At 48.1% G+C, this 54,256-nt stretch carries 66 protein-coding genes and 1 rRNA gene; 6 read left to right on the forward strand and 61 right to left on the reverse strand.

Going from position 1 to position 54,256, the window contains the following annotated elements; translation table 11 throughout:
• Both tnpA and G598_RS0111365 read right to left on the reverse strand, forming a co-directional pair.
• Positions 1–216, reverse strand: a 216-nt coding sequence (gene tnpA, locus G598_RS19045; protein ID WP_037364106.1) for an IS200/IS605 family transposase, incomplete at its 3' end; no start/stop codon positions are given.
• A gap of 189 nt (positions 217–405) precedes the next feature.
• Complete coding sequence (locus G598_RS0111365; protein ID WP_026767067.1) at positions 406–795, reverse strand: desulfoferrodoxin family protein; 390 nt, start codon at positions 793–795, stop codon at positions 406–408.
• 159 nt (positions 796–954) lie between these two features.
• On the opposite strand from G598_RS0111365, the gene G598_RS0111370 reads away from it, so the two are divergent.
• Both G598_RS0111370 and G598_RS0111375 read left to right on the forward strand, forming a co-directional pair.
• Complete coding sequence (locus tag G598_RS0111370; RefSeq protein ID WP_026767068.1) at positions 955–1,467, forward strand: DNA-deoxyinosine glycosylase; 513 nt, start codon at positions 955–957, stop codon at positions 1,465–1,467.
• 61 nt (positions 1,468–1,528) lie between these two features.
• A complete protein-coding gene (locus tag G598_RS0111375) occupies positions 1,529–2,101 on the forward strand; it encodes a BsuPI-related putative proteinase inhibitor (protein ID WP_026767069.1) in 573 nt (190 codons plus the stop codon).
• Here the strand turns inward: G598_RS0111375 and G598_RS0111380 are convergent.
• The 3 genes from G598_RS0111380 to G598_RS0111390 all read right to left on the reverse strand — a co-directional run bounded on the left by G598_RS0111380 (position 2,098) and on the right by G598_RS0111390 (position 3,609).
• Positions 2,098–3,087, reverse strand: coding sequence for a hypothetical protein (locus tag G598_RS0111380; RefSeq protein ID WP_026767070.1), 990 nt, complete (start codon positions 3,085–3,087; stop codon positions 2,098–2,100). The two genes, G598_RS0111375 and G598_RS0111380, sit on opposite strands and share 4 nt — an antisense overlap.
• Before the next feature lie 106 nt (positions 3,088–3,193).
• Positions 3,194–3,382, reverse strand: a complete 189-nt coding sequence (locus G598_RS0111385; RefSeq protein WP_026767071.1) for an antA/AntB antirepressor family protein — start codon at positions 3,380–3,382, stop codon at positions 3,194–3,196.
• Between the two features lie 29 nt (positions 3,383–3,411).
• Positions 3,412–3,609 carry a helix-turn-helix domain-containing protein gene (locus G598_RS0111390; RefSeq protein ID WP_037364098.1) on the reverse strand — a complete coding sequence of 66 codons (198 nt, stop codon included), beginning with the start codon at positions 3,607–3,609 and terminating at the stop codon, positions 3,412–3,414.
• A 134-nt stretch (positions 3,610–3,743) separates the two neighbouring features.
• On the opposite strand from G598_RS0111390, the gene G598_RS19050 reads away from it, so the two are divergent.
• The 3 genes from G598_RS19050 to G598_RS0111410 all read left to right on the forward strand — a co-directional run bounded on the left by G598_RS19050 (position 3,744) and on the right by G598_RS0111410 (position 5,886).
• Positions 3,744–4,121: a helix-turn-helix transcriptional regulator gene (locus G598_RS19050; RefSeq protein WP_071837977.1), complete on the forward strand. Its 378-nt coding sequence runs from the start codon at positions 3,744–3,746 to the stop codon at positions 4,119–4,121.
• Positions 4,122–4,354: 233 nt separating this feature from the next.
• Positions 4,355–5,680 carry a hypothetical protein gene (locus G598_RS0111405; protein WP_026767073.1) on the forward strand — a complete coding sequence of 442 codons (1,326 nt, stop codon included), beginning with the start codon at positions 4,355–4,357 and terminating at the stop codon, positions 5,678–5,680.
• Positions 5,681–5,700: 20 nt separating this feature from the next.
• Positions 5,701–5,886: a hypothetical protein gene (locus G598_RS0111410; RefSeq protein ID WP_026767074.1), complete on the forward strand. Its 186-nt coding sequence runs from the start codon at positions 5,701–5,703 to the stop codon at positions 5,884–5,886.
• 123 nt (positions 5,887–6,009) lie between these two features.
• Here the strand turns inward: G598_RS0111410 and G598_RS0111415 are convergent, their stop codons facing one another.
• On the reverse strand, positions 6,010–6,402 hold the full coding sequence (locus tag G598_RS0111415) for a hypothetical protein (protein ID WP_026767075.1): 393 nt from the start codon (positions 6,400–6,402) through the stop codon (positions 6,010–6,012).
• A 204-nt stretch (positions 6,403–6,606) separates the two neighbouring features.
• On the opposite strand from G598_RS0111415, the gene G598_RS20460 reads away from it, so the two are divergent.
• Positions 6,607–6,984 carry a site-specific integrase gene (locus G598_RS20460; RefSeq protein ID WP_071837978.1) on the forward strand — a complete coding sequence of 126 codons (378 nt, stop codon included), beginning with the start codon at positions 6,607–6,609 and terminating at the stop codon, positions 6,982–6,984.
• A gap of 74 nt (positions 6,985–7,058) precedes the next feature.
• On the opposite strand, the gene rplQ is transcribed toward G598_RS20460, so the two are convergent.
• From rplQ to rrf, 55 genes are all read right to left on the reverse strand, one after another.
• Positions 7,059–7,397, reverse strand: a complete 339-nt coding sequence (gene rplQ, locus G598_RS0111425) for a 50S ribosomal protein L17 (RefSeq protein WP_014423862.1) — start codon at positions 7,395–7,397, stop codon at positions 7,059–7,061.
• A 14-nt stretch (positions 7,398–7,411) separates the two neighbouring features.
• Positions 7,412–8,371: a DNA-directed RNA polymerase subunit alpha gene (locus tag G598_RS0111430; protein ID WP_026767077.1), complete on the reverse strand. Its 960-nt coding sequence runs from the start codon at positions 8,369–8,371 to the stop codon at positions 7,412–7,414.
• A 58-nt stretch (positions 8,372–8,429) separates the two neighbouring features.
• Positions 8,430–9,023 carry a 30S ribosomal protein S4 gene (gene rpsD / locus G598_RS0111435; RefSeq protein WP_026767078.1) on the reverse strand — a complete coding sequence of 198 codons (594 nt, stop codon included), beginning with the start codon at positions 9,021–9,023 and terminating at the stop codon, positions 8,430–8,432.
• Positions 9,024–9,043: 20 nt separating this feature from the next.
• Positions 9,044–9,436: a 30S ribosomal protein S11 gene (gene rpsK, locus G598_RS0111440; RefSeq protein WP_014423859.1), complete on the reverse strand. Its 393-nt coding sequence runs from the start codon at positions 9,434–9,436 to the stop codon at positions 9,044–9,046.
• Between the two features lie 14 nt (positions 9,437–9,450).
• Complete coding sequence (gene rpsM, locus G598_RS0111445) at positions 9,451–9,819, reverse strand: 30S ribosomal protein S13 (RefSeq protein ID WP_014423858.1); 369 nt, start codon at positions 9,817–9,819, stop codon at positions 9,451–9,453.
• A gap of 26 nt (positions 9,820–9,845) precedes the next feature.
• Positions 9,846–9,959 carry a 50S ribosomal protein L36 gene (rpmJ, locus tag G598_RS0111450; protein ID WP_014423857.1) on the reverse strand — a complete coding sequence of 38 codons (114 nt, stop codon included), beginning with the start codon at positions 9,957–9,959 and terminating at the stop codon, positions 9,846–9,848.
• 139 nt (positions 9,960–10,098) lie between these two features.
• A complete protein-coding gene (infA, locus tag G598_RS0111455; protein ID WP_009645081.1) occupies positions 10,099–10,317 on the reverse strand; it encodes a translation initiation factor IF-1 in 219 nt (72 codons plus the stop codon).
• 192 nt (positions 10,318–10,509) lie between these two features.
• Positions 10,510–11,154 (reverse strand): adenylate kinase, encoded by a 645-nt coding sequence (locus G598_RS0111460; protein WP_026767079.1) that lies wholly within the window; start codon positions 11,152–11,154, stop codon positions 10,510–10,512.
• Positions 11,155–11,168: 14 nt separating this feature from the next.
• Positions 11,169–12,425: a preprotein translocase subunit SecY gene (gene secY, locus G598_RS0111465; RefSeq protein WP_026767080.1), complete on the reverse strand. Its 1,257-nt coding sequence runs from the start codon at positions 12,423–12,425 to the stop codon at positions 11,169–11,171.
• Between the two features lies 1 nt (position 12,426).
• The gene (gene rplO, locus G598_RS0111470) at positions 12,427–12,876 is read right to left on the reverse strand and encodes a 50S ribosomal protein L15 (protein WP_014423854.1); all 450 of its coding nucleotides are present in this window, start codon (positions 12,874–12,876) and stop codon (positions 12,427–12,429) included.
• Between the two features lie 23 nt (positions 12,877–12,899).
• Positions 12,900–13,085, reverse strand: coding sequence for a 50S ribosomal protein L30 (gene rpmD, locus G598_RS0111475; protein ID WP_026760287.1), 186 nt, complete (start codon positions 13,083–13,085; stop codon positions 12,900–12,902).
• A 13-nt stretch (positions 13,086–13,098) separates the two neighbouring features.
• Positions 13,099–13,605 carry a 30S ribosomal protein S5 gene (gene rpsE, locus G598_RS0111480; protein ID WP_026767081.1) on the reverse strand — a complete coding sequence of 169 codons (507 nt, stop codon included), beginning with the start codon at positions 13,603–13,605 and terminating at the stop codon, positions 13,099–13,101.
• Between the two features lie 27 nt (positions 13,606–13,632).
• A complete protein-coding gene (gene rplR / locus G598_RS0111485) occupies positions 13,633–13,992 on the reverse strand; it encodes a 50S ribosomal protein L18 (protein ID WP_014423851.1) in 360 nt (119 codons plus the stop codon).
• Positions 13,993–14,022: 30 nt separating this feature from the next.
• Positions 14,023–14,574, reverse strand: a complete 552-nt coding sequence (gene rplF / locus G598_RS0111490; protein ID WP_026767082.1) for a 50S ribosomal protein L6 — start codon at positions 14,572–14,574, stop codon at positions 14,023–14,025.
• A gap of 26 nt (positions 14,575–14,600) precedes the next feature.
• On the reverse strand, positions 14,601–14,999 hold the full coding sequence (gene rpsH, locus G598_RS0111495) for a 30S ribosomal protein S8 (RefSeq protein ID WP_014423849.1): 399 nt from the start codon (positions 14,997–14,999) through the stop codon (positions 14,601–14,603).
• 34 nt (positions 15,000–15,033) lie between these two features.
• On the reverse strand, positions 15,034–15,219 hold the full coding sequence (locus tag G598_RS0111500) for a type Z 30S ribosomal protein S14 (protein WP_014423848.1): 186 nt from the start codon (positions 15,217–15,219) through the stop codon (positions 15,034–15,036).
• Between the two features lie 14 nt (positions 15,220–15,233).
• Positions 15,234–15,773, reverse strand: coding sequence for a 50S ribosomal protein L5 (gene rplE / locus G598_RS0111505; protein ID WP_014423847.1), 540 nt, complete (start codon positions 15,771–15,773; stop codon positions 15,234–15,236).
• Positions 15,774–15,793: 20 nt separating this feature from the next.
• The gene (gene rplX / locus G598_RS0111510) at positions 15,794–16,126 is read right to left on the reverse strand and encodes a 50S ribosomal protein L24 (RefSeq protein ID WP_026767083.1); all 333 of its coding nucleotides are present in this window, start codon (positions 16,124–16,126) and stop codon (positions 15,794–15,796) included.
• A gap of 18 nt (positions 16,127–16,144) precedes the next feature.
• The gene (gene rplN / locus G598_RS0111515) at positions 16,145–16,513 is read right to left on the reverse strand and encodes a 50S ribosomal protein L14 (protein WP_026767084.1); all 369 of its coding nucleotides are present in this window, start codon (positions 16,511–16,513) and stop codon (positions 16,145–16,147) included.
• A gap of 29 nt (positions 16,514–16,542) precedes the next feature.
• Positions 16,543–16,800, reverse strand: a complete 258-nt coding sequence (gene rpsQ / locus G598_RS0111520) for a 30S ribosomal protein S17 (RefSeq protein ID WP_026767085.1) — start codon at positions 16,798–16,800, stop codon at positions 16,543–16,545.
• A gap of 36 nt (positions 16,801–16,836) precedes the next feature.
• Positions 16,837–17,031 (reverse strand): 50S ribosomal protein L29, encoded by a 195-nt coding sequence (gene rpmC, locus G598_RS0111525; RefSeq protein ID WP_014423843.1) that lies wholly within the window; start codon positions 17,029–17,031, stop codon positions 16,837–16,839.
• Entirely contained in the window at positions 17,021–17,464 is a 444-nt protein-coding gene (gene rplP / locus G598_RS0111530; RefSeq protein WP_014423842.1) for a 50S ribosomal protein L16, read from the reverse strand. Before rplP ends, rpmC begins: the two co-directional genes overlap by 11 nt.
• The gene (rpsC, locus tag G598_RS0111535) at positions 17,464–18,132 is read right to left on the reverse strand and encodes a 30S ribosomal protein S3 (protein ID WP_026760281.1); all 669 of its coding nucleotides are present in this window, start codon (positions 18,130–18,132) and stop codon (positions 17,464–17,466) included. Before rpsC ends, rplP begins: the two co-directional genes overlap by 1 nt.
• Before the next feature lie 16 nt (positions 18,133–18,148).
• The gene (gene rplV / locus G598_RS0111540; protein ID WP_014423840.1) at positions 18,149–18,484 is read right to left on the reverse strand and encodes a 50S ribosomal protein L22; all 336 of its coding nucleotides are present in this window, start codon (positions 18,482–18,484) and stop codon (positions 18,149–18,151) included.
• Between the two features lie 21 nt (positions 18,485–18,505).
• Positions 18,506–18,787 carry a 30S ribosomal protein S19 gene (gene rpsS / locus G598_RS0111545; RefSeq protein ID WP_014423839.1) on the reverse strand — a complete coding sequence of 94 codons (282 nt, stop codon included), beginning with the start codon at positions 18,785–18,787 and terminating at the stop codon, positions 18,506–18,508.
• Positions 18,788–18,839: 52 nt separating this feature from the next.
• Positions 18,840–19,667 carry a 50S ribosomal protein L2 gene (gene rplB, locus G598_RS0111550; protein WP_014423838.1) on the reverse strand — a complete coding sequence of 276 codons (828 nt, stop codon included), beginning with the start codon at positions 19,665–19,667 and terminating at the stop codon, positions 18,840–18,842.
• Positions 19,668–19,690: 23 nt separating this feature from the next.
• Positions 19,691–19,972, reverse strand: coding sequence for a 50S ribosomal protein L23 (gene rplW, locus G598_RS0111555; RefSeq protein WP_026767086.1), 282 nt, complete (start codon positions 19,970–19,972; stop codon positions 19,691–19,693).
• Positions 19,972–20,595 (reverse strand): 50S ribosomal protein L4, encoded by a 624-nt coding sequence (rplD, locus tag G598_RS0111560; RefSeq protein ID WP_026767087.1) that lies wholly within the window; start codon positions 20,593–20,595, stop codon positions 19,972–19,974. The genes rplW and rplD overlap by 1 nt, the downstream gene beginning before the upstream one ends.
• Positions 20,596–20,618: 23 nt before the next feature.
• Positions 20,619–21,263 (reverse strand): 50S ribosomal protein L3, encoded by a 645-nt coding sequence (gene rplC, locus G598_RS0111565; protein ID WP_026760279.1) that lies wholly within the window; start codon positions 21,261–21,263, stop codon positions 20,619–20,621.
• Between the two features lie 18 nt (positions 21,264–21,281).
• Positions 21,282–21,593 (reverse strand): 30S ribosomal protein S10, encoded by a 312-nt coding sequence (gene rpsJ / locus G598_RS0111570; protein ID WP_014423834.1) that lies wholly within the window; start codon positions 21,591–21,593, stop codon positions 21,282–21,284.
• Positions 21,594–21,770: 177 nt separating this feature from the next.
• Positions 21,771–22,958 (reverse strand): elongation factor Tu, encoded by a 1,188-nt coding sequence (tuf, locus tag G598_RS0111575; RefSeq protein WP_026767088.1) that lies wholly within the window; start codon positions 22,956–22,958, stop codon positions 21,771–21,773.
• Between the two features lie 17 nt (positions 22,959–22,975).
• Positions 22,976–25,054 carry an elongation factor G gene (gene fusA, locus G598_RS0111580; RefSeq protein ID WP_026767089.1) on the reverse strand — a complete coding sequence of 693 codons (2,079 nt, stop codon included), beginning with the start codon at positions 25,052–25,054 and terminating at the stop codon, positions 22,976–22,978.
• Between the two features lie 34 nt (positions 25,055–25,088).
• Positions 25,089–25,559, reverse strand: a complete 471-nt coding sequence (rpsG, locus tag G598_RS0111585) for a 30S ribosomal protein S7 (RefSeq protein ID WP_014423831.1) — start codon at positions 25,557–25,559, stop codon at positions 25,089–25,091.
• A gap of 41 nt (positions 25,560–25,600) precedes the next feature.
• Positions 25,601–25,978, reverse strand: coding sequence for a 30S ribosomal protein S12 (gene rpsL, locus G598_RS0111590; RefSeq protein ID WP_014423830.1), 378 nt, complete (start codon positions 25,976–25,978; stop codon positions 25,601–25,603).
• An 80-nt stretch (positions 25,979–26,058) separates the two neighbouring features.
• The gene (locus G598_RS0111595; protein WP_026767090.1) at positions 26,059–26,304 is read right to left on the reverse strand and encodes a ribosomal L7Ae/L30e/S12e/Gadd45 family protein; all 246 of its coding nucleotides are present in this window, start codon (positions 26,302–26,304) and stop codon (positions 26,059–26,061) included.
• 388 nt (positions 26,305–26,692) lie between these two features.
• Positions 26,693–27,964: a phosphoribosylamine--glycine ligase gene (gene purD / locus G598_RS0111600; protein ID WP_026767091.1), complete on the reverse strand. Its 1,272-nt coding sequence runs from the start codon at positions 27,962–27,964 to the stop codon at positions 26,693–26,695.
• Between the two features lie 11 nt (positions 27,965–27,975).
• Entirely contained in the window at positions 27,976–28,569 is a 594-nt protein-coding gene (locus tag G598_RS0111605) for a hypothetical protein (RefSeq protein ID WP_026767092.1), read from the reverse strand.
• A gap of 23 nt (positions 28,570–28,592) precedes the next feature.
• Entirely contained in the window at positions 28,593–29,201 is a 609-nt protein-coding gene (gene purN / locus G598_RS0111610; RefSeq protein WP_026767093.1) for a phosphoribosylglycinamide formyltransferase, read from the reverse strand.
• The gene (purM, locus tag G598_RS0111615; RefSeq protein WP_026767094.1) at positions 29,194–30,246 is read right to left on the reverse strand and encodes a phosphoribosylformylglycinamidine cyclo-ligase; all 1,053 of its coding nucleotides are present in this window, start codon (positions 30,244–30,246) and stop codon (positions 29,194–29,196) included. The genes purN and purM overlap by 8 nt, the downstream gene beginning before the upstream one ends.
• A gap of 14 nt (positions 30,247–30,260) precedes the next feature.
• A complete protein-coding gene (purF, locus tag G598_RS0111620; protein ID WP_026767095.1) occupies positions 30,261–31,700 on the reverse strand; it encodes an amidophosphoribosyltransferase in 1,440 nt (479 codons plus the stop codon).
• Positions 31,701–31,753: 53 nt separating this feature from the next.
• A complete protein-coding gene (gene purE, locus G598_RS0111625) occupies positions 31,754–32,239 on the reverse strand; it encodes a 5-(carboxyamino)imidazole ribonucleotide mutase (RefSeq protein ID WP_026767096.1) in 486 nt (161 codons plus the stop codon).
• 16 nt (positions 32,240–32,255) lie between these two features.
• On the reverse strand, positions 32,256–33,125 hold the full coding sequence (locus G598_RS0111630) for a phosphoribosylaminoimidazolesuccinocarboxamide synthase (RefSeq protein WP_026767097.1): 870 nt from the start codon (positions 33,123–33,125) through the stop codon (positions 32,256–32,258).
• A gap of 179 nt (positions 33,126–33,304) precedes the next feature.
• Positions 33,305–37,102 carry a helicase-related protein gene (locus G598_RS17875; RefSeq protein WP_051180274.1) on the reverse strand — a complete coding sequence of 1,266 codons (3,798 nt, stop codon included), beginning with the start codon at positions 37,100–37,102 and terminating at the stop codon, positions 33,305–33,307.
• A 22-nt stretch (positions 37,103–37,124) separates the two neighbouring features.
• Positions 37,125–38,087, reverse strand: a complete 963-nt coding sequence (locus tag G598_RS0111640) for an Abi family protein (RefSeq protein ID WP_026767098.1) — start codon at positions 38,085–38,087, stop codon at positions 37,125–37,127.
• 146 nt (positions 38,088–38,233) lie between these two features.
• Complete coding sequence (locus G598_RS0111645; protein ID WP_026767099.1) at positions 38,234–41,434, reverse strand: DUF1156 domain-containing protein; 3,201 nt, start codon at positions 41,432–41,434, stop codon at positions 38,234–38,236.
• A gap of 25 nt (positions 41,435–41,459) precedes the next feature.
• Positions 41,460–42,035: a DUF7680 family protein gene (locus G598_RS17880; protein ID WP_026767100.1), complete on the reverse strand. Its 576-nt coding sequence runs from the start codon at positions 42,033–42,035 to the stop codon at positions 41,460–41,462.
• A 1-nt stretch (position 42,036) separates the two neighbouring features.
• Complete coding sequence (locus G598_RS0111655) at positions 42,037–45,417, reverse strand: ATP-binding protein (protein WP_080657027.1); 3,381 nt, start codon at positions 45,415–45,417, stop codon at positions 42,037–42,039.
• Positions 45,418–45,497: 80 nt separating this feature from the next.
• Positions 45,498–45,821 (reverse strand): type II toxin-antitoxin system RelE/ParE family toxin, encoded by a 324-nt coding sequence (locus G598_RS0111660; protein WP_026767102.1) that lies wholly within the window; start codon positions 45,819–45,821, stop codon positions 45,498–45,500.
• Positions 45,811–46,071, reverse strand: coding sequence for a type II toxin-antitoxin system Phd/YefM family antitoxin (locus G598_RS0111665; protein ID WP_026767103.1), 261 nt, complete (start codon positions 46,069–46,071; stop codon positions 45,811–45,813). The genes G598_RS0111660 and G598_RS0111665 overlap by 11 nt, the downstream gene beginning before the upstream one ends.
• A 103-nt stretch (positions 46,072–46,174) precedes the next feature.
• Positions 46,175–50,431, reverse strand: coding sequence for a 2-hydroxyacyl-CoA dehydratase (locus G598_RS0111670; RefSeq protein WP_026767104.1), 4,257 nt, complete (start codon positions 50,429–50,431; stop codon positions 46,175–46,177).
• Between the two features lie 108 nt (positions 50,432–50,539).
• On the reverse strand, positions 50,540–51,316 hold the full coding sequence (gene truA / locus G598_RS0111675) for a tRNA pseudouridine(38-40) synthase TruA (RefSeq protein ID WP_026767105.1): 777 nt from the start codon (positions 51,314–51,316) through the stop codon (positions 50,540–50,542).
• The gene (locus tag G598_RS0111680) at positions 51,313–52,110 is read right to left on the reverse strand and encodes an energy-coupling factor transporter transmembrane component T family protein (protein ID WP_026767106.1); all 798 of its coding nucleotides are present in this window, start codon (positions 52,108–52,110) and stop codon (positions 51,313–51,315) included. The genes truA and G598_RS0111680 overlap by 4 nt, the downstream gene beginning before the upstream one ends.
• On the reverse strand, positions 52,100–52,966 hold the full coding sequence (locus G598_RS0111685; RefSeq protein ID WP_026767107.1) for an energy-coupling factor transporter ATPase: 867 nt from the start codon (positions 52,964–52,966) through the stop codon (positions 52,100–52,102). The genes G598_RS0111680 and G598_RS0111685 overlap by 11 nt, the downstream gene beginning before the upstream one ends.
• Positions 52,956–53,798 (reverse strand): energy-coupling factor transporter ATPase, encoded by an 843-nt coding sequence (locus tag G598_RS0111690; RefSeq protein WP_026767108.1) that lies wholly within the window; start codon positions 53,796–53,798, stop codon positions 52,956–52,958. Before G598_RS0111690 ends, G598_RS0111685 begins: the two co-directional genes overlap by 11 nt.
• Positions 53,799–53,930: 132 nt before the next feature.
• Positions 53,931–54,047, reverse strand: a 5S ribosomal RNA gene (rrf, locus tag G598_RS0111695).
• Between the last annotated feature and the right edge of the window lie 209 nt (positions 54,048–54,256).

The following is a 54,256-nucleotide window of genomic DNA, read 5'->3' on the forward strand; positions in this document are numbered from 1 at the left end:
CGGGTGAACCTCCAGTAGAAGATGCACATGGTCTGGCATGATTTCCATTTCGATTACATCGACTTGGATTTCTTCACAGATTGACTTGACCAGCTCCTTTAGTCTGGTGTCAACGCCATTGACCAACACTTTTCTGCGGTACTTGGGACAGAACACGATATGGTACTTACATGAATATACGATATTGTGGCTTGAATGATATTTTATTTCTCCCATATTTGTATCATACAACTTTAAGAAAGATAATACAACACAAGTTAAAAAGTAATTGTCCACCTTCAATTACTTACGTAAATACGGTGGACACGCCTTATATCCCCATAACTAAAGTTAGGGGTTTTACGGCGTTTTGGATAAAATCACCAGTATGTTCGACATACTGGCGATTTTTACACGATTTTTATTTTATTTCATATCCGCTTTCCACAGGCCATGCAGGTTACAATATTCAAAGACCGCTACGGGTTCATCCCCCTCGGCAATCTTAAACACTGCTTCCGGCTTATCCTCAGGCGTCAAATGACGCATCATCCCGCCCTGCTTCGTCTGCACATGAATCCACTCAATGAGATGCTCCGCAGTCATGGGATGAGCCACCGAACCTACCGTAACCTTCAACACACCTGCCTGCCGGTCAAAGTCAATCACCGGTACATGCTTTTCCTGTGCTGCATCCGTAGTATTGGCTACCAGCTCATTCATCGGCTGCCCACAGCACATCATCTCTCCTTTGCCATCATGAATCAGGCCCGTAAGGTTACCACAAACACTACAACGATAAAATCTGCTTGCCATAACTTTTCCTCCATTTTCATAATACACAAAACTATTTCGACACCCTCATTGTACAAAACGATAATGAAAAAAACAAGGAATCCATTTTTATTAATATTCCCCTATGCGGTTACTTCCCGGCATGATATGATAGAAAAAAATAGTTTAGGCGGTGATTTCATGTCCATAATCAATAACCATTGTGAGGGATTTTCTCCCAGCATTGATGAAAACTGTACCCATCTGATTCTCGGCTCCATGCCCAGCGTCGCTTCGCTCGGCGCCCAGGAGTATTACGCCCATCCACAAAACCGCTTTTGGCCCCTTATGGCCCGCATTTTAGAGCAAAACGACGCACCAACGGTCTATGCAGAACGCTTGAACATGCTGCTGCGCCATCATATTGCCCTTTGGGATTCCATCGCCACCTGTGAACGCAAAGGAAGCCTTGATGCCGATATCCACAACGAACGAGGCAATGATTTTTCTGCCTTGCTGAAACAATTCCCCCATATCCATACCATTTGTTTTAATGGCGGAAAATCGTTCCAATGCTTCAAAAAATACAATCAAGCCCTCCTAATCCGTCGTGATATCCATTTTTATAAACTGCCTTCCACCAGTCCCGCCAATGCCCGCTGGACAATCGAGCGTTTGGAAGATGAATGGAAAATCCCTTTTACACCGCAATAGCAAGGATAATTCCGGTTATCGTTGAATTATACAGATAAAAATTGCCGATAGGAGAATTATTATGCGCAAGACATGGATACCTTTATTACTCGCTGCTTGCCTGTTCAGCCCGACAACCACTTATGCCGGTTTTGGCACAGGCATTGGCATCAGCTTTCCAGCTTCAGGCTCAAGCACAGTAAGCAGTGGCAATACCTATGCCGCCCTGCAGTATGAAGCGCTGACCGAAGAACTTTCTCTATCCGAAAAAAGCGGCCGCCTGCTGTTGGAACTCAAAGTCAGCAACAACGGCGACACGCCTTATACGGCCAGCCATCGCACGGGCCAAATCTACGATTTTATCATCACCGACAAAAACGGCAAAAAAATATGGCAATGGTCGGATGGCATGGCCTTTACTCAGGCACTAAGCACCACCACCATTGCCCCGCACAGCTTTGAAGTCTACACGGCCGAACTCGACAGCAAGGCATACCGCAAAATCAAGGAAAACGCCGTACTGGCTACCGCCTATATCCTTGATACTCCCTGCCGGCTGTCGGCAAAACTGCCCACCCGCACCGCCTCCAAAAGCACACCGGTAATGATTCATGGCGGTGTGATATTCGGCAACGGCCGCTGGGTTGATGACTAATCTTCCAACGCCAAAACGCCATAAGCCGAACAGCCGCCACAAAGCAGCACCCGGTCACCATCTAATGGATAAATATGTAAAGCACGAAAACCGTTTAACGGTTCATTGAAAATTTTCTTGCCATTTACCCGGTCGAAAATCAGCAAATCGCCCTCTCGTCCCACCTGCAAAACATAATGTTTAGTTACAGCCCAATCCGCCGCTTTACCCAGCTTTCCCAAATAACATGTACGCAGTTCACCTTTTCGGTTAAACAGGCAAAGCATTTGAGGATGATTATCACCTAATGACAAACTGACAAAAAGATCATCACCCTCCAAATGAATCGGACGCAAAAGAGCCGTAGGCTCCTCTAAGCTTTTTCTAGCCTCAGATAGTATGACCTGTGTTTCACCAATAGAGGTTCCTTCCAGCTTAGCCAGACAAATCGTGTCCGGCGCTTGCACCATAAGCAGTTCGCCATTAGGCGTTCCCACCATGCGATTGTATTTCACATTCCAGGGAACACTTCCCCTATATGATTTTTTCCCATCATATAAGCCTAACATACCGTCCTTGCGTTCAAAGAGAACATACTCCTTACAAACCGTCAGATTATCACTGCGGCCTTTACTTTCTCCTATCTCCCTGCGTCTCAGGTACTTGTCACTCTGCTCAGGCTTACTGTATTGATAAATTCCCACATAATTGCCGTCATAGCCGCCAATGCCCGAGGGAGGACGATATTCCTCTCCCGGCTGATAAATCGCTCCATGGGCAAAGACAGCGAGCCCTCCCGTACCAACAAAATCACGGTTAGGCGGCGGGTCCGGCAATTTAAAAATCCGCCCCTGATGCCCGCCAAAGGAAAAGGTCATTGCCGGCTGTCCCATATCCTCCAGCAAAGAAACCGGCTTATCCGCCTCAACCGCCATTTCCGCACAGCCTCCTGCCAATAGCAAAACAGATAATACGCCCAGCAACACACTACAGAGAAAATTTTTCATCCCCATCCCCCTTTTCCGTTTGCCAGATTTTTCATTTACAATTCTTATTCGCTAAAAAATAACATTTTCCTTCACTTTTTGCGCCAAAAAAGCCCTGACCTTTCGGTCAGGGCTCTGCTTGCTGTAATATGAAATTACACGAGCTCATTTTTGAGCAAAAGTCCACACCTTCCACAAAACCGTACTCAACCATGCGCGGGAACCAATCTTTATACGCAGTTCCTACTTGCAAGAACTCATGCAAGCTCCGGCCATCCACCTTGTTTTCGTTGTTGATTTTGATAAGCTCGTTCATGCTTATACCTCCTTGTTACTTAACTCCGTTTAGTTGTTAAAAACATCAGCAAAAAGCTCCTCCATAGGAATACCGCTATCCACTTCCAGCTTCTTCATTAAATATGGTCTAGGCGTTTTAGTGCCCAGTTCCCAACAGTTCCATGCCTGTTGAGTTACGCCATAAGTAATGGCAATATCTGCCTGCGAGCGTTTGCCGCGATATTCAATAAGCTTCTCTCTTTTCATCAAGTCACCCCCCTAACAATCTTTGGTAGTTATAGATTGTCACAACCGAAGGTTGTTGTCAACGTTTTTAACTACTTTTTTTCGTTATACAATCACAACCTTGTGTTGTATCATTATTCATAGGAGGTGATTGAATGTCATTGTCGCAAAAGCTAAAAGACCTACGAGCCAAAAAAGGGCTTTCACAAGCGGCTCTTGCTGACATATTAGGTCTTTCTCAACAGGCCATAGGTAAATGGGAGCGTGATAAATCGACTCCTGATTACGAAACCCTGGTAAAAATCTCAAGCTATTTTCAAGTTCCTGTTGATGACTTATTGGAAACTAAGTTCACAAGCGGGCTTCTTGGCAAATCGGAAAACTTCGTTCCGCTCGAAGATGGCGATGCCGTCCTGCAACAATCACCTAAATGCCGTGTCCTGGTTCACACCACAAAAGGGCTGCCAGACGAGGCAATGGATGACTTAATAGCAATAGCCGAAGTATATAAGAAGAAGTATGGCATTGAGTAAGGGAGGAATTCTATGGATTCGGAACCTATAATATGTTATGACAAATTAGTTGACAAAGAAGATTACCTACTTATTGAAGGGTCAAAGCGGACGGTGGTTGTTATCAATAGTAGGTTACCTTTGGTAGAGCAAAATAGAATTTTATCTAAAATATTCAGAAGATTATTAAAGTTTTCTTAAATTTTTATTAGTTTGCAATTAAAACTTTATGAGAATATGGGAGGAAACCACGGATGGTTAAGAGACGAATATATATCTCTCTACTATCATTCTGTCTATGCCTAATCTTATCTACTCCTGTTTGTTGTGCGGAGAAAGTTTATACATTTGTTGGCATAATTGTTGAAGATGGTATACCTTATTTCTTTTGCACTCCACTACAATGTGCCCACCTTGTAATACTAGAATTAGAAGACATGCCTTATGCGGAAATATATATTGAAAATGATTCAGATGTAGAATCTCTATGCTATATTGATGAAATTCCTTCGGAAGAATATATAAATCAACTACTTATATATGGCAATATTTCCTATAGGAATACTCACATTTCTGGCACAAACAATATTACATCAGGTAATACTGTAATACCAGGGCATGGCAACATTAGCATAGGCAATGAATATATTGGAGGTGATAACAACGTTTCATCTGACAACACCATAATTCAAGGAGATAATAATCTCTATATTGGCAATAAACACATAGCAGGTTCCAATAATGAGGCAACTGGCAATACTTATTATGGAAAAAGTAATCAGGTAAAAATTGGCGAAACTACCGAAGGACAAGATAACAAAGTCTCGCACAATAAGGTATATGAGGGAAGCCAACAGGCATCAAGACGCCCCCAATCATCAGATAATAGCGGGGGGTTGTTTATTTTTTGTGTTTTAGTAATACCAGCATTATTGAAATTAGTTTCTTATATAATAAGAAACTTTGTAGAACCTACGAAAAAGACGACAATACCCCCAAAAATCACTGTTTCACCGATGCCAGAATCACCAACAAAACCTTTTCCAAAAGCTCCACTCAATCCAACACCAATGCCAGCACCACCGCCAACAATACATCATCGTGTACACAAAGAAAAATATAATCCACCAAAAGCCGCACATGGTTTTGCCTTAATAGACAATGAAACAATACCTGATGTTTCTGTAGAAGTTTCCCCTAAACATAATAGGGTTTGGATAAATGTTTCATTTAGTTCCTATTCCAAAAATTACAGTTACTTATTAGGTAATATTCCTGATTTACACATACATGATTTTGTATGTGTTAAAGCGCATGACAAATATGATGGATATAAACTTAAAACAAAAATCGTTAGAGTTGAATACATTAGTTATCCGGGCGAATATTCAGCGTGGGCAAGGTCACCTATTTTAGGTAAAGCAGATTCTCGCATTGTAACGCTTCCGAATAGTAATACGTTTCATTATGCTTGGTGTCACGAAATAAGAGATGCAAAAGAAATAATAGTATATAAAAATGAAACCGACGCTATTAAAGATGGGCTTAAACCATGCAAGCATTGTCGCCAAAAATGGTAATTATAAAGGAGGGATTGGGGATGGCAAACTTCTTTGAACGATATGTTATTCTTTGGATAGGTTGTATAGTAGGGCTAGGCTGGGATTTTACTTTCTTTACTGATGATAAAGGCTTTAATATGACCATTCTGTCGGTAATTCTTGTTGCTATTGCTGGTGCAATTGAGTATTTAGAATATAGGTATGGCAACAACGACAAACCATAAGCACAGCAAAAAGCCGCCTCAACTTAATGAGACGGCTTTTAGAAACTCCTTCCGCAAGTGCGGATGAGCTGATATATAGTAAGGAAAGGAACGACGATGAAAGGCAGGTGAATACTACACCTCCTAAATGGATATATCATCTTTACGAATAAAAATGCCAAAAAACTGTAACATATCCTGAAACACTACAAGCACTATAGTCATAAAAAACAGCATATTTAAACTAACTACTTTGCCTGTTTCTTTTTTCTTTTCCCTATATGCGGGAATGAACTCCAAAAAAAACTCTAATAAAACAGCTACGCAAAACCAAATAAAGGCATAACCATAATCCGTAGCAGCTAAGAAATATGCAAAGGGACTATACTGTAATACTTTTCTTAACAGCTTTTTCACGCTAAATCCTTTAATAGAACATAGCAAAGCGCCGACAATAGAAACGATAATCATCAATTCCACATTGCTGATATTGAACAATGACAATATAGCAGACAGAAGTATTAGTCCTATGAACATAGTTCTCACCTCCATATATGGACAGTGCCCTGCCGATTCCGCGCGACAGGGCAAGTTTGTGGAGCAGTTGGCCGCTGTCACGCCCCCACCATTGATTGAACAGCCCTCGTTTAGAGTGTTCGCGGCCTAGTAAGGTAGCCGCATAAGCCGACACGCCTGAGCGCGTCAATAAACTCACTGTCTATAAGCAAAAGCTTCAAACGATTGCACAAGAAAGATATATTAACATCCGGAAAAACAGCATCCAGTAGGCGCATCGTCATCATGCCGCAGTTTATAGCCGATATGCTAAAAGACTTTCGGCGCATGAACCTCTATAGCAGTGATAGAATATTTGATTTTTCCTCCGCAACACTGAATAACAAACTAGCTAGGTGCGCAGAGACAGCCGGAGTAAAAAGAATACGCATACACGACTTGCGACACTCTCACGCATCCATGCTTATCAAGGCCGGTTTTCAACCTATAGATGTTGCTGACCGGCTAGGGCACTCCAACGCAAATATCACATTGAAAGTGTACAGCCACTTCTATGATACAAAAAGATATGAGCTCGCCAACAAACTTAATGATCTGCATTAGTACGCTTTTAGTACGCTGTAAACAAAAAGAACCCCGCACCCCTTATAAATAAAGGGGATACGGAGTTCTTTTTATTATACGAGCTCGATGATAACCATCGGAGCTGCGTCACCGCGGCGTACGCCGAGTTTCAGGATACGGGTGTAACCGCCCTGACGGTCTGCGTATTTTGCTGCGATTTCGTCGAACAGCTTTCTTACTACATCTTCATCAGCAAGGGATGCGATTGCCTTGCGGCGGGCACTCAGGTCACCGCGCTTTGCCAGCGTGATGAGCTGCTCAGCAAACTTGCGGAGCTCTTTTGCCTTTGCTTCCGTCGTTTCAATGCGTCCATATCTGAAGAAGGAAGTAAGAATGCTAGTGAACAGCGCCTTGCGGGCTGCGGAGTTACGTCCTAATTTTCTGTAGCTCATTTATTTCCCTCTTTTCAATCGTTGTTTACTCTCAGCGCTAAACCGAGTTCCTCGAGCTTCTTCTTGACTTCTTCAAGAGATTTGCGGCCGAGGTTGCGGACCTTCATCATGTCATCTTCCGTCTTTTCAGCAAGGTCAGCGACCGTGTTGATGTTAGCACGTTTCAGACAGTTGAAAGAACGTACCGAGAGGTCAAGGTCTTCAATGGTCATTTCGAGAACCTTGGAAGTATCGTCCTCTACCTCTTCGGGGAAGGTTGCCTCCTCCTCTTCGATTTCTTCCGGCAGGCCGTCCATGCTCTGGAACAGCTTGAGGTGCATAACGAGGATACCGGCTGCTTTGCTGACTGCTTCTTCCGGACGCAGGGAACCATCGGTCCATACTTCAAGAATCAGCTTGTCATAGTCGGTTTCGTTACCTACACGCGTGTCCTGCACGGTGTAGTTTACACGCTGTACCGGGGAGAAAATCGAATCGATGGGAATTACCCCAATCGTGTCTTCCGGCTTTTTGTTCCGTTCTGCCGGAATGTAGCCACGACCACGAGCAACAGTCATCTCAATTTTGAGCTTGCCCGTTGCGTCAACCGTTGCAATGTGGAGGTCCGGATTGAGAATCTCAATGTCGGCATCACAGATGATGTCGGCAGCCGTAACTTCCTTTTCGCCCTCCACATCAATGCGGATAACCTTCGGCTCATTGCCCTGCATTTTGAGGCAGAGCTGCTTCAGGTTCAGAACGATATTGGTTACGTCATCCCGGACACCCGGAATGGTGGAGAACTCGTGGAGCACTCCATCAATGCGAATGGAGGTAATTGCAGAACCTTCCAGAGAAGACAGGAGCATGCGGCGCAGGCTGTTGCCGAACGTCGTGCCATAGCCGCGTTCGAGCGGTTCGCAGACGAATTTGCCGTAGCGGTTGTCTTCACTGATTTCCACAATTTCAATTTTCGGTTTCTCGATGTCTATCATCTGGAATGAACCTCCTCAATAATTAACAGAACACTATGCACACAGGCACAAATATTCATTATTTGGAGTACAACTCGACGATAGCCTGCTCGTTAACAGGAACATCGATTTCATCACGGTTCGGGAAACGCGTTACCGTACCCGTGAGGTTAGCCTGGTCAGCCTGGAGCCATGCCGGAGCGGACAGGGCATTGCTGCTTTCCTTCAGTTCTTTGAAGAAAGCGTTGGACTGGCTCTTTTCGCTAACTGCGATTACATCGTTGGCATGAACCATTGCGGACGGAATGTCTACGCGCTGGCCATTAACGGTGAAGTGACCGTGACGAACGAGCTGACGAGCCTGACGACGCGTGTTAGCGAGGCCAAGACGATATACAACGTTGTCTAGACGGCGCTCAAGAAGACCAAGGAGGTTTTCACCCGTTACACCCTGCATCTTCTTAGCTTTATCGTAGTATCCACGGAACTGCTTTTCCAGTACGCCGTAGATGAACTTTGCTTTCTGCTTTTCTTTCAGCTGCATGCCGTATTCGGAAACCTTACGGTTCGTGCGGCGCGGCTGACGCTTGGATTCTTTGGAACGACCGATAACAGCCGGTTCAATGCCGAGGGCACGGCATCTTTTCAGGGCTGGTACTCTATCAATTGCCATACTTTTACTTGCACCTCCTATTAAACTCTTCTACGCTTCGGCGGACGGCATCCGTTGTGCGGAATCGGAGTAACATCTTTGATCATGTTTACTTCGAGGCCAGTTGCCTGCAGGGAACGGATTGCGGCTTCACGGCCGGCACCAGGACCCTTAACGTATACTTCGACCTGCTTGAGGCCATGTTCCATAGCTGCCTTTGCAGCCGTTTCAGCTGCCATCTGTGCAGCGAACGGCGTGCTCTTACGGGAACCACGGAAACCAAGGCCGCCTGCGCTGGCCCAGGAAAGTGCATTACCGCTCTTATCGGTAAGCGTTACAATCGTATTGTTAAACGTAGAACTGATATGGGCTACGCCATATTCGACGTTCTTACGAACTTTTTTCTTCGTGCGGACTGCTTTCTTAACTGCCACCAGTTAACCCTCCTTTATTTCTTCTTGCCTGCTACGGCCTTTTTCGGGCCTTTACGGGTACGGGCGTTGTTCTTGGTGTTCTGTCCGCGAACGGGCAGGCCAAGACGGTGGCGACGACCACGGTAGCAGCCGATATCAACGAGTCTCTTGATGTTCATCTGACGTTCACGGCGAAGGTCACCTTCCACCAGAACGTTCTTATCGATGGCATCACGAAGTTTTACAACTTCATCCTCCGTGAGGTCACGCGTACGGGTATCCGGATTGATACCAGTCTCCTTCAGTAAGTCCTTAGAAGTCTTCAGACCAATACCGAAGATGTACGTTAATGCAATTTCAATTCTCTTGTCACGGGGTAAATCTACACCGGCAATACGTGCCATTAATAAAGCACCTCCTTATTTCTTAATTAACCTTGTCTCTGTTTATGCTTCGGATTTTCGCAGATGACCATAACACGGCCTTTGCGCTTAATGACTTTGCATTTTTCACAAATCCGCTTTACTGACGGTTTTACCTTCATCTTGGTTTTGCCCCCTTTTCCTTATTGTCAGTCTCATTTTGCTAGTATAGCATGTTTGTTTCCCTTTGCCTAGTGGCAAAATGAAATTTTTTATAAAAAATTTGAAATGATAACAAACATAGCAAAAGCGGAGATGACCTTATTTGAATCGGTAGGTTATACGGCCACGCGTTAAGTCATACGGCGTGAGTTCGATAGTGACTTTGTCTCCCGGAAGAATACGGATGAAGTTCATGCGAATCTTGCCGGATACATGCGCCAGTACAACATGACCATTTTCAAGTTCAACCTGGAACATTGCATTGGGCAGTGCTTCCAGGACTTTACCTTCTACTTCAATAACATCTTGTTTCGACATGTTTTTCTCCTCTTGCAGATGTATAAATTGGTTGGGCCAAAAAGTCATCTAAGGAGCTTTTACATTTCTTAGAAATGCCATGCCCAACAACAGGTTGTTAATCAAAATTATTTAATCATTGTAATGGGCGGCAGTGTCTGCCGCCCTTACAACAACTTCTATCGCTGCGTGAATTTCACCAACGGTTTTGACTCAGCCTTTCAGAACTGCAACGAGGTCTGACGTAACTTTGTCAATCGCCTGTCTGCCATCTACTTCCGTATAAAGACCAGCCTTTTGATAGTATTCAATCAGCGGGCGCGTGGAATCTTCGTATACGGAGAGACGACTCTTCATCGTTTCTTCCGTATCGTCAGCACGCTGGAAGAGTTCGCTGCCGCACTCATCGCAGGTTCCTTCCGTCTTGGACGGATTGAACTTCACATGGTAGGTTGCACCGCACTTTTTGCAGATGCGGCGGCCCACAGCGCGTTCGATGAGGTCAGCTGCCGGAACATTGATGTTCAGGACACACGTCAGGCTTAAGCCGAGGTCCTCCAAAATACCTTTGAGGGCATCTGCCTGTTCAACGGTACGGGGGAAACCATCGAGGATAAAACCTTTCTTGCAGTCATCTTTGGCAAGACGCTCACGGACAATGCCGATGGTAACTTCGTCAGGAACGAGCTTACCTGCGTCCATGCAGGCTTTCGCCTGCTTGCCCAGTTCAGTGCCTTCCTTTACCGCTGCACGGAACATATCGCCCGTGGAGATGTGGGGAACACCAAACTCTTTGACCAGTTCAGCCGCCTGCGTGCCTTTGCCGGCACCCGGGGGGCCCATTAACAGGATATGCATGTTTTTTGCCTCCTTTATTTCATGAACCCTTCGTAGTGGCGCATAACAATCATGGCTTCAATCTGCTTCATGGTCTGTAGGGCAACGCCCACCACAATCAACAGTGCCGTACCGCCAAAGTATACACCCTGAATATTGGTAGCGGCTGCCACCATATTCGGCAGTACTGCGATGAAAGCCAGGAAAATCGAGCCAGCAAGCGTGATACGAGTCATGACATGATCTAAATAATCTGCCGTTGGCTGTCCCGGACGAATGCCCGGGATGAAACCACCGTATTTTTTCAGATTCTCTGCCATATCCGATATCTTTACAGTAACCGCAGTATAGAAGTAGGTAAAGAAGATTATCATGCCTACATATAATGTAGTCTGTAACGGTTTACCCCACTCCAGATAACTGGCAACGGTCTTTACCCAGGGAATATCAATAAACTGGGCAATGGTTACTGGAAACATCAGCACGGATGACGCAAAGATAATTGGGATTACGCCCGCCTGATTCACTTTCAGGGGGATGTGGCTGGAATGACCGCCATAGGTACCTCTGCTGCCAACCCGTTTCGTATAGGAAATAGGAATGCGGCGGAAACCATTCTCCACATGTACCACGAACACCACCATCGCAATCGCAATGAGTGCAAACATGAATACGGAGAAATAGCTGATTGTACCAGCCTGGACGTAATGATAAATAGTTCCGATATTTTTCGGCAGAGCCGCTACGATACCGGCAAAGATGATAAGGGAAATACCATTACCAACACCGTTAGCCGTAATCTGCTCACCGAGCCACATCAAAAACACCGTGCCCGCCGTCAGCGTGATTGCAATAATCAGGATGTTGACGGGGCTTGGATTCAAAATAGCTGCCTTCAGGCCAATGGACATGCCAATCGCCTGAAAGAAAGCCAATACTACCGTGAGGTAGCGGGTAACCTGAGTGGTCTTTTTGTGTCCTTCCTGACCTTCCTTTGACCATTGCTCCAATGTGGGGATTACCACATTCAGCAGCTGAATGATAATCGCCGCGTTGATGTATGGAGTAATGGACATCGCGAAGATGGAGAACTTACTGAAAGCACCACCAGAAAAGAGATCTAACAGACCAAAGAGGTTGCCGTTTGCGAACAACTGCTCAATCGCTGTCGGGTCAACCCCCGGAACGGGGATATGCGTCCCCATCCGGAAGATGGCAAACATAATCAAAGTAAAGGTTATTTTCTGCCTAAGCTCCGGAATTTTCCATACGTTGCCAAGGGCTGAAAGCACCTTACTTCACCTCAATCTTCTCGATCTGGCCGCCTGCTGCGGTAATCTTTTCCTCAGCGGACTTCGTGAAGCCATTAGCGCGAACCGTCAGCTTCTTCGTGAGTTCGCCGTTGCCGAGAATACGGATGCCGTCCTGAACGTTCTTCAGGATACCAGCTTCAACGAGAACAACGGGATCAACCGTCGTGCCATCTTCGAAGCGGTTCAGGGATTCAACATTCACTTCAGCGAAGGTCTTAGCCCAGATATTCTTGAAGCCGCGCTTCGGGAGACGACGGTACAGAGGCATCTGGCCACCTTCGAAGCCCGTGCGAACGCCGCCGCCGCTGCGGGAATTCTGGCCCTTCATACCCTTGCCGGAAGTCTTACCATTACCGGAACCCAGACCGCGACCTACACGGTTGCGAACCTTGCGGGAACCAGCTGCTGGCTGTAATTCATGTAATTTCATCTGCGTGCACCTCCTGTCTTATCTTATTCTGCGATTTTTTCTACGGTAATCAGATGCTCAACTTTGTGGAGCTGACCGCGGATAGCCGGGTTGTCCGGCAGTTCAACAACAGAGTTGATCTTGCGCAGGCCAAGAGAACGAACAGTCTTGCGCTGCGTTTCGGGACGGCCGATCAGGCTTCTTTTAAGAGTTACTTTAATTTTTGCCATTGTCGCGCCCTCCTTAACCTAAGATTTCCTGAACCGTCTTGCCACGGAGTTCAGCAACCGTTTCAGCACGCTTGAGGGCCTTGAGGCCTTCCATCGTAGCGCGTACCATGTTGTTCGGGTTGGAAGAACCCAGGGACTTGGTCAGAATGTCATGGATGCCGGCGAGCTCAAGTACGGCACGAGCCGGGCCGCCAGCGATAACACCAGTACCTTTGGCAGCCGGCTTCAGCATAACCTTACCAGCACCAAAGATGCCCAGCATCTCATGAGGAATCGTACGGCCATCGAAGAGAGCAACCTCGATGAGGTTCTTCTTTGCATCTTCAACGCCTTTGCGGATAGCTTCGGGAACTTCAGCAGCTTTGCCGAGACCTACGCCAACTTTGCCCTTCTTGTTGCCAACAACAACGAGAGCACTGAACGAGAAACGACGGCCGCCCTTGACGACTTTCGCAACTCGATTTATGTATACAACTTTCTCCTCGAACTCTGGAGTTTCGTTGTCCATATTTCTAGCCATTCATTTACCTCCTTCAGTATTAATGATTTAGAACTTCAGACCTGCTTCGCGGGCAGCTTCAGCCAGAGCAGCTACACGGCCATGGTAAACATAACCGCCACGGTCGAAAACAACTTCGCTGATACCCTTTTCGAGAGCACGCTTAGCAACTTCAGCACCGATAGCCTTAGCTGCTTCGATGTTGCCGCCGTAGTTTTCAAAGCCCTTGTCCTGAGTGCTTGCGGAAACGAGGGTTACGCCCTTTTCATCATCAATGACCTGAGCATAAATGTTTGCAAGGCTTCTGTATACGTTGAGGCGCGGACGAGCTGCCGTACCTGCAATATGGTTGCGGACACGCAGATGACGTTTCTGACGTGCCTTATTTTTATCTGCTTTAACCAGCACAGAGATTCACTCCTTTCTCGAATCAGTACCTTATTTCTTGCCCTTAGCGCCGGCTTTACCTTCTTTACGACGGATATGTTCGCCAGCGTATTTGATACCCTTGCCTTTGTACGGTTCGGGTTCACGGAAGCTGCGGATTTCAGCGGCAATCTGGCCAACAACTTCTTTGTCGATACCAGAAACCGTGATAGCGTTTGCAGAGGGGCATTCGAATTTGATGCCCTTCGGCGGCTCAACAACTACCGGATGGGAGAAACCAAGGGACAGGTTCAGCGCAGTGCCCTTAAGCTGAGCACGGTAGCCGACACCATTGATTTCGAGGTTCTTGGAGAAACCTTCCGTAACACCAACAACCATGTTGTTGATGAGCGTACGGGAAAGACCATGAAGAGATCTGTGGGTCTTATCGTCGGAGGGGCGTTCTACTTTCAGAACGTTACCTTCAACGGTTATTTTCATTTCCGAGCTAATCTGGCGGGAAAGTTCACCTTTCGGGCCTTTAACACTTACCAAATTGTCATCGCCAACAGTGACGGTTACGCCAGCTGGGATTTCAATCGGTGCATTACCAATTCTTGACATCTGTACACCTCCTGACTACTTTTCGATTACCAAACGTATGCAACAACTTCGCCGCCAAGGCCAGCTTTACGAGCCTGCTTGTCGCTCATGATGCCCTTGGAAGTGGAGATGATAGCGATACCCAGACCACCGAGTACACGGGGCAGTTCGCTCTTCTTAGCGTACTGGCGCAGGCCAGGCTTAGAAATACGTTTGATACCGGAAATAACCTTCTCACGGTTCGGGCCGTATTTGAGGGAAACAGAGATCATGCCCTGCTTGCCATCTTCAGTGAAGGTGTAGTCCTTGATGAAACCCTCTTCCTTCAAAACTTCAGCGATAGCCGTTTTGATTTTGGAACCCGGGATTTCAACACTTTCGTGGTATACATTGTTTGCATTGCGCAAACGAGTCAGCATATCTGCAATAGGATCAGTCATTGCCATTGAATCGATATCCTCCTTTTACTTTAAATCAATCTTACCAGCTGGCTTTGGTTACGCCAGGGATAGCGCCTTTGTAGCTCTGCTCACGGAAGCAGATACGGCACATATCAAACTTACGCATATAACCATGCGGACGGCCGCAAATTTTGCAACGGTTGTAACCGCGAGTGGAGAACTTCGGTTCTTTGCTCCACTTTTCTACCATAGCTTTCTTAGCCAAGTTTCCTTACCTCCTTATGCTTTGAACGGCATACCCATGAGTTTCAGGAGCTCTCTGGCTTCTTCATCCGTCTGTGCCGTCGTAACGATAACAATGTTCATACCGCGGAGCTTGTCGATTTTATCGTATTCAATCTCCGGGAAGATGAGCTGCTCTTTCAGGCCGATAGCGTAGTTGCCGCGACCATCAAAAGCCTTGTCGCTTACACCGCGGAAGTCACGTACACGGGGCAGAGCCACGTTCATGAACTTATCGAGGAACTGGTACATGCGCTGACCGCGAAGGGTTACTTTGCAGCCGATGGGCATGCCTTCACGCAGTTTCCAGGCAGCGAGGGATTTCTTTGCACGGGTCAGGAGCGGCTTCTGGCCAGCGATGATCGTCAGATCAGCTACGGCAGAGTCCAAAGCCTTGGGGTTACCAACGGCTTCGCCAACACCCATGTTGATGATAATCTTTTCGATTTTCGGAAGCTGCATTACGTTCTTGTAACCGAACTTTTCGGTCATTGCTTTGCAAACTTCGTTCTGATATTTTTCCTGTAATCTATCCACTTATGCTCCTCCTTTCCAAATTATTTCGTCTGGTCGATAACTTCGCCGCACTTCTTGCAGGCGCGAACCATCTTGCCATTAACTTCCTTATGCGCAACGCGGGTTGCTTTGGAGCATGCCGGGCAAACCAGCATAACCTTGCAAGCGTGCATGGGCATTTCCTTTACGAGGATACCGCCCTGGGGAGCCTTCTGGTTCGGTTTCGTGTGACGCTTAACTTTGTTAACGCCTTCCACAACAACCTTACCGTGCTTGGGCATAGCAGCTACAACCTTGCCCTGCTTGCCTTTATCTTTGCCGGACAATACAACGACCGTATCGCCCTTCTTTACGTTCAACTTAACGAATGCCAAAATCGCACCTCCTCACAATTAAAGTACTTCAGGAGCCAGGGAAACGATCTTCATGAAGTCTTTATCGCGAAGTTCTCTAGCTACCGGTCCGAAGATACGCGTACCTTTCGGAGTCTTATCGTCTTTAATGATAACTGCGGCGTTTTCATCGAAACGGATATAGGAACCGTCTGCGCGGCGCAGGCCTTTCACGCTGCGAACGACAACTGCCTTAACGACATCGCCCTTCTTAACCGTGCCACCCGGTGCAGCGGATTTAACTGCAGCTACGATTACATCACCAATGTTGGCGTACTTGCGGTAGGAACCGCCGAGAACACGGATGCACATGATTTCTTTTGCACCAGTGTTGTCGCCAACCTGCAGGATTGTTTGCTGTTGGATCATTGTTGGACCTCCTTCTTCTTTATTTTGGCTTATTTAGCGCGTTCGATGACTTCGACAACTCTCCAACGCTTCGTCTTGGACAGCGGGCGAGTTTCCATCAGGGAAACCTTGTCGCCTACGTGAGCATCGTTCTTCTCATCGTGAGCATGGAACTTTACAGTTCTCTTAACCGGCTTCTTGTAGAGCTTGTGCTGCTCGAGCTCTTCAACTGCTACAACAACCGTTTTATCCATTTTGTCGGAGATAACCTTACCGACCTTAACTTTACGTACGTTTCTTTCGCTCATTAGGGAGCCTCCTTCCTTCTGCATATCAGTGTGCGATTAGGCCTTCAGTTCGGCTTCGCGCTGGATCGTCTTAATACGGGCGATCGTCTTCTTTACTTCTTTGATACGCATCGGGTTCTCGAGCTGGCCAGTAGCGAGCTGGAAACGGAGGTTGAACAGTTCCTCTTTGAGCGAAGTAAGTTTCTGGTTAAGCTCATCAGCGCTCATTTCACGGATTTCATTAACCTTCATTTACTTCACCGCCCTCTGCTTTTACATCTTCTTTAACAACGAACTTCGTCTTGATCGGCAGCTTGTGGCCAGCAAGACGCATAGCTTCCTGAGCAACTTCACGGGATACGCCGTCCATTTCGAACAGAACGCGGCCCGGTTTAACTACTGCTACCCAGTACTCAGGCGAACCTTTACCGGAACCCATGCGGGTTTCAGCCGGTTTTGCCGTTACCGGCTTATCCGGGAAAATCTTAATCCAAACCTGACCACCACGTTTGATGTAACGGGTCATAGCGATACGAGCAGCCTCGATCTGACGGTTCGTGATCCAAGCAGGTTCCAGAGCAACCAGACCATATTCACCATGGCTAACGGTGTTGCCGCGATGAGCTTTACCCTTCATACGGCCACGGAACTGCTTACGATATTTAACTCTCTTTGGTAATAACATTAAGCTTCGCTCCCTTCAGCTACAGCCTGACGCTGCTTTCTTTCCGGAAGAACTTCACCCTTGAAGATCCATACTTTTACGCCGATACGGCCATAAGTCGTATGTGCTTCTGCCGTACCGTAGTCGATATCAGCGCGAAGCGTGTGCAGAGGAATGCTGCCTTCACGATAAGCTTCCTTACGAGCAATTTCGGCACCGCCAAGACGGCCGCTCAGAGCAACCTTGATACCCTTGGCGCCCAGACGCATCGTACGGCCAACAGCCTGCTTCATAGCACGGCGGAAAGCAATACGGCGTTCGAGCTGCTGAGCAATGTTCTCAGCAACGAGCGTTGCATCCATATCCGGCTGCTTGATTTCAGCGATATTGATGTCAACCTTCTTTTCCGTGTACTTCTTCAAACCTTCTTTGATCTGTTCGATACCGGAACCACCGCGACCGATTACCATACCCGGTTTAGCCGTGTGAATCGTGATCTTCAGACGGTTCTTGCTACGCTCCGTCTCAACACGAGAAACACCAGCTGCCTGAAGGCTCTGCTTCAGATAATCGCGGATTTTAATATCTTCATGCAGGTTATCTGCAAAATCTTTGTCTGCATACCACTTAGCATCCCAAGTCTTGACGATGCCAAGACGAATACCATGCGGATTTACTTTCTGACCCAATCCGTTTCCCTCCTTCTTAGTTCTTCTCGTCTACGACGATGGTTACATGGGACGTGCGCTTCAAAATCTTGAAGGCCTGCCCACGGGAACGCGGATGGATGCGTTTCATCGTTGGGCCGTCATCAGCGAAAGCCGTCTTGATGACGAGCTTGTCAACGTCCATATCATAATTGTTCTCAGCGTTTGCTACTGCAGAACGCAGAACTTTTTCAACTACTACAGCGCCAGCTTTCGGCGTGAATTTCAGAATCGCAAAAGCCTCTGCGACGTTCTTGCCACGGATGAGATCCAGGACAACACGAACTTTGCGCGGAGTGATGCGAACGAACTTAGCTACTGCTTTAGATTCCACAAGGATTCTCCTTTCGCAAAATTACTTGAGTCCGGTCTTGCGCTCTTCACCAGCATGACCCTTGAAGGTACGGGTGGGAGCGAACTCACCGAGTTTGTGGCCAACCATGTCTTCCGTTACATAAACGGGAACATGCTTGCGGCCATCATGAACAGCAATCGTATGACCTACGAAGTCCGGGAAAATCGTGGAGCTTCTGGACCAGGTCTTTACAACTTTTTTATCGTTAGCTTCGTTGAGAGCCGTGATTTTCTTCATGAGGCTTTCTGCAACGAAAGGTCCCTTTTTAATCGATCTTGACAAAGTGTATCCTCCTTCCGTCAGGCGGCGTTAAGCTGCCTGCCCGATTCTATCATTATTTCGTGCGGCCTCTGACGATGAGACGATCGGAAGCTTTCTTGCGACGAGTCTTGGCACCCATAGCGCATTTGCCCCACTTGGTAACAGGGTTCTTGCGGCCAACAGGGCTGCGGCCTTCACCACCACCATGCGGATGGTCGTTCGGGTTCATAGCAGTACCGCGGTTCTCCGGACGAACGCCGAGCCAACGGTTACGGCCAGCCTTACCAATCGTAATGTTTTCATGTTCCAGGTTGCCAACTTCACCGATGGTAGCACGGCAGTTGATATGCACCTTGCGAAGTTCGCCAGACGGCATACGGAGGAGTGCGTAATCGCCTTCCTTTGCCATGAGCTGAGCGGAAGTACCAGCACTGCGAACCAGCTGGGCACCCTTGCCAATCTTCAGCTCTACGTTATGAATAGTCGTACCAACGGGGATGTTCTTCAAAGGCAGGGCATTACCAACCTTGATATCGGAATCCGGACCGGATACAACTTTATCGCCGACTTTCAGACCGTTCGGAGCGAGGATGTAACGCTTTTCACCATCAACGTAGTTGAGGAGAGCGATACGAGCGCTGCGGTTCGGGTCATATTCGATGGTAGCGACGCGAGCCGGGATACCATCCTTGTTGCGCTTGAAGTCGATTACACGATACAGACGCTTGTGGCCGCCGCCCTGATGGCGAACGGTCAGTTTGCCCTGCTGGTTGCGGCCGCCTTTTTTCACCAGGCGCTCAGTCAGGGATTTTTCAGGTTTGCTTGCCGTAATTTCGTCGAAGGAAGCGACGGTCATGAAACGGCGACCTGCAGAGTAAGGTTTAAAACTCTTTACTGCCACTTAAATTTCCTCCTTGCAAGGGTTTACGCTTCGAAAAGCTCAATGCTGTTGCCAGCAGCGAGTTTAACGATAGCTTTCTTATAATCAGCGCGCTTGCCAACGTTGCGGCCCATGCGCTTCGTTTTGCCAAGTACGTTAACCGTATTGACCTTTTCAACTTTTACGTTGAAGATTTCAGCAACTGCTTTAGCAATTTCAATCTTGTTGGCTGCTTTCGCAACAACGAAGACGTATTTGCCTTCAGCCATGAGCTGAGTCGTTCTTTCCGTAATCAGCGGACGGATCAGGATATCACGTGCTTCCATTATGCGAATACCTCCTCGATACGGGTAACGGCATCCTTCGTGATGAACAGCTTGTCATGATTCAGGATATCATGAACATTGAGGCCCATCGTGCTGATTGCCTTAACACCCGGAATATTGCGTGCAGACTTTTCTACGTTTTCTGCTTCATCAGCAGTGATGAGGAGAGCCTTCTTCTCAACGGAGAAATCACTCATCATCTTAACAACCTGCTTGGTCTTGGCAGCTTCGAATTCGAGGCTGTCGAGAACTACCAGTTCGCCATTCTTCACTTTGTCGGAAAGAGCGCACTTGATAGCCAGACGACGCTGCTTGCGGGGCATGCTGAAAGCATACTTGCGCGGATGCGGACCAAATACCGTACCGCCGCCTACCCACAGCGGGCTGCGCGTGGAACCAGCACGAGCACGGCCGGTGCCCTTCTGCTTCCAAGGCTTACGACCGCCACCGCGGACGAAGCTTCTCGTCTTCGTAGCATGCGTGCCGAGACGCTGTGCTGCGAGCTGCATAACAACGGCCTGATGGAGAAGACCTGCGTTCATCTCTACGCCGAAGATATTGTCATTGAGTTCGATATCGCCAACCTGCTTGTTGGTGATGTCATAAACTGCTACTGTAGCCATAATTTAGGTTTTCCTCCTTCCAATTAGTTTTTGCCCGGCTTAACGGTGTTCTTAATCACAACGAAGCTCTTCTTCGGGCCCGGAATAGCGCCCTTGATGAGAATCAGGTTGCGGTCTGCATCTACACGGACAACCGTGAGGCGCTGAACCGTAACACGTTCGCCACCCATACGACCCGGCAGCTTCTTGCCTTTCAGCACGCGTCCGCCAGGACCGGAAATCATCGCACCAGTGGAACCCGGTTCACGATGGGATTTGGAACCATGGCCCATGGGACCACGAGCAAAGTTGTGACGTTTGATACCGCCGGCAAAGCCTTTACCCTTGGAAGTACCAGTAACATCGACTAATTCGCCTTCGCTAAATATGTCAACGCCGATGGAATCACCGACTTTGTATTCAGAAGCATCCTGAAGACGCATTTCGCGGATAAACTTAACCGGCTTAACACCAGCTTTGTCGAAATGGCCCTTCATCGGTTTGTTTACCTTATGTTCTTTAACTTCACCGAAGCCAAGCTGAACAGCGTTGTAACCGTCGTTTTCAACCGTCTTGTTCTGGATAACGATGTTGTTGCCAGATTCTACAACAGTAACGGGGACAACCTTGCCCTCTTCCGTGAAGATCTGAGTCATGCCCAGTTTTCTACCTAAAATTGCTTTAGACATTTATTCCACCTCCTCGGATTATAATTTGATTTCGATGTCTACACCAGCCGGAAGGTCGAGACGCATCAGCGCATCTACCGTCTTGTTCGTCGGCTGCAGGATGTCGATAAGACGCTTATGAGTTCTCATTTCGAACTGCTCGCGGGAATCCTTATTGACATGCGGGGAACGCAAAATCGTGTAGATATTTTTCTCCGTCGGGAGTGGAATCGGACCGGAAACCATAGCACCAGTCTTCTTTGCAGTATCCACAATCTTTACTGCGCTCTGATCGAGGGCTTTGTGATCATAAGCCTTCAACCGGATTCTAATCTTTTGGTTCTTAGACAATTTGTTTTCCTCCTTATCGTCCGGACTCTTGGCCCAAACATTTCTCCGTAACAGTTCCCTCGGACAACGCCGAGCCATCTGCCACGTCATCGCGTTGGGGGGTACCATATTTTATCTCAACCCTTAAATAAGAGCGGCGCGAGCGCCGCTCTTATCATGGGTCAATCAAACAACTAATTAGGCTTCAACGTCCGTTACGCGGCCTGCACCAACAGTGTGGCCACCTTCACGGATAGCGAAACGCAGACCTTTTTCGATAGCGATCGGAGTGATGAGTTCAACATCCATCTCGATGTTATCGCCAGGCATAACCATTTCCGTGCCAGCCGGCAGGGTAACTACGCCCGTAACGTCAGTCGTACGGAAGTAGAACTGCGGACGATAGTTCGTGAAGAACGGAGTATGACGGCCGCCTTCTTCCTTAGTCAGAACGTAAACCTGACCTTTGAACTTCGTGTGCGGGTTGATGGAACCCGGCTTAGCCAGAACCTGACCGCGTTCGATTTCCTTACGGTCGATACCGCGGAGCAGAGCACCGATGTTATCGCCAGCAACAGCGCTGTCGAGCATCTTACGGAACATTTCGATACCAGTTACAACCGTGGATTTCGGTTCTTCCTGGAGACCTACGATTTCAACCGTGTCGTTCAGCTTCAGTTCGCCACGTTCTACACGGCCCGTAGCAACCGTACCACGACCAGTGATCGTGAATACGTCTTCGACCGGCATCAGGAACGGCTTATCCGTGTCACGGGTCGGAGTCGGGATGTATTCGTCAACAGCATCCATCAGCTCATAAATCTTAGCCTGCATGTCAGCATCGCCTTCCAGAGCCTTCAGAGCGGAACCAGCAACAACAGGGATGTCATCGCCAGGGAATTCGTAGCTGGAGAGCAGCTCGCGAACTTCCATTTCAACCAGTTCGAGCAGTTCAGGATCGTCAACCTGGTCAACCTTGTTCAGGAATACAACGATTGCAGGAACGCCTACCTGACGAGCGAGCAGGATGTGCTCACGAGTCTGGGGCATCGGGCCATCAGCAGCGGAAACTACCAGGATAGCACCATCCATCTGAGCAGCGCCAGTGATCATGTTCTTTACATAGTCAGCGTGGCCCGGGCAGTCAACGTGTGCATAGTGACGTTTTTCCGTCTCATACTCAACGTGTGCCGTGTTGATGGTGATACCGCGTTCACGCTCTTCCGGAGCCTTATCGATATCAGCGTAATCTTCGAATTTTGCCATGCCTTTTTCAGCCAGGCACTTCGTGATTGCAGCCGTCAGCGTCGTCTTGCCATGGTCAACGTGACCAATGGTACCAATGTTAACATGGGGTTTAGTTCTCTCAAACTTTTCTTTAGCCATTTGTGTTTTTTCCTCCCTTATTCGCCTTTGTTTTTAGCAATAACCTTTTCGGCTATATTCTTAGGAACTTCATCATAGTAAGCAACTTCCATGCTGTAGTTCCCTCGGCCCTGAGTTTTGGAACGGAGGTCCGTGGAGTAACCGAACATTTCGGAAAGCGGCACGAATCCGTTGATTACCTGAGCACCGTTGCGTGCTTCCATACCATCGATACGGCCACGACGGGAGTTCAGGTCGCCGATTACGTCGCCCATGTATTCTTCAGGAACAACGACTTCGACTTTAACGTACGGTTCAAGAAGAACCGGGTTGGCTTTCTCTGCACCGCTCTTGAATGCCATGGAACCGGCAACCTTGAACGCTGCTTCAGAGGAGTCAACTTCGTGGAACGAACCATCGTAAACGATAGCTTTGATGTCCACCATCGGATAACCGGCAACAACACCAGTTTCCATAGCCTGCTTTACGCCGGCTTCGATCGGGTTGATGAATTCCTTCGGAATTGCACCACCAACGACCTTATTTTCAAAGCTGAAGCCTTCACCCGGTTCCTGCGGAATGAGTTCAAGCCAGCAATGACCGTACTGACCGTGACCACCGGACTGACGTACGAACTTACCTTCGGACTTAACCGTCTTGCGAATCGTTTCACGATAAGCAACCTGCGGTTCGCCAACCTTGCAGTCCACTTTGAATTCGCGGAGCATACGGTCAACGATAATCTGGAGGTGAAGCTCACCCATGCCGGAGATGATGCACTGACCAGTTTCCTGATCGGTACGTACACGGAAGGTCGGATCTTCTTCAGCCAGTTTCTGGAGAGCTACGCCCATCTTTTCCTGGTCGTTCTTCGTAGCCGGTTCAACAGCAACGGAGATAACGGGATCCGGGAATTCCATGGATTCGAGGATGATGGGATGTGCTTCGTCGCACAGCGTGTCACCAGTCGTGGTGTCTTTCAGACCAACAGCAGCTGCGATATCACCGCTGTAAACCTTTTCGATTTCCTTACGGTTGTTAGCGTGCATCTGCAGGATACGGCCGATACGCTCTTTCTTGCCCTTCGTGGAGTTGAACACGTAGGAACCAGCATCGAGCACACCGGAGTAAACGCGGAAGAATGCCAGCTTACCAACATAGGGGTCGGTCATGATCTTGAAGGCCAGTGCCGAGAACGGCTCAGAGTCGCTGGACGGACGATGGTCTTCTTCACCGGAATCCGGGTTGATACCCTTGATAGGAGGAATATCTACCGGAGCCGGCATATAATCAACGATGGCATCGAGCAGGGGCTGAACGCCCTTGTTGCGATAGGAAGTACCGCAGGTTACCGGAACGAGTTTGCACTCTACAGTACCTTTACGGATAACTTTCTTGATATCCTCTTCCGTGATATCTTCGCCACCGAGGTATTTCTCCATAAACTCATCATCGAGTTCGGAAAGAGCTTCGAGCAGCTTTTCGCGGTACTCTTCAGCCTTTTCCTTCATGTCATCAGGAATTTCAACTTCGTCAGCAACTTTGCCGAGGTCGTCTTCATAAACGATGGCTTCGTTCTTAACGAGGTCAATGATGCCTGCGAACGTATCTTCAGCACCGATCGGCAGCTGGATAGCTACAGCGTTAGCCTGGAGGCGTTCATGCATCATGTTGATAACATTGTAGAAATCTGCGCCCGTGATGTCCATCTTGTTGACATAAGCCATACGAGGAACATTGTATTTCTCAGCCTGACGCCATACGGTTTCAGTCTGAGGCTCAACGCCGCCGCGGGCAGTCAGAACTGCTACGGTACCATCGAGCACGCGCAGGGAACGTTCTACTTCTACCGTGAAGTCCACGTGACCCGGAGTATCAATGATGTTGATACGATGGTCTTTCCAATGACAGGTCGTTGCAGCAGACGTAATCGTGATACCGCGTTCCTGTTCCTGAACCATCCAGTCCATGGTAGCAGCACCATCATGAACTTCACCGATCTTGTGGTTTACACCCGTGTAGAAGAGGATACGCTCAGTAGTAGTCGTCTTACCGGCATCGATGTGAGCCATGATACCGATATTACGAGTTTTTTCAAGGGAATACTCTCTTGCCACTTTTAATATCGCTCCTTATAAATCAGAGAAAAGATTACCAACGATAATGAGCGAATGCCTTGTTGGCCTCGGCCATCTTGTGCGTATCTTCCTTCTTCTTAATAGCTGCACCAGTGTTGTTAGCAGCATCCATGAGTTCGCCGGAGAGACGTTCATCCATGGTCTTTTCACCGCGGAGACGTGCATAGTTAACGATCCAGCGAATGCCCAGCGTCATACGGCGGTCAGGACGAACCTCAACCGGCACCTGGTAGTTAGCACCACCGACGCGGCGAGCACGAACTTCGAGAACCGGCATAACGTTCTTCAGAGCCGTCTCAAAAACTTCCAGAGGATCCTTGCCCGTTTTAGCACGGATCGTTTCGAACGCATCATATACAACGCGTTCAGCAACGCTCTTCTTACCGGAAAGCATTACTTTATTGATGAATTTCGTAACCGTTTTGCTGTGGTACACCGGATCCGGCAGTACGTCACGCTTAGGTACGGCACCTTTTCTTGGCATTGTTTTACCTCCTTATCATAGTCTTCATTTACGAAGCTGTATTATTTCTTCTTTGCGCGTTTCGCACCATACTTGGAGCGGCCCTGAGCACGATCCTGCACACCTGCAGTATCGAGAGAACCACGAATGATGTGGTAACGAACACCCGGCAGGTCCTTAACACGACCGCCACGGATCAGAACAACACTATGCTCCTGAAGATTATGACCAATGCCCGGAATATATGCAGTAACTTCGATGCTGTTCGTCAAACGAACACGAGCTACTTTACGCAGAGCCGAGTTCGGCTTTTTCGGCGTAGACGTGTAAACACGAGTGCAAACGCCACGTTTCTGCGGGCAATTCTTAAGTGCTGGTGCTTTGGACTTCTCCTGCATGCTCTTTCTGCTCTTACGAACTAACTGGTTGATAGTAGGCATACATGCACCTCCTTCCTTCATATTGAGAATTTATTATTTATTAAAACCGCAAGCAAGCTTACGATTTTTAACAAATAGACTTACCTAACCGCTGCCGCCGCTGCCGCACCAACTTCAATGCTGCAAGCTGTCCCCAGCTCTTTCATCGAACCAACGCGGCTGACGGGAACACCATGTTCCGTGCAAAGTGCTTCCAGCGGTTCAACCACCTTCGCCTCTGCATCATCAGCGATAAAAACTTCCGTTGCCGCATCGCGTTTTACCGCTTTGGCAACCTGTTTGATACCAATGACCCGCTTGGCTGTTTTCAGTGCTTCCAGTGTCATTGTTTTCACTCCCCTGTATCACTAAAATCATGCCCTCGAATCAGGCACTCCTATATATTAGCACCCACTAAAACCCCTGTCAACACTTATTTTTCAAAGTTTTTCGTGTACACGTTCCCTCGCGTGTCAAAATGCAAAAAAAATTATAAAATGCCCTGTTTTCACGATTAAACACTTGCTGTTTTCACGAAAATCGAATCAATCAAGCCGCAATTCCAGATGAAAACTGCGCAGCGGATTGGGAATATATTTTCATAGCATTTAACAGGACTGTCCAAGTGAAAAAAACTAAGCCAGCGGGCTGATGATGTATTTCCGAAACGTTTGACAAGCCTGTCTAAGTGAAGGAAATATATCATCAGCCCGCTGGCGTCTTTATATATCGATGTTAACGCTCTAATGCCCTGTGCGCAATATCTTTCCGATAGAACGCATCTTTAAACGCAATCTTCTCTACACCAGCATAAGCCTTATCCACCGCAGACCGCACATCTGCCGCCTTGGCCACCACACCGAGCACGCGCCCGCCATCGGTCACAATCTGCCCATTCTTATGCGCGGTTCCGGCATGGAACACCTGGCAGCCTGCAGCTTTGGCATCGTCAAGCCCGGTAATGGCATCGCCCTTGTTATAGGCTTTGGGGTAGCCGCCCGCTGCCATAACCACGCAGACAGCCGCTTCTTTTGCCCACTCCACCTGCTGTTCAGCCAGTGTACCATCGGCACAGGCCACCATGATATCCACCAAATCGCTGTTTAAGAGCGGCAGCACCACCTGCGTTTCCGGGTCGCCAAAGCGCGCATTGAATTCCACAACCTTCGGCCCATCTGCCGTAATCATCAGACCGGCATAGAGACAGCCTTTATAGGGCTTGCCTTCCTTTTCCATCGCCTGAATCGTGGGCAGGAGAATCTTATCGTAGGTTTCCTGCACCATTTTATCCGTCATGACCGGCGCGGGTGCATAAGTTCCCATGCCGCCAGTGTTAGGTCCTTTGTCGCCATCGTAAGCACGTTTATGGTCCTGCGAGCTGATCATGGGGCAGATAGTCCTGCCATCGGTGAAGCAGAGCAATGACGCTTCTTCGCCTTCCATAAATTCCTCAATGACGACGCGCGAGCCTGCATTGCCGAATTCTTTATCTTCCATAATATCCGCAACTGCCCGCAGTGCTTCATCTTCCGTCATAGCCACGATAACACCTTTGCCCGCAGCCAGGCCGTCAGCCTTGATGACGATTGGAGCGCCTTCTTTACGAATGTACTCCCGAGCCGCATCTGCCTCGGTGAACACTTCGTACTTAGCTGTGGGAATCCCATATTTTTTCATCAGGGATTTGGAAAATGCCTTGGAGCCTTCAATCTGTGCCGCAGCCTGCGTGGGGCCAAAAGCCTTGATACCTGCCGCCGTTACTGCATCCACGAGCCCGTTGGTCAGGGGAACTTCCGGCCCGACTACGACCAGCTCAATCGCGTGCTTTTGCGCAAAATCCACAATCGATGCATTATCCGTAATGGCAATGCCTTCCACACACATCGCCACATCAGCCATCCCCGGATTGCCCGGCAATGCATAAATCTTATCTGCCTTAGGCGACTGCGCGAGCTTCCACGCTAACGTATGCTCCCGGCCGCCGCTGCCGATTACTAAAATGTTCATGGTTTCGCCCCTTATTTTGCCAGCTGTTTTGCCAGATAATCCTGAATCATCGTGTCGTAGGCCGCCGTATGCGCAAAGGCCTCCTGCGCCAGCTCCATGCGGGTACGGTCATCTACGCCGCCATTTTCCTTAATCTGCGCAATTACTTCATCATATTTAGCCGGATTGGTCACAATGGTCACGAACTTGAAGTTCTTGGCCGAAGCGCGTACCATAGCCGGGCCGCCGATATCAATGTTTTCAATGGCTTCTGCCAGCGTTACATCCGGCTTGGCAATGGTTTCCTTGAACGGATAGAGATTTACCGCCACGAGGTCAATGCCCTTAATGCCATGCTTTTCCATCTGTGCCACATGTTCGGCATTGTCCCGCACCGCCAGGATACCGCCGTGAATATAGGGATTCAGAGTCTTTACGCGGCCATCCATGATTTCGGGGAAGCCCGTCACATCGCTGACATAGGTCACAGGAATTCCCGCTTCCTTGATGGCTTTCATCGTCCCGCCCGTGGAGATGATTTCCACACCGGCTTCGTGGAGCTGGCGGGCGAACTCAACCACGCCTTCTTTATTGGATACGCTAATCAGGGCACGCTTAATCTGCATTTATCTGTTCTCCTTTACGCGTCTTACGCTAAAATCGTCACCTTACGGCCTTCAACCTTTAATTTTCCTTCACAGTACAGGCGGATACATTCCGGATAAATCCGATGTTCCTCTTTGAGCACGCGAGCGCCCAAAGTTTCCTCCGTATCATCATCAAGCACCGGCACAACTGCCTGCATGATGATGGGGCCGGAATCCGTACCTTCGTCCACAAAATGCACCGTACAACCGCTGACTTTCACGCCATAGGCCAGTACATCCCGATGCGCATGAGCGCCAGGGAAACTAGGCAAAAGCGCCGGATGAATATTCATTATACGCCCGGCAAAATGCCCCACAAAGTACGGGGTAAGTATCCGCATAAAGCCCGCCAACACCACCAGCGTTACGCCTGCGGCTTCGAGCTTTTCAATCAGCGCTTTTTCAAAGGGCTCACGGCCGTCAAACTGCTTACGGTCAACGCAGACCGCCTCAATGCCAGCCTTTCTTGCCCGTTCCAGCGCATAGGCTTCCTTATCCGTCAGCACGATGGCAATTTCGGCAGGAACCTGCCCTGCTGCAATGGCATCAATGATGGACTGCAAATCCGTACCGCGGCCGGAACAAAGAACACCTAATTTTTCCTTAGCCAACGAACACACCGCCCTGCAATGTTACATCATGGCCACCTTTGACGACCTTGCCGATTTCATAAACCGTCTCATCAGCCGCCTGCAAATGTGCTTTGACCGCTTCCGCTTCTTCCGCAGAGACAATCAGAATCATGCCGATGCCCATGTTGAAGGTGCGGTACATTTCCGGCCAATCCACATTACCCCACTGCTGCAAGAGACGGAAGATAGTCGGCATTTCCCATTTGCTCGTGTCGATTTCCACTGCCAAATTCTCGGGCAAAGCGCGGGGGATATTCTCATAGAAGCCGCCCCCCGTGATATGCACCATGCCGTGAATATCGAAGTTTTCTATCAAGGGCAGGCAGGATTTCGGGTACAGGCGAGTCGGCGTCAGCAGTTCCTCCCCAATGGTCTTGCCCAGTTCTTCCATGTATTCATCGCCCTTGAAGCCCTTATGGTCAAAGACAATGCGGCGCACGAGGGAATAGCCGTTGGAATGTACGCCGGAAGACGGCAGACCGAGAATCACATCGCCTTCTTTTACCTTGGCGCTGGTGATGAGCTTGCTCTTTTCCACCACGCCTACGGCAAAGCCGGCAATATCGTATTCCCCTTCGGGATAAAAGCCGTTCATCTCTGCCGTTTCGCCGCCAATCAGGGCGCAGCCGGATTCCTTGCAGGCGCCTGCTACGCCGGTCACGACATCGGCCACCTGTTCCGGCAGGAGCTTGCCTACCGCCAGATAGTCGAGGAAGAACAGTGGTTCTGCCCCCTGCACCAAAATATCGTTGACGCACATGGCCACGGCATCCTGACCAATGGTATCGTGCTTATCGAGCATAAAAGCCAGTTTGAGTTTCGTACCCACACCGTCCGTACCGGATACCAGCACGGGCTCCTTGTACTTGCCGCTGTTCAGGGCAAACAAGCCGCCAAAGCCGCCTAAGTCACCGAGCACTTCCGGACGGTACGTTGCCCGCACACTGTTTTTTATGAGTTCTACCGAGCGGTTCCCCGCATCAATATCCACACCGGCATCTTTATAGGTAAGTTTTTCCGTCATTATCCTCTTGTTCCTCACTTTTTGCGCTGTTCAAACACATACTTGCTGTCGCCGGCCGGCTTTTCGCCATCGGCGATGGGATAGGCACTATTAAAGCAGGCATAGCACATATCGTCGGCATTGACTTCCGACACACAGGATTTCAGCCCTTCCAGGGAAATGAAATGCAGGGAATCCGCACCGATAAACTCGCGGATTTCCTCCACGCTCTTGGTGGCGGCAATCAATTCCTTGCGCACCGAAGTATCAATCCCATAGTAGCAGGGATAGCCAATCGGCGGGCTGCTGATGCACATATGCACCTCTTTGGCGCCAGCCTGCTTGAGCATATTAACAATCTTGCCGCTGGTCGTGCCGCGAACGATACTGTCATCGACCATGATAACGGATTTCCCCGCCACCACGGAACGGATGGCATTGAGCTTGAGCTTCACGCTGGTATCGCGCTTCTTCTGTGTCGGCTGGATAAAGGTACGGCCAATATAGCGGTTCTTAATCAACCCTTCGACAAAGGGAATCCCCGACTCATAAGCATAGCCCGTAGCTGCCGTGGTACCGGAGTCCGGCACCGAAATCACGATATCGCCCTTGAACTTTGCCTCGCGCGCAAGTACCCTGCCCATCATAAAGCGGGCATCATGGACGCTCTGGCCGTCAATCACCGAATCCGGACGGGCAAAGTAAATGTATTCAAAAATGCAGGAAGCCTTTTTCTCGTTCATTGCGAACGGATAGGACTTCACGCCGCTGTCGTCAATGACCACCATTTCCCCCGGCGCAATATCGCGGACGAACTCGGCACCGGCCACATCGAGGCCGCAGCTTTCCGAAGACAGGATATAGCTGCCTTCCTCCGTCTTACCCAGGCAAAGCGGACGGAACCCCTGCGGGTCACGGGCACCAATCAGCTTATCCTCCGTCATAATCGCCAGACAATAGGCACCGCGAATCTTCTTCAGACTCTCGATAATCTTTTCTTCCACGGTTTCTGCCCGGCTGCGGGCAATGAGGTTCACAAAGACTTCCGAATCAATGGACGTTTGAAAAATCGTGCCCTGCTCTTCCAGCTCATGACGGATTTCGGCCGCATTGGTCAGATTGCCGTTATGCGCCAGCGCAATCTTGCCGCCCGAATAATTCACCATCAACGGCTGGGTGTTGCACAAAAGACTGGAGCCGGTGGTGGAATAACGTACATGGCCGATGGCAATGCACTGATTTTCCATATGGGGCACCTGATGACGGAACACCTCATTGACCAGCCCCATGCCACGGGTCACATCCATCCAGGCGCCATCGGTAATGGCAATGCCTGCACTTTCCTGACCACGGTGCTGCAGGGCATAAAGCCCTAAGTAGGTCAGCCCCGACACATCTTCCGTGCGGGAAAACACGCCGTAAACACCGCACTCCTCTTTCCATTTCGGTTCTACATTATAGCCATTTTCATACATGGTTATATCAATCTCTCACTTTTCTACTAAAAAACAGTCCGGTGCCGCGCATCTTAAAGCTGCGCAGCAACACGGGCTGCTTTCTTTTCCACTTCTTCAACCATTTTTTCACGATATGCCGCAAGCTTTGCCGCAAGTTCAGCATTACCCACTGCAAAAATCTGCACCGCAAAAATCGCTGCATTCTTGGCACCATTGATTGCCATCGTCGCCACCGGCACACCGGAAGGCATCTGCACCGTGCTCAGGAGCGCATCCATGCCATTGAGTGCCGTCGCATTGATGGGCACACCAATAACCGGCAGCGTCGTATAGCTTGCTACTACACCTGCCAAATGCGCCGCCGCACCAGCCGCCACAATGAACACAGAGATACCCTTCTCCGGTGCCGCGAGCACAAAATCACGCACCTTGCCCGGCGTGCGATGGGCAGACGCCACCACGACTTCAGCTTCAATGCCAAAGGACTTCAAAATATCCACAGCCGGCTTCAAAATCGGCCAATCCGAATCGCTGCCCATAATGATTGCTGCTTTCATTGCGCTCTCCCTTTCGTTAAAATTTCTTACCCGTCAATACTTCGTATGCTTCCTTGTACTTGGCAATGGTCTTGTCAATGATATCCTGCGGAAGCTCATAATCGCTGTCCGGATTTGCCTTCAGCCAGTCACGGACAAACTGCTTGTCATAGGACGGCTGGCTCTTGCCTGCTTCGTAGCCTTCCAGCGGCCAGAAGCGGGAGCTGTCCGGCGTCAGCACTTCATCGCCCAGAACGATATTGCCTTCTTCATCCACGCCAAATTCAAATTTCGTATCGGCAATGATGATACCCTTGGTCAATGCATATTCCGCGCACTTCTTGTAGATAGCAATGGTGTAGTCGCGAATCTTCTCTGCATATTCCATACCATGGCCGGGGAATTCTTTTTCCAAAACCTTGGCGCCCTGCTCTAAGGAGACGTTCTCATCGTGGTCGCCCAGTTCAGCTTTCGTGCTCGGCGTGAAAATCGGCTCAGGAAGTTTTTCCGATTCCTGCAAGCCTTCCGGCAGCTTGATACCACAGATCGTACCATTTTCCTTGTAGCTTTCCCAGCCACTGCCCGTGATATAGCCACGTACAATGCATTCCATCGGAATCATATGCAGCTTCTTGCAGAGCATGGTGTTGCCCTTGAACTCTTCCTGCTGGAAAAATTCCGGCATATCCGCATTGTCTACAGACAACATGTGGTTAGGCAGGATGTCCTTCGTGAAATCAAACCAGAACTTAGACATCTGGGTCAGGACAGCGCCCTTGTCCGTAATCTTATTCTTCAGAATGTGGTCAAAAGCCGAAATACGGTCTGTTGCCACCATGATGATGCGGCCATCAGCCTCATACACTTCACGGACTTTACCAGATTTGAAAGGTTTGTAGGTTTTCATGAGTTATATCGTCTCCCATAAAAATATAAAGTTGTTGCGGAACTTTGAAAAGTTCCCTTCCGACTATTCCATAATAACGAGATTTTTTTGACCTGTCAATGATTTTTAGGACACATGTCCTTGAATTCTGCAGTAAACACATAATAGAAAATTCCTTAGAAGAACGTGTTCCCAATTGTCTAACGCTGCAAACTATCTATCAAATCCTGACAAGTCTGCTCTTTTTTCTTCTTATGCTTGGCAAGTTTGCTTGAGGTTCTATGACATAGTGCAATAGCTGCCCCAACCAGTAGAGGTGTCGTACAAATATGAGCTCTTCCGCCTGTTGAACTTATCGTAAATAAAGTTCTGTTACGATATTCCAGCATTTTAACAGGCAGTTCAAGCGTATATGCCTTGCGGGGATGTTCTTCTAATTCCTTGATAGCCTGCTGAGCAGACTCCATCCCTGTCTTTTCCAATAAAGCAATCGCCACATACTTAACCAACGCTCTATGTATCAAAGCATATTCCTCATTTATCTGTTTGTTTTTTTCTCGTTGCTCATAAAACTCTTGCTCTTTGGCAACCAAATTTGCCAGCTTTCCCTGTGCTTCTTCTATATCCGTTGTCGTAAGCGGCACCTGTGCAATGTTTATCTGCGACAACATATCATAAGATGTAACCAGCAAAGGACCACCATTTGCAGCTACTAAATATCCCACAGCTTCTCCGTCAGCTAAAGGAACGTTGATACGTCGTACATACGACTGATATTTCTCCAGCTTATCGGACATCTCACTTAGCAAAGAATCTATCGCCTTATTCCCCCAAGTCACATACGGCAATGCGGATGATGACATTTGTCTGTTGGTCGTTGTCTGCCAACCAGAAAAACCTTCATTTGCCGGCATTTCTATCCTATAACCACTCTCTGCTTTCAGAACTTTCATTCCCATAGATTTCAAATAAGCCGAGTTGATGATCGCATTATGCAAATCCTCCACTTTAGCAGGCTGCGGCTGTTTAGCCATCAATTCATGCTCCTTGTGATAAATATCATATTGTGCTTCAGCATCCAGTTCCATCTTCTTCGCATTTTCCATTTGCTTTTTCAGTCGCTGCCTAGCCTTTTTTTCTAATTTGACTTCATCAATCTTGCCCGAATGTAAGTCAATGAAATCCTGCGGCTCAATCGGCAATATAGAAACCTGCTGGCTGCCCACAATCTGACCTGCCTTTTTCAAACGATTCGTCAGTCTGCCATAGACAATTTCCTCGGTACTTCCTTGATAACACATATTGAGCACGAATATGTCTTTATGCTTCTGTCCGATACGGTCAATACGACCTATGCGCTGCTCAATTTTCATTGGATTCCAACCCATATCAAAGTTTATCAACATATCAGCTGTTTGCAGATTCAGACCTTCAGCCGCTGCATCTGTACAAAGAAGCACATCTATTTTTCCAGTTAAAAAAAGATTTTTTATCTCCTCACGAGTTACGCGGCGATAGCATCGTGCTTCCGCATCATACCATTGGGTCTCCTTTCCAGAATACACACCTATGTGAAGTCCCGGTGCTCTAGCAGACAGATATTCCCGAATACTCTGCAAGCTGTCAAAGAAGCGAGTAAAAATAACTGTCTGCTTCATACGATTACTGCTCCCCACAATACGTCTCTGCTCCAACCGATTAAGCAGTTCCTGAATTTTGGTCGGAGTATCATGTGACATAGACCCAAGCTGCGCCAGCATCTCCTGCAAGCGCTCCTGTTCCCAAGCCAAGTCTTCAGGCGAGCGATCTTTCAGTAGTGCATCCACGGATATTTCACTAATATCATTTTCATCTGTATCTTCCCCATCGTCTTCCAGCTCATTCAGATATTCCTGCAGCTCCTCTTGTGAAGAAAATTCATAAGCTCCAAATTTCAGCGTTACTTGTACACGCATCAAACGTCGCTCAAGCGTCTGCTGAATTGCAAAAAGGCTGGAAGCAAAGCGCAACTGTAAAAAATTCAGGTAGAAAGCCATCATTTGCTTGGAATCTAGCCGATGCGCATTGATTTGCTGCATGAGTCCTGCACAATAAACCTCTAACTGCGCATAGAATTCCTTCTCTTTGGAACTGAACTCAATAATAGCCAAAGGCAACACATGTCGCTTAGCCAGATTACTTTTCAGTTCCCCATGCTTTCGATACTCCTCCAACAATTTGCGCGTATGCCGCATCATAACGCGAGACAAAGGTGCAGCAGAAAAAAGTGGTTTCAATACTTCCTTTGCATCGTTTCCTCGAGGCTCCCTCTTGGCCAATTCCTTCAAGGCCTGACGATTTTTGCCATTTACAACCGTCTTTTCCATTAATCGCAATAAATACGGGTCAGCAGCCTCCAGTGCCGCATAACTTCTCCCCAGGAGCCGCCAATTATCTAGTTTCAACTCCTTGCCTTGAGCAATATAGGAAAGCAACTCATAATATTGTTCCAGCAGGTAAGGCTCATAACGAAATGCCGCCGTCCGTCCCATAAGCTTGGTCAGATCATAAACCTCAATGGGATCTATCTGCATAGGCGTAGCCGTAGCCAGCCACAAACTTTTTGTGCGTGCAGCAAAACCATGTTCAATACAGTCATAAAGCTTGCCATACTTTGGTTCTTCCCAATAGCCCTTTTGCGGATTAGAACGGCGAGCATAATGTGCCTCATCCACCAGTACCACATCAGCCAAAGCTGCCATTTTCAGCATACTACGTCTTTCCTTGCGACTGGCTAGTCCTGTGGATACTATGTTTAGTTCTGGCTCATAAAGGTCTTGATCCGTATATTCATTCTCATTCAAATCTTTATGCAGGATTTGGCCACTCTGACCAGCTTTTGGCTTGCTGCTATAAAAATCCAGCATAGCCTTCTCCGCCAATTCCCGCTGCCACTGTGCCGTTAAACTGGCTGGTGCAGCAATAAGCACACGCTTTATTCTGCCAGAAAGCAGTAAGCTTCGCATAGCCAAGGCAGATTCAATAGTCTTTCCCAGCCCCACTTCATCACACAACAGATAGGAATAAGGCCAGCTTTCCACCAAATGACGACTGACCATTTCTTGATGTGGCCAAGGTTCTACTGGAGCAGAATACATACCAATGTAGATTCCCCCCGGCATCCTAGGAGCGTCTTTCAGAACGGCAAATTTCAGCAATTCCTCAAGACTCGGCTCCAAAGTTTTATTGAGTTCAGCCGCACTTGTACCATCAATTTCTGTCAATTTCCCCTTAAGATTCCGCAGCTTCACCAGTTTTTCTCGCACAGCCTGTGGCAGAGACATCACTTTCATATGAGGATTTTTATTATTCCAAAGCCTGTCAAAATCTTTCCTAGCCTGTTCAATACGTTGTGCCTCCCTGCCTCCTTCCCAGGAACAGTTCACATCGATATTTTCAGCATTCAGCTTCAACGCTTGACGTGATTCATTAAGCGACCCCGCTCCCCGCAGACAATGCCCTTCTCTATCCTCCATGAGGAACCACTTTTCATGGACATAGCCATCTTCCGTGGCCTCCACTGAAAGCGGCTTCCCCGTCTGACCATGGAGACGAAAGGCAACCTTCACCTCCAAGCGCCCTTGAGCCACCATATATGCTAAAAGTGCTACACCTGCTTTAATATTTTCTGGCCAAGCCTCACTGTTTTCCAATTCACTGAGCAACGCATTATCGAATCGTGCCTTATCTCCAGCCAGAATTGCCTCAACATCTGCTAGTGCCATATCCGCACCAACGATAAGCCTCATTTTTCCTTGATTATTCAGAAAAGCCGTGTAACCTTCTGAAGCGGCTGCCAAAGATGTGGAGCGAAAATACCCTGCTACTCTGTCATATTTTTCAGCCCGCTGCAAGGCTGGAATGTAGAAATCATGCAAGATATCTACCGCACGGCCATCATCTTTTAAGGAAGATGTCTGATAGCTTACCTGCCAAGGATAATCCATAAAATCTGCCATAGAACAAGCCTTCCTTTCAATTTTACGTTGTTAATTCCATCACATCTAAACTCTGCCAATCACTCTCCAACCCCATAATCTTGCGTATATCATCACAACTGATTGATTTTAAGCGATAATTCAATTTCTTGTTTAAGGCATAATCGATATGATGAATCAGATTCTTATAACGGGTGGGTTGCAAAAAATATTTCATAGCAATCAGCAAGGCTAAAATATCCTGCGTACCATATTTATAGCCCTTTTCATTGCGGGGAATATCCAATAATTCATGTAAAGGTAAATTATTTATTGGGGTCGGCCTCTTTTGATCCCTTATATGGCAGTATACACGTTCACCATGCGCACATTTATTTCTAAATACGGCTATGAAGTCAATTAAAGACTTAAATTCTGCCGAAGATAAATGAAATGCACCTGCGACCTTTTCCTTATCCTCTTTGCACATACATGCATAAAACGAATTGATTTTACCAAATGTCATAACTTTGGATAATACCCATAAGGGGACAGAACCATACTTGTCCATGTAATGCTGCACCGCATTATGATGCTTCCGTTGTTTATCGATAAGCTTCAGTAAATCAAAAATAAGTGCATTGACACGCTTAAAATTACTAAACCCTTTGGCATTAAAAGCTTCCGGACGCAGATATGTAGTATGATCCTCACCATGATGTTTCGAAAACACATCAATAATCATCGCTTTCACACAATGCTCGATACGCAGCAGTTCCGGCAACAATAATTCCCTAAGTCTGCGGTCAAAAGAATACAGCGCCACGATTTCATAGAAGGAAGTCCCTGGTTTATAAGCATCCCCATTATTTGTAGAACTTATAAATGGTGTCTTATATCCATTCACTACATAATAATAGTTTTCATAAGTCAGAACCTGTCTGGCAAATTTTTTATTGCTTACAACGATATTACGACTTTCCAAAATAGCTATTTGCTCATCTACTGTTTTAAAGGGTTTATTCATGCCTATTGCTCCTTTACATACGAATAGCCCCCAATGCCATAAGCAAAGGGGGCTATCGTTTGTCCGGGGGTACGGCTGCGAACACCGATTCCCGAATCGCTCTGTCCATATTATAATCTTGATTGGACAAAAATGTCAAGAAAATCTTATGCTTTCAAGCCAAAGATAAGTCTCTGCGTTTCCTTGCGCAGGTCTTCACGACCACAATTATCTGCCCAAATTTGCAAAATATTAAGCAACTTGTTTTCACTGCCCGTACCGTACTTCTGCATGTAGGCTCTAGCCACAGGGATATCACCTTCACGATAAGCCATAATGATTCCCTGAACCATATCCCACTCCTGCTGAGGATTAGCCAAGCGGCGCGCATTGCGCTCCTCTGGAAGCACCAGCCGCAATTTGCTCCCCTTCTTCACCACAGGAGCATAGTAACCTTCGTCTTCCTCATCCCGCCTGCTGCGCTTATTGACTTCATCATTGATGCCAACCATGGCATCTTCCTCGTGATAGCCCCCCACTTTATTCTCCAAACGAATATTGAGGGACTTGGAAAGACTCAGAGCATCATCATAGGCAAAACTGCCCGTGCCGTATATCCCAAGCATAGTCAGTACAATACCCGCCTCCGGCTTCAAGTCATTCACAGACATCTGCCCACCGCTGATACGGCTCATCTGATACTGCGCCACCACTGTACTGGCCTCCCGCATGGCTGTGATTGGGGAAACAAGTTCATCCCCATCCATAACAGGCCAATGCTCTGAGAGGACTTTCAAGGCACTGCCATAACTGGCCACCATTTCATCCACTGCATTCAGCTTCAGCACTGCAAAATCCCTCAAGCTCTGCTCCACCGCCTGATGAATCAGTTGGCGTACGCCCGTACCGCCAAAACCTGACCAAATAGAAGGCTCTCGCTCCTCCATGTCACGTTTACGGCAGGCGATGAAGATGGAGCTGGCTGCCGCAGCTAAATCTTTCTGGTTCAAAGCAGCTGCAAATTCTGAATCTACCGGGAAAGTTGCCGATATAATCCAACCATTTTCAATAAGTGCTCTTGTCAAAGTCTCCCATGCCGCCTGTGTCTTATGGGTGAACATCATCGTCAGCACACCATCATCTTTCAAAACACGACGACATTCAGCAAAAATCTCGCTCATTCGCTGTTCATAAGCAGCGTTAGCTTCCTTAGCAGAACCATCCCTTACGGGATTAGCAACGGCCTCATCCCGCTTATTGGTCAGCCTTCGATTGAAAATATCAGGATAAAGTCCTTCAAAAGTTCGTTTTTGCCATACATAGAAGAAATCCGAAAGTTCCGCGTATTGAACATTGTTATAGTATGGGGGATCAACACATATGACATCTACTGTTTTATCATCTACATCCATATTAGCCGCTGAACCATGAAGCACTTTGGCCGCCTTTGCATTACTGCTTTCAACCAATTCACATATGCCCTTATAGGCATCCGTAACCTGTCCTTTACCCCAGGCTAAGCCAGAATTTTCCCCACTATATATAAGTTCGCCAAAAGTCCATTTCAAAGAAAAGTCGTGCCTGCTAAATGTACCTGATACACTGCCACGTTGAGGAATCCACCGTGTCTGCCGACTGTTATAGTCTATGCACTTATCCACCATATACTGCAAATAATGGATAATAGCCGTCCCCTTTTCCTGTCCCTCTGCCGCCAGAATCTCCTTGCTCATATTTCTCAGAGTTTCCATAGCGATGAGATGGCCTAAAAGCTGACGAGACGTAAACATATCACACCAACGTTCCATACCGTATATTCTAGGTCGATTGTCGTTCATCTCAGGAATCTTCTCCGTAGGAATCAAATCCATATCTTCCCAGCGGTTCCAATTCTCCTGTAGTTTCTCCTCTGCCCGTTGCAAAGCAGCAAAATCGGCCTCAGTAGGCTCACGGAAGAAGGTCACTTTCTCTGTACGGATTTCCCCCTTATGAGCACCGCTGGCATAGCATAGGATATTTCCTGCCTTATCCTTCTTCGGCTGGAGGCGGACACCTACCACGCAGTAAAGCCTATCCTGCCAGGTACCATGGTCGGACTCACCCCTGGCCTGACGCTTGATTTCCTCGCTGTCAATAGCCTGACCGCAATGCAGACAACGCCCAGTGCCCTTATTCACCGTACCTTCTTCGGGATTTTCCCCATTTGGTCCCTTGCCATTCACTAGACGTACAGGAATAAAGCGAACTTTCTTATTTCCCGCCATCCCTTCAATTTTCGGAATTACCATCCAACCGTCTTTTTTCTTGGCCAGCGCAAAAGAATTCAAAAGCGGCGCACGTTCACCACAATGCGGGCAGGTTACTTCACGGTAGTAGAGATAACCTTGATGGTCAAATTCAGGGACATTAAATTGCTCGAATATATCTTCTCGATTATTGCATTGTTCCTTAAGTTCCTGTAACTGAATCCCAAAAGGTTTTTCAAAATTGTAAAAATCTGCTGTTTTATCCGCTACATCTTTAACCAGTTTATCTGCATAATTTTCTATAGTTCCCAATAAGTCATTGCCAAATCTGGCAGGATAATCCAAGGTTGCCTTCTGAATAGCAGTAGCCACTGGATTAAGATCGTTGGCAATAACATTGCAACCTAATCTCATAGCTTCAAACGGAATTGAACCACCACCAGCCGTTGGATCAAGCACTGTGATATTGTTAAAATTCTCGTTTACAGGGTTGCTATATGCCCTGCCATAAGCATATAAATCCTCTGGGTCTATTTTTATTTCCTGACCAATTATATTCTTAACCTGAGTACTGGCTGCAAAATCAATTCTCTCGTTAGTCAATGCCGGATTAGCAACAACCGTCACCACCTCTATAGAATTTGACAACAATCCCAAGCTTAGACTTGCATTGTCCCTCAGCCATTCATTGACTAATTCATTTGACATAAGGCTTGTGTCACTTTGAATCAATTCATTAAGCAATCGGCGAACCGTTTCTCTCCGTTCATTTTCCTTTTCAAAAGCCCTCCAAAACTTATCTGTAACAGGAATGTACTCCCTATTTCCATCCCGCTTAACAAGCTCAAGATTCTTCCCCACCAATGTCCAGCGGTTGTCACCTATGATGGCTTGTTTCTTCACAATCCCCAAATCTTTCAAAAACACCTCAGGATCAGTATCAGCAGGCAAGATACTTCCCAACACAGCAGCCCGGCTAGGGGTAAGGGGACGGCGTGCCCACCATACATGCAAGAAATACAATGGCGGTAAAGCCGAACTTGCCCCACGTTCTCGTTTTGTCTCCGCCCCTACCTGTTGGCAGGGGAATTTTCCTTCGATTAGCTTCTGCTGGTATTCCATAACGTCTCTCCCTAAACTTTCTTAATTATTTCCGCATCTTATCTAAGATATCACGTATGACTTGCTTATCATCCTGCCGACCGGCCAGCATAAGCCGGAGGCCAGACTTAGCCCACTCTATGCCCCGACGGCCATATGTTGGCACGCTGACCTTGGTCAGCCAATAGAAGGTTTCCTCTCTGGTGAATCGCTCAATCCGCCAGGCCATCAATTCAACTCTGTCCGCTCTCCGCACCTGCGGATGAAGCTTGGCCAAGAGTGCCAGTTTTGCTCCAATGGTGTCATTCAGTGGCAGATTTCCCCGGTAAGCGATTTCTCCTTCCAGCAGCTTATCCAACCCCAGACTGCGCCCTGCTTCATCTGTGACTTCGGATAACATAACCTGAATTGCCCGCCTGCAATGGCGCAAAGCACCATTATAGATACAGCCATACTCCCGCAGTTTCTCTGTCTTCTTTTCTGTGGTATAACGCTCACTTAACACTAGCGCCGGACCCGTATAATCCTTTCTCACCGTAATCCGCATAATCCACGGCGCACTTTTCACGCGCAGGGCAGCCTCACTTATTATTTCCTCCTGCCGCTTGCTCAGCTCTGCCATCTCATTCTCCTTGTTTTAGTTCCTTTATCAATTCATCGTCCTCATTCGAAGTATCCTGTATCGTAATATAGCCTTCCGTATGCTCCGATACTTCAGCCACTCCCAAGATATCCATGAACAATTCATCCAATTTTTTGATATCCCTTGACGTTAGCCCATCAAACCGGATACGCATGGTAGCACCACTTGGCAAACGCAAATTAACCAGCTCTAATTCTTCAATGTCCTGCTGTGCTTTGCCTCGATTGTACCAACCACTAATATTTTTGAGCACCTTGTAAATCTTATGCGCACGCTCATTGTCGCTTATGTTGCCCAAGAAAGTCTCACTACCAGGAAATTCAAGCCAGCCACGCTCACTTTTTTCTCGCTGCGTGATTATAATATCTGTAGGCTGGATATCATGGAACTGCGCGCTGTACCCCTCAATGATATTCTCCGGTTTTTCCTGCTGGTTCACATCACCTACATAGCCACTGAAGCCTGCTGTTTTCAGTACCTCCCGCACGCCTTCCGTGATTTGTTCATCACTTACGTTAGCATACGTTGCCTTTACAGCTTCCTGTAAATCGCTGACAGGAGATGCACCACTAGCTGCCAAAACTTCCTTTATCCTAGCCTGAATCTTTTCCGGCGGCACATGGTCCTTTTCCAACCAGCCGGGACGCTTCTTAGCGCCCTCAATAGTCATCAACGAATAACCGCCTCGCAAGATATCTGCGCCCATAGCTACAGGATTTTCCTGTGTGTAGATTTCTGCAGGGACATCATCCGTACTATCGCCCATATGATAGATAATCCATACACCACTCGCAACGCCTTCCCTCAAGATGCGCTCAAGGACCCCCGTGTTGCTAAGCATTGGCCAGCGACGATTACAATAAAAACCCTTTGTCATTTCTGCCACAGGCAGCCGCTCACCATTCGCAAAGAATAGACTTTTCAAAGACTTTAATTCCGTGGTATTAAACGCTTTATCGTAGATTAGCTTATTCGTCTCTATCAAAGTCTGTGCTATCTGATTAAGGATAGTTGCTCCCGAATCGCCAGAATCTGTCCTGATTTCCCGGCACTCAATCTGCATATTATTAGCAAAATAAACCTTTTTATATAGCGCTGCTACTTCTGTTGACAATGCCATTTCTCGTTCCCGGCTGGTTTCTACAAATTCCGGGTCTTCCAATTTATGCGCATTGATGCCATAAGACGTAGGTTTATCCTTCAAATCATTTATAGCAATAACCTGCCGCGCCAAATCCTCTACATAGCTTAAGGGACGCGTATTATCCATATCATTACCGAATAGATTTTGACTATCATTATCCAGCAATACTTTCACCGTGCTCGGAATCAACATGACCACCATGTTCTGATGCAAACGGGTCATATTCGCTCCCTTCTCCTGCAAAAGTTTCATGGGATCGATTTCTTTGGCATCAAGAGCAATCACCGCTACTGTTGGCTTGGTATTGTTATCTGGTATATCCTGAGGCAAACGCACATCCTGCTGTACATTGAAAAGATGATTATCTGACAATAAGGTCCCAGCCAGACTTTTTAATTTTTGCTGGATTCTCTTGGTATTCACATTTTCACGAATCTGTGCCAAAACGCTATTGAGTGTAGGATCCTGATGTGCAAAATATTTACCATCCTCGCAACGCAAGTAAAAAGCACTGCGACCAATTTCCTCCAGTGCAGTGTTGACCTGAGATGGCGGCAATACAGGAGAACTGATCATGAAAAGTGCGTCCTGCTGATTTATGCCAAAGGCTTTTGCTGTCTTACCTTCACCTCTCGCCACCAGACTATTGAGGAACACCGTTTTCCATGTCAGCTCATACATAGGCAGTCCATCGGGGTGCGGATTTTTCCTATCCGCACGCTCAGCCTGACTAAGACCGCTTCCCAGACTGGCTGTTTCCACAGAACCAATATCTGTATTAAGTGCAGTCTTAAGGTCGGCACTACCTGTTCTCCCCAAAATTTCATCCACTGTAGCTGCATTGCGCATATCCACATTGCAAGTATGGATTAGACTAATAGGCATGGATTTCTGCCAAATATTCCTAATGGTCAAAGCCAGAACACGTAAAACGCCTCGTGTACCTTGGAAATTTTCAGCCAAAGACAGTTTGTTATTTAAATAATCAATAAACGTTGGATGAAACGGATAATTTTCCACCATACGCTGAGCAAAATTCGCCATATTGGCCTCTTCCGGCAACAACGCAGCATTCTTGGCATACATTTCCGCATAAGCATGACTGACTTCTTGAGCAGCCGACATATCTATGCTTTTAAACAGTCTCTTGGCCAAAATGGGTGCAATCTCGCTGGCCTGCACTGGCGTGACAGGTTTTGCATTACGACTGATGACACTACCGGCGCTCTTGCTTGCTCTCTGGGCAATGGCACCAGCATCATCCTTCGTAAATTGATTAGTACCTATAATATCATTAAGTTTCTGCGACAATGCCTCTGTTTGTTTAGCAAATGCATCACTGCTGCTAGCTAATGTTACAATAACGGCAATCCCAGCATGATTTTGTGCATAGTTATTAAGTGACATCAAAAAAGCACTTAGCTGGTCAGCACCTTTCCCTGGTAATACGACTTCCAAACGAGAAGCATATTGCGCCAACTCATCAAACATCAAAATAACTTTACGTTCACCCAGTACTTTCTCAAAAAAAGTCAAGCCTGGCGCAGCGTATTCCTCAGCTTCATCCTTAACTTCCCGATAAAGTGATTCACCACCAAGCTGTAGAGCCATTTCTCCCCAAATAGTATATGGGGAAAGTTTATCCCCCTGTGTTTTGCGCACAGCCAGTTCGTCACCGGCAATACCAACTACACTTACGGTACCAGCCTCAGGCAAGTAACTACTATCAATCAGCCCCTGTGTAACATCTTTCAATTCTTTACCACGATAAGCAATATGTACACAGGAAATGAGCGAGTGCGTTTTACCTCCACCGAAGGCTGTTTCCAACTTCATTACAGAATCTGCCGTCATATCACCAGAAATACGGCGAAAAACATTGCTCAAAAGCTGTTTTAAGCCATCGGTAGGATAAGTGGCCTCTCGGAAGAACAGTTCTGCATCTGTATACACTTTATCAATATTAGCCTTCCCCTGTTTATGATAATAATCAATAACAGGCCTCAATGCAGCAGTAAAAACTTCCAGATTCAAGGTTCCGTCAATAATTCCTTGATGTGGTCTGCATGCTTCCAAAACAGTCTTCATAGCAAAAATCCTTCCTCTTCGAGCACAAAAATAAGACATTACAGCTGGTTTCCCCACTGTAAAGCCTTGTTTAGCTAATTCCCCCAAAGTGTACTTTATGGAACAGACATCAATATTTTTTGCACTCATTTACAAATGGTGTTTTCTTACAAAAATATCCTCATCTTAGAAGTATACCTTTTAGAATATGCTTTGTAAAGAAAACTCACTTAAATATAAGGATCTACCTTCACCACATAATTCTCCAGCATATGAAATACGCCAACTACATATACCGTCTGTCCATCTACACGAAATACAATCCGATAGCGCATCTTAGGCAAAAACGCTTCCCGATATCCCTGGCGTTGCAAAAATACATCCGGACTTTCCGGAAACTGATAGGGATTTTCTTCCAACCTTCGGTATACGGCATCTAAGCCATTCAGAAAATGTATCGCTGCATCGCGGTTATGCAATCGATTGATAAGATATCCCGTCAGCTTATCAATCTGATCGTTGGCTCGCTCTGCAATTTGCAAATTATAAGCCATACTTTGCCCTCACAGATGCCAAACCTTCACGAGCAGGCATAGCCTGGCCTCTGGCAATCTCTGCTTCAGCTTGTTCTATCTCGCTATACATATCCCATTTTTTCTGCATAGACTCAAAAACTTCCATACTCATCAAGACCATATCGCCATATCCATTTTTCGTCACAAATATAGGGCTGTCTGCCTGATGGCACATTTCAGAAATAGCCGCTGTATCCTTTAAATCTTTTATCGGTATTATCTGTGGCATAACACCGCCCCCTTTCTATGTGATAATTATACCATAATTATCACATAAACTACAAACATTATATACAAAATTTGACCCGTCAAAATTGACGGGTCAAATTAACTCAGTGATTCATCACCGCATCTTTATGCTCTTGTTTGTCCTGCTGCGGACCGCGCTCTTTAGATACGGCCAGCATGAGTTTGAGTCGGTTAAGCTGATTTACTTCACTCGAACCAGCATCGCAGTCGATGGCCGTGATATTGGCTCCCTTGTAGGCGTTGCGCAGTTCATGCATTACGCCCTTACCCGTAATATGGTTAGGCAGGCAGCCGAAGGGCTGCAGACAGACTACATTGGGTACGCCGGAGTCGATGAGCTTGACCATTTCGCCGGTCAGGAACCAGCCTTCACCGGCCATATTGCCCAGGCTTACATGGCGTGATGCCATCTCAGCTGTCTCATAAATGGAATGAGGCGGCGTGAAATGACGGCTCTCTTTGAGTGCCTTTTTCATGGGACGGCGGAAGAATTCGAGTATCTTGATAAACATCTTGCCGAAGACTTCTTCCTTGTAGGAACCAGCGAGCAGCTGCCGCTTGGCAATGGCATCATAGCCTGAATAGAGGAAGAAATCCACAAAATCCGGCATGACTACTTCGGCACCTTCGTCCATCAGGACTTTTTCAATATGATTGTTGGCCACGGGATGATACTTCACGAGGATTTCGCCCACAATGCCGACCTTCGGTTTCCAGAGCTGTTCATCAATGGGCAGGTGGTCAAATTCCTTGACCATGGCCTTGATGTTTTTCTGGAAACGGAAGTAATTGCCCCGGACGATTTCTTCCTTGGCGCGTTCCATCCACTTATCAAACAAGGATTTCGTGGAACCCTTGGTGATTTCATAAGGCATCATGCGGTTGCGCACGTTCATGAGCGTATCGCCGTACACGGCTGCCTTGATGGCATCTACGAGCATGCCACGGCCCATATGGAAGGAATCTGTTTCCTCCTTGAGCCCATGAATCGCAAACACCGGCACCTGCGGGAAACCGGCATGTTTTAACGCCTGCCGCAGAACACTCAAATAGTTGGTGGCCCGGCAGGCACCACAGGTCTGGAACAGCATGATACTTGTATGGTCGGGGTCGCAGAGTCCGTCCTTCAAGGCGGAAATCAGCTGACCGATAACCACAATGGCCGGATAGCACATATCGTTATGCACATACCGCAGCCCCGTATCAATGGCGTGCTTGTCCGGCATCGGCGGAATCACAGCCTTTAAGCCATGCTTGTTGAGCACGGTCTTAAAAAGTTCAAAGTGAATCGGCGCCATCTGCGGGGCCAGCACGGTATGGGTCTTTTTGCAGTCCTCCGTAAAGTGCGGCCGCTCGATATCCGGCACAGCCTGATAGGCAATGGGCTTTTTGCGGGCGAGCGCCGCCATCAGGGAGCGCAGACGAATCCGCGCCGCACCGAGGTTCGATACCTCATCCAGTTTAATCATCGTGTAGATACGCTGATGTTTTTCCAGAATGTCCTTGACCTGCTCCGTGGTCAAAGCATCGAGGCCGCAGCCAAAGGAACTGAACTGAATCAGCGTCAGGTTGGGGTGCTCGGCTACGAACTGCGCCGCATGATACAGACGGGCATGATAGCTCCACTGGTTGACCACCTGCAGATGCTGTGCCTTGACTGGCAGATGATAGACGGCATCTTCGGACAGGATGGGCAGTTTATAGGACTGAATCATCTCGGGAATGCCGTGGTTGATTTCCGGGTCCACATGATAGGGACGGCCCACGAGCATAATCGCCTGCTGTCCGGTGCGCTCAATATGCTCCAAAATCTTTTTGCCATAATCGCGCACATCTTCGCGATAACGGGCAATTTCCACATAAGCTGCTTCCACGGCCCCGGCGATTTCCTGCTTGCTAATGTTTTCCCGCTTGCCAAGTTCCTCGTAAAGGCGGGCCGTCAGGCGCTTTTTATCGTTTATGGGCACAAAGGGCTGAATGAATTCCACTTTCTGCTGGCGCAGAACATCCATATTCCCACGGATATTTTCCGCATAGGACGCCACAATCGGACAGTTGAAGTGATTGTCCGAATCATGCACCTCGTCCTCCATGTTGTAAGGCGCGCAGGGATAGAAAATCTTCTTGATTCCCTTCTCCACCAAATCCATGATATGGCCATGGGTAATCTTAGCCGGATAACACAGGGAATCCGACGGTACCGTGGCCATGCCCTTGTAGTACATCTTCGCACTGGACTTGCCCGACAGTTCCACCCGATAGCCCAAGAAGGTCAGGAAGGTGAACCAGAAGGGATAATCCTCGTACATATTGAGCACACGAGGAATACCAATCGTCCCACGGCTCGGATGTTCCAAAGGACGATAATATTTGAATACGCGGTTGTATTTATACGCGTAAATATTCGGCGTTTCTTCTTCGGTCTGTTTCTGGCCGCCCACGCCGCGTTCACAGCGGTTGCCTGTGAAATACTTGCCGCCATCCGGGAATTTCTGCATGGTAATCAGACAGCTGTTGCCGCAGCCTTTGCAACGGTAAGAGCTGGTTTCTACATGGAATTCCTGCAGTTTATCCAATGGCAGAATAGACGAATGCTCCTGCCCGCTTTCCTGTGCCAGAATCGCAGCACCATAAGCCCCCATGAGGCCGGCGATATCGGGACGGATAACTTCTCTGTCCAGCAGTTTTTCCATGCAGCGCAGTACCGCGTCGTTATAGAAGGTACCGCCCTGCACGACGATATGGTCGCCAAGTTCCCGCACATCTTTGAGCTGCATAACCTTGAACAGCGCATTCTTGATGACGGAAAAGGCGATGCCCGCAGAAATATCGGCGACTTCTGCCCCTTCCTTTTGCGCCTGCTTGACCTTGGAGTTCATGAACACCGTACAGCGCGTGCCCAAATCCACAGGCGCCTTGGACTTCAAGGCCTTCTGCGCAAACTGCGCTGGCGTCATGGACAGACCTTCGGCAAAGTTCTGGATAAAGGAGCCACAGCCTGCCGAGCACGCCTCATTCAGCGTAATATTGCCGATGTTGCCGTCTTTGACGAAGAAGCACTTCATATCCTGACCGCCAATATCGAGCACAAAGGTGACTTCCGGACAGAACTCCTGGGCAGCCCGCAGATGGGCAAAGGTCTCGACCTCGCCGCCATCAGCGTGCAAAGCCGCTTTGACAATGGCTTCACCATAGCCCGTGGTCATGGTGCTGGCGATATAGGCACCTTCCGGCATGGCCTTATAGAGTTCCTGCATTTCCCGCACAACTGTGGAAAGCGGCGAACCCTGATTACTGCCATAGGAAGTGTAGAGAATTTCCTTATCCCGGCCAATCGCCGTTATTTTCGTGGTGGTGGAACCGGCATCAATGCCCACGTAAACAGGCCCTTGATAACCTGCTATATCCCCGCGCTTTACCTTGTCCTTATCGTGACGAGCCTTGAATGCTTCATACTCCGCATCATTTTCAAATAAGGTGAAGTCGGCCTTGCGCGTTTCACTAGCGGCAGCAGTTTTCGCTTCCGCAATGCTCTTTTCCAGTCGTGCTACATCAATCTCCTGTGCTTCCTCGGAAAGTGCCGCGCCCATAGCCACGAAATAATTGCCGTAATCCACGTTGACCACATGCTCATTATCTAACTTTAATGTTTCGATAAAACGTTTGCGCAATTCCGGCAAAAAGTGCAAAGGACCGCCTAAGAAAGCCACATGACCATCAATGGGGCGCCCCTGCGCCAAGTTGCCAATGGTCTGATTGACTACCGCCTGAAAAATGGACAGGGCGATATCGGCTTTTTCTGCACCGTCATTCATGAGCGCCTGAATATCCGTCTTAGCAAACACGCCGCAGCGCGAAGCAATGGTATATATCTGTTTGCCCTTGGCGGCCAGCTCATTAAGTCCGCTGGCATCCGTAGAGAGCAGCGATGCCATATGGTCGATAAAAGAGCCGGTACCGCCGGCACAAACGCCGTTCATGCGCTGTTCCGGTGCTTCACCGAAGTAGGTTATCTTGGCATCCTCGCCGCCGAGTTCCACCACGGTATCCGTCTGCGGTATGAGATTTTTGACTGCCGCTGCGCAGGCAATAACCTCCTGCACAAAGGGCAGACCTATACGTTGCGCAATGCCCATGCCTGCCGACCCAGTAAGCGCGAAGGTAAACTTCTTCTCTCCCACCAGAGATTTCAGCTGCGTCAGATTCTCCTGCAAGGCATTGCCAATTTCTGAAAAATGCCGGGCATAGTTCTTGTAGAGAATGTTCTTCTCATGGTCAAGCACCACCAATTTAATGGTCGTGGAGCCCACATCTATACCCACATTCAATAGGGACTTCATAGTTTCACCACCTGAGTTGATTCCATTAAACCTCTTTTTCAGGTTCCTTTCATATTATATAAAATTCAACCATGCCTTGCAAGTTCATTTGTTACAAAATGCACTTAATCAATACTCAACACTGTATAAATATAGCCCACATGCAGGCGCTGTCGCACTGGCCTGATGGCGGTCAAGGCTCTCCATAATCTCCGCAAAGCGCTCCACGCTGATGCGTCCCAAGCCTACGTTTGCCACCGTCCCAATGATATTGCGTACCATGTGGTAAAGGAAACCATTGCCATAGATGGTAAATTCAAGCATATCCCCCGGCCGTTCCTCTACCTTGGCTTCATAAATCGTACGCACCGGACTCATCGGCGCGCCGCCTGCAGCCCGAAAAGCGCTGAAATCATGCGTGCCCTTGATTAAATCGAGCGCCGCCTGCATCTTGGACAGGTCAAGGCTGCGCCGTTCATACCAGGCATAGCGGGCAGTCAAGGGATTGGGCGTTGCGCCCTGCTGTATGCGGTAAATATAGGTCTTGGCCTTGGCACTATGACGGGCACTGAAATCCTCGTCAGCCTCCCAGGCCTCCTTGACCACGATATCATCCGGCAGCAGGCTGTTCACCGCCAGCGGCACGCGCTCAATGGGAATGCGGCCATTGGTAAAGAAGTTGACCACCTGCCCATAGGCATGAACACCGGCATCCGTACGGCCAGACGCCGCAAGTTCAATGCTGTCGCCAAAGATAACAGCCAGTTTCTGTTCCAAAACATTCTGCACCGCAACTACCGGCGGACTCTGCCGCTGAAAGCCATGATAGGCTGTACCATCATAGGCCACCTTTAAGGCGATATTGCGCGCCCGCGCCTTCATTTCCTCTTTATGTTCCGTTTTCATAAACCGTAACTAACTCCTAATCCGACACTCAATACGGCAAAGACACCGATTGCCACATAGTCCAGCCGGCCCAGCTTCATTTCCTTCATGCGGGTACGGCCTTCGCCCCCACGATAACAACGCGCCTCCATCGCCAAGGCCAAATCATCAGCCCGGCGAAACGCCGACAAAAAGAGCGGCACCAAAATCGGCACCATATTTTTAAGCCGTGACATGATGCTGCCCGTGACAAAATCTGCCCCGCGCGACTGCTGTGCCTTCATGATTTTATCCGTTTCACTGATAAGCGTCGGGATAAACCGCAGGGCAATGGTCATCATCATCGCCAGCTCATGCGCGGGCAAGCCCAGACGCTTAAACGGCGACAGCAGGCTTTCGAGCGCATCGGTCAGCTTCAACGGGCTGGTCGTGAACGTCAAAAGCGTACTCAAAATAATCAGCAGCATTAACCGCACACTGATTAACGCTCCCTGTTCCACACCTTCCTGTGTGATGACAAACTGCCAGATACGGTAAATTTCCCTTCCCGGATGGCTGAATAAATGCAGGACAAAGGTAAAGAGAATAATCCACCACAAGGGCTTTAGCGAACGCAGAACCATGCGCAAGGGCACCTTGGAAGTCATAATCAGCAGAAAGGTTATCCCCGTCATCAGGAGATATACCGGTGCGCTGGTAAAGACAAATACTTCAATGAGCAGAATGAGCAGCAGTAAAATCTTCACCCGCGCATCCAGCCGATGCAAAAACGAATCGCCGGGGAAATACTGCCCAATCATTATATTATTTAACATGAAAGACCCTCCTGAGGGATTGCAACCCTGCCTCCGGCGTTATCACATTGCTGTCCACGGGCAGACCTGCCTGCGCTAAACGCTGCATGATTTGCATAATCTGCGGTTGTTCTAACCCTGTTTCCTGCAATAACTGCGCATCGGCAAAGATATCTGCCGGTTTTCCCGCTGCCCGCAGGTTCCCTTTTTCCATAACCACCATCGTATCCGCCAAACGGGCAATATCCTCCATACTGTGCGAGACAAAAACGATGGTCAGCTTCCATTTTTTATGCAGGCGCTGAATCTCTCCCATCAGCTCATCACGCCCCCGCGGGTCAAGACCGGCTGCCGGCTCGTCAAGAATCAGATACTTAGGGCGCATGGCCAGCACGCCGGCAATAGCCACGCGGCGCATCTGCCCGCCGCTCAGGGCAAAAGGCGATACGTCTTTGTAATCTTTATAAGACAGCCCCACAAGTTCCATGGCCTCGCGCACGCGCTCCTGCACTTCCGCTTCGTCCAAGCCTTGATTCTGCGGGCCAAAGGCGATATCTTTTTCCACGGTTTCTTCAAAGAGCTGCGTTTCCGCATACTGAAACACCATGCCCACCTGCTGGCGGGCATGCCAGGCCTTTATCTTTGCCGCCTTATCCTTGCCCGACAGGTTTACGCCGTCCACGAGCACTTCTCCGGCAGCCGGCGTAAGCAGACCATTGAGATGCTGCACCAGCGTGGATTTGCCCGAACCCGTATGCCCGGCAATAGCCGTAAAGCTGCCTTTCTCAATGGTCAGGTTCACTTTATTCAGCGCGACGCGCTCATAAGGAGTCTTTGGCATATATATGTAAGTAACATCTTTTAACTCAATGGACATAACAAGCCTCCAAGGCGGTAATCAAATCATCTGCGCTCAAAATATCCGCGGGCAGCGGCAAACCGTCCTTGCGCAAATTCCAGGCAAGTTCCACAGCCAACGGAACATCAAGTCCCAGCTTATGCAGCCGCGGTGCATCGGCAAAAATTTCCTGCGGTCTGCCCATCTGCACCAGCTGTCCCTTTTCCATCACAAGGACTTTGTCGGCCTTAGCCGCTTCATCCATAAAATGCGTAATGCAGATAAGCGTCAGCCCACGCTCCTGATGCAAATGTTCCACCGTGCCCATCACTTCCCTGCGCCCCTGTGGGTCAAGCATGGCCGTAGACTCGTCCAAAATCAGACAATGTGTATCCATTGCCAAGGCACCGGCAATCGCAACACGCTGTTTCTGCCCCCCGGATAAGAGATGCGGGGCAAACTTGCGAAAATCTTCCATGCCCACAGCCCGCAGGGAATCGGTCACTTGCTGACGGATTTTTGACGGCTCCATACCGATATTTTCCGGGCCAAACGCCACATCATCTTCCACCACACCGGCAATCAGCTGATTGTCCGGATTTTGGAACACCATACCCACCTGCCGCCGAATTGCCCAAATATCCTCCGGCTTTTTGGTGTCCAAACCATTAATCATACACTCACCCTCGGTGGGCTGCAGCAAGCCATTCAAATGCCGCGCCAATGTGGATTTTCCCGAACCATTGGCGCCTAAGATGGCGACAAACTCGCCTTCTTCTATCGTAAAGCTCACATCTTTTAATGCACAAAACTCCTGTTCTGTGCCTTTTCCATATATATGTGTCAGATTGTTTACCTCTATAAATACCATTGGACTTCCTCTTTCACTAGAATCACAACACAGAGCCTATTATACAACAAAATCCCTGCGCGTCACAACATAAGCCGGCAGGGAATAAATCTTTGGCATAAGAAAAAGCACCCCGCAGGGTGCTCATCACTTAACTGGCAACGCCCTATCCTCCCAGTCCGTCTCCAGACAAGTACTTTCGGCGTATGAGTGCTTAACTACTGTGTTCGGTATGGGAACAGGTGGAACCACTCAGCTATCGTCACCAGATATTTAATTGAGTATATATGCTACACTCAAAACTATACAGAAGAAAAGCAGCGAAGCGCGCCTTTAGCCGCCCTGAGTCGCTTTGCCGTTTTGCGAAGCAAAACAGCTTCATTAAAATGTCGAACATTTTAGCTTTAGAAAGATAAGCCCTCGATTTATTAGTATTGGTCCGCTGCATGCCTTACGGCACTTCCACTCCCAACCTATCT

It is taken from the genome of Selenomonas ruminantium subsp. ruminantium ATCC 12561 (assembly GCF_000424065.1).
Lineage (GTDB): Bacteria > Bacillota > Negativicutes > Selenomonadales > Selenomonadaceae > Selenomonas_A > Selenomonas_A ruminantium.

Bases quoted from the DNA above. Each gene is read 5' to 3' on its own strand.
- G598_RS0111365 (WP_026767067.1), bottom strand. From the start codon at position 795: ATGGCAAGCAGATTTTATCGTTGTAGTGTTTGTGGTAACCTTACGGGC.
- G598_RS0111370 (WP_026767068.1), top strand. From the start codon at position 955: ATGTCCATAATCAATAACCATTGTGAGGGATTTTCTCCCAGCATTGAT.
- G598_RS0111375 (WP_026767069.1), top strand. From the start codon at position 1,529: ATGCGCAAGACATGGATACCTTTATTACTCGCTGCTTGCCTGTTCAGC.
- G598_RS0111380 (WP_026767070.1), bottom strand. From the start codon at position 3,087: ATGAAAAATTTTCTCTGTAGTGTGTTGCTGGGCGTATTATCTGTTTTG.
- G598_RS0111385 (WP_026767071.1), bottom strand. From the start codon at position 3,382: ATGAACGAGCTTATCAAAATCAACAACGAAAACAAGGTGGATGGCCGG.
- G598_RS0111390 (WP_037364098.1), bottom strand. From the start codon at position 3,609: ATGAAAAGAGAGAAGCTTATTGAATATCGCGGCAAACGCTCGCAGGCA.
- G598_RS19050 (WP_071837977.1), top strand. From the start codon at position 3,744: ATGTCATTGTCGCAAAAGCTAAAAGACCTACGAGCCAAAAAAGGGCTT.
- G598_RS0111405 (WP_026767073.1), top strand. From the start codon at position 4,355: ATGGTTAAGAGACGAATATATATCTCTCTACTATCATTCTGTCTATGC.
- G598_RS0111410 (WP_026767074.1), top strand. From the start codon at position 5,701: ATGGCAAACTTCTTTGAACGATATGTTATTCTTTGGATAGGTTGTATA.
- G598_RS0111415 (WP_026767075.1), bottom strand. From the start codon at position 6,402: ATGTTCATAGGACTAATACTTCTGTCTGCTATATTGTCATTGTTCAAT.
- rplQ (WP_014423862.1), bottom strand. From the start codon at position 7,397: ATGAGCTACAGAAAATTAGGACGTAACTCCGCAGCCCGCAAGGCGCTG.
- G598_RS0111430 (WP_026767077.1), bottom strand. From the start codon at position 8,371: ATGATAGACATCGAGAAACCGAAAATTGAAATTGTGGAAATCAGTGAA.
- rpsD (WP_026767078.1), bottom strand. From the start codon at position 9,023: ATGGCAATTGATAGAGTACCAGCCCTGAAAAGATGCCGTGCCCTCGGC.
- rpsM (WP_014423858.1), bottom strand. From the start codon at position 9,819: ATGGCACGTATTGCCGGTGTAGATTTACCCCGTGACAAGAGAATTGAA.
- rpmJ (WP_014423857.1), bottom strand. From the start codon at position 9,959: ATGAAGGTAAAACCGTCAGTAAAGCGGATTTGTGAAAAATGCAAAGTC.
- infA (WP_009645081.1), bottom strand. From the start codon at position 10,317: ATGTCGAAACAAGATGTTATTGAAGTAGAAGGTAAAGTCCTGGAAGCA.
- G598_RS0111460 (WP_026767079.1), bottom strand. From the start codon at position 11,154: ATGCATATCCTGTTAATGGGCCCCCCGGGTGCCGGCAAAGGCACGCAG.
- rplO (WP_014423854.1), bottom strand. From the start codon at position 12,876: ATGAAATTACATGAATTACAGCCAGCAGCTGGTTCCCGCAAGGTTCGC.
- rpmD (WP_026760287.1), bottom strand. From the start codon at position 13,085: ATGGCAAAAATTAAAGTAACTCTTAAAAGAAGCCTGATCGGCCGTCCC.
- rpsE (WP_026767081.1), bottom strand. From the start codon at position 13,605: ATGGCTAGAAATATGGACAACGAAACTCCAGAGTTCGAGGAGAAAGTT.
- rplF (WP_026767082.1), bottom strand. From the start codon at position 14,574: ATGTCAAGAATTGGTAATGCACCGATTGAAATCCCAGCTGGCGTAACC.
- rpsH (WP_014423849.1), bottom strand. From the start codon at position 14,999: ATGGCAATGACTGATCCTATTGCAGATATGCTGACTCGTTTGCGCAAT.
- rplN (WP_026767084.1), bottom strand. From the start codon at position 16,513: ATGATCCAACAGCAAACAATCCTGCAGGTTGGCGACAACACTGGTGCA.
- rpsQ (WP_026767085.1), bottom strand. From the start codon at position 16,800: ATGAGCGAAAGAAACGTACGTAAAGTTAAGGTCGGTAAGGTTATCTCC.
- rpmC (WP_014423843.1), bottom strand. From the start codon at position 17,031: ATGAAGGTTAATGAAATCCGTGAAATGAGCGCTGATGAGCTTAACCAG.
- rplP (WP_014423842.1), bottom strand. From the start codon at position 17,464: ATGTTATTACCAAAGAGAGTTAAATATCGTAAGCAGTTCCGTGGCCGT.
- rplW (WP_026767086.1), bottom strand. From the start codon at position 19,972: ATGGAAGCACGTGATATCCTGATCCGTCCGCTGATTACGGAAAGAACG.
- rplD (WP_026767087.1), bottom strand. From the start codon at position 20,595: ATGGCTACAGTAGCAGTTTATGACATCACCAACAAGCAGGTTGGCGAT.
- rplC (WP_026760279.1), bottom strand. From the start codon at position 21,263: ATGTCTAAAGCAATTTTAGGTAGAAAACTGGGCATGACTCAGATCTTC.
- tuf (WP_026767088.1), bottom strand. From the start codon at position 22,958: ATGGCTAAAGAAAAGTTTGAGAGAACTAAACCCCATGTTAACATTGGT.
- rpsG (WP_014423831.1), bottom strand. From the start codon at position 25,559: ATGCCAAGAAAAGGTGCCGTACCTAAGCGTGACGTACTGCCGGATCCG.
- rpsL (WP_014423830.1), bottom strand. From the start codon at position 25,978: ATGCCTACTATCAACCAGTTAGTTCGTAAGAGCAGAAAGAGCATGCAG.
- G598_RS0111595 (WP_026767090.1), bottom strand. From the start codon at position 26,304: ATGACACTGGAAGCACTGAAAACAGCCAAGCGGGTCATTGGTATCAAA.
- purD (WP_026767091.1), bottom strand. From the start codon at position 27,964: ATGAACATTTTAGTAATCGGCAGCGGCGGCCGGGAGCATACGTTAGCG.
- G598_RS0111605 (WP_026767092.1), bottom strand. From the start codon at position 28,569: ATGCAGATTAAGCGTGCCCTGATTAGCGTATCCAATAAAGAAGGCGTG.
- purM (WP_026767094.1), bottom strand. From the start codon at position 30,246: ATGACGGAAAAACTTACCTATAAAGATGCCGGTGTGGATATTGATGCG.
- purF (WP_026767095.1), bottom strand. From the start codon at position 31,700: ATGTATGAAAATGGCTATAATGTAGAACCGAAATGGAAAGAGGAGTGC.
- purE (WP_026767096.1), bottom strand. From the start codon at position 32,239: ATGAAAGCAGCAATCATTATGGGCAGCGATTCGGATTGGCCGATTTTG.
- G598_RS0111630 (WP_026767097.1), bottom strand. From the start codon at position 33,125: ATGAAAACCTACAAACCTTTCAAATCTGGTAAAGTCCGTGAAGTGTAT.
- G598_RS17875 (WP_051180274.1), bottom strand. From the start codon at position 37,102: ATGGCAGATTTTATGGATTATCCTTGGCAGGTAAGCTATCAGACATCT.
- G598_RS0111640 (WP_026767098.1), bottom strand. From the start codon at position 38,087: ATGAATAAACCCTTTAAAACAGTAGATGAGCAAATAGCTATTTTGGAA.
- G598_RS0111645 (WP_026767099.1), bottom strand. From the start codon at position 41,434: ATGGAATACCAGCAGAAGCTAATCGAAGGAAAATTCCCCTGCCAACAG.
- G598_RS17880 (WP_026767100.1), bottom strand. From the start codon at position 42,035: ATGGCAGAGCTGAGCAAGCGGCAGGAGGAAATAATAAGTGAGGCTGCC.
- G598_RS0111655 (WP_080657027.1), bottom strand. From the start codon at position 45,417: ATGAGTGCAAAAAATATTGATGTCTGTTCCATAAAGTACACTTTGGGG.
- G598_RS0111660 (WP_026767102.1), bottom strand. From the start codon at position 45,821: ATGGCTTATAATTTGCAAATTGCAGAGCGAGCCAACGATCAGATTGAT.
- G598_RS0111665 (WP_026767103.1), bottom strand. From the start codon at position 46,071: ATGCCACAGATAATACCGATAAAAGATTTAAAGGATACAGCGGCTATT.
- G598_RS0111670 (WP_026767104.1), bottom strand. From the start codon at position 50,431: ATGAAGTCCCTATTGAATGTGGGTATAGATGTGGGCTCCACGACCATT.
- truA (WP_026767105.1), bottom strand. From the start codon at position 51,316: ATGAAAACGGAACATAAAGAGGAAATGAAGGCGCGGGCGCGCAATATC.
- G598_RS0111680 (WP_026767106.1), bottom strand. From the start codon at position 52,110: ATGTTAAATAATATAATGATTGGGCAGTATTTCCCCGGCGATTCGTTT.
- G598_RS0111685 (WP_026767107.1), bottom strand. From the start codon at position 52,966: ATGTCCATTGAGTTAAAAGATGTTACTTACATATATATGCCAAAGACT.
- G598_RS0111690 (WP_026767108.1), bottom strand. From the start codon at position 53,798: ATGGTATTTATAGAGGTAAACAATCTGACACATATATATGGAAAAGGC.